Annotated in this window: 70 protein-coding genes, 1 rRNA gene and 2 other annotated features; of the genes, 1 reads left to right on the top strand and 70 read right to left on the bottom strand. The window is 48.1% G+C overall.

The window, feature by feature from the left end; all coding sequences use genetic code 11:
• Positions 1–358: 358 nt before the first annotated feature.
• The 3 genes from KNQ09_RS16620 to KNQ09_RS16630 all read right to left on the bottom strand — a co-directional run bounded on the left by KNQ09_RS16620 (position 359) and on the right by KNQ09_RS16630 (position 2,790).
• Complete coding sequence (locus KNQ09_RS16620; protein ID WP_064300977.1) at positions 359–961, bottom strand: KinB-signaling pathway activation protein; 603 nt, start codon at positions 959–961, stop codon at positions 359–361.
• 2 nt (positions 962–963) lie between these two features.
• A complete protein-coding gene (locus KNQ09_RS16625) occupies positions 964–1,995 on the bottom strand; it encodes an Mrp/NBP35 family ATP-binding protein (protein ID WP_023466657.1) in 1,032 nt (343 codons plus the stop codon).
• A gap of 144 nt (positions 1,996–2,139) precedes the next feature.
• The gene (locus tag KNQ09_RS16630; RefSeq protein ID WP_214859115.1) at positions 2,140–2,790 is read right to left on the bottom strand and encodes a M15 family metallopeptidase; all 651 of its coding nucleotides are present in this window, start codon (positions 2,788–2,790) and stop codon (positions 2,140–2,142) included.
• A gap of 96 nt (positions 2,791–2,886) precedes the next feature.
• Between KNQ09_RS16630 and KNQ09_RS16635 the strand changes: the two genes are divergently transcribed.
• A complete protein-coding gene (locus KNQ09_RS16635) occupies positions 2,887–3,174 on the top strand; it encodes a hypothetical protein (protein WP_214859116.1) in 288 nt (95 codons plus the stop codon).
• Positions 3,175–3,267: 93 nt separating this feature from the next.
• Here KNQ09_RS16635 and rpsI read toward each other — a convergent pair whose 3' ends face one another.
• The 67 genes from rpsI to rrf form a co-directional block, all read right to left on the bottom strand.
• Positions 3,268–3,660 carry a 30S ribosomal protein S9 gene (gene rpsI, locus KNQ09_RS16640; protein ID WP_023466655.1) on the bottom strand — a complete coding sequence of 131 codons (393 nt, stop codon included), beginning with the start codon at positions 3,658–3,660 and terminating at the stop codon, positions 3,268–3,270.
• A gap of 24 nt (positions 3,661–3,684) precedes the next feature.
• Positions 3,685–4,122, bottom strand: a complete 438-nt coding sequence (rplM, locus tag KNQ09_RS16645) for a 50S ribosomal protein L13 (protein WP_023466654.1) — start codon at positions 4,120–4,122, stop codon at positions 3,685–3,687.
• A gap of 168 nt (positions 4,123–4,290) precedes the next feature.
• The gene (gene truA, locus KNQ09_RS16650; protein ID WP_149426608.1) at positions 4,291–5,025 is read right to left on the bottom strand and encodes a tRNA pseudouridine(38-40) synthase TruA; all 735 of its coding nucleotides are present in this window, start codon (positions 5,023–5,025) and stop codon (positions 4,291–4,293) included.
• Positions 5,025–5,816, bottom strand: a complete 792-nt coding sequence (locus KNQ09_RS16655; protein WP_149426607.1) for an energy-coupling factor transporter transmembrane component T family protein — start codon at positions 5,814–5,816, stop codon at positions 5,025–5,027. The genes truA and KNQ09_RS16655 overlap by 1 nt, the downstream gene beginning before the upstream one ends.
• Positions 5,813–6,667 (bottom strand): energy-coupling factor transporter ATPase, encoded by an 855-nt coding sequence (locus KNQ09_RS16660; protein WP_064300981.1) that lies wholly within the window; start codon positions 6,665–6,667, stop codon positions 5,813–5,815. Before KNQ09_RS16660 ends, KNQ09_RS16655 begins: the two co-directional genes overlap by 4 nt.
• Positions 6,655–7,485 carry an energy-coupling factor ABC transporter ATP-binding protein gene (locus KNQ09_RS16665; protein WP_029343095.1) on the bottom strand — a complete coding sequence of 277 codons (831 nt, stop codon included), beginning with the start codon at positions 7,483–7,485 and terminating at the stop codon, positions 6,655–6,657. The genes KNQ09_RS16660 and KNQ09_RS16665 overlap by 13 nt, the downstream gene beginning before the upstream one ends.
• A gap of 98 nt (positions 7,486–7,583) precedes the next feature.
• Positions 7,584–7,955 (bottom strand): 50S ribosomal protein L17, encoded by a 372-nt coding sequence (gene rplQ, locus KNQ09_RS16670; protein WP_023466649.1) that lies wholly within the window; start codon positions 7,953–7,955, stop codon positions 7,584–7,586.
• A gap of 33 nt (positions 7,956–7,988) precedes the next feature.
• A complete protein-coding gene (locus tag KNQ09_RS16675; RefSeq protein ID WP_023466648.1) occupies positions 7,989–8,933 on the bottom strand; it encodes a DNA-directed RNA polymerase subunit alpha in 945 nt (314 codons plus the stop codon).
• 137 nt (positions 8,934–9,070) lie between these two features.
• A complete protein-coding gene (rpsK, locus tag KNQ09_RS16680; protein ID WP_023466647.1) occupies positions 9,071–9,466 on the bottom strand; it encodes a 30S ribosomal protein S11 in 396 nt (131 codons plus the stop codon).
• Positions 9,467–9,482: 16 nt separating this feature from the next.
• Positions 9,483–9,848, bottom strand: coding sequence for a 30S ribosomal protein S13 (gene rpsM / locus KNQ09_RS16685; RefSeq protein ID WP_023466646.1), 366 nt, complete (start codon positions 9,846–9,848; stop codon positions 9,483–9,485).
• A 20-nt stretch (positions 9,849–9,868) separates the two neighbouring features.
• Entirely contained in the window at positions 9,869–9,982 is a 114-nt protein-coding gene (gene rpmJ / locus KNQ09_RS16690) for a 50S ribosomal protein L36 (RefSeq protein ID WP_003156543.1), read from the bottom strand.
• A 33-nt stretch (positions 9,983–10,015) separates the two neighbouring features.
• On the bottom strand, positions 10,016–10,234 hold the full coding sequence (gene infA, locus KNQ09_RS16695) for a translation initiation factor IF-1 (protein WP_012369032.1): 219 nt from the start codon (positions 10,232–10,234) through the stop codon (positions 10,016–10,018).
• 149 nt (positions 10,235–10,383) lie between these two features.
• Positions 10,384–11,136, bottom strand: a complete 753-nt coding sequence (gene map / locus KNQ09_RS16700) for a type I methionyl aminopeptidase (protein ID WP_023466644.1) — start codon at positions 11,134–11,136, stop codon at positions 10,384–10,386.
• Complete coding sequence (locus tag KNQ09_RS16705) at positions 11,136–11,783, bottom strand: adenylate kinase (protein WP_023466643.1); 648 nt, start codon at positions 11,781–11,783, stop codon at positions 11,136–11,138. The genes map and KNQ09_RS16705 overlap by 1 nt, the downstream gene beginning before the upstream one ends.
• Positions 11,784–11,854: 71 nt before the next feature.
• Entirely contained in the window at positions 11,855–13,144 is a 1,290-nt protein-coding gene (secY, locus tag KNQ09_RS16710) for a preprotein translocase subunit SecY (protein WP_023466642.1), read from the bottom strand.
• Positions 13,144–13,584 carry a 50S ribosomal protein L15 gene (gene rplO, locus KNQ09_RS16715; protein ID WP_035399353.1) on the bottom strand — a complete coding sequence of 147 codons (441 nt, stop codon included), beginning with the start codon at positions 13,582–13,584 and terminating at the stop codon, positions 13,144–13,146. The genes secY and rplO overlap by 1 nt, the downstream gene beginning before the upstream one ends.
• 35 nt (positions 13,585–13,619) lie before the next feature.
• The gene (gene rpmD, locus KNQ09_RS16720) at positions 13,620–13,805 is read right to left on the bottom strand and encodes a 50S ribosomal protein L30 (RefSeq protein WP_023466640.1); all 186 of its coding nucleotides are present in this window, start codon (positions 13,803–13,805) and stop codon (positions 13,620–13,622) included.
• Between the two features lie 18 nt (positions 13,806–13,823).
• A complete protein-coding gene (gene rpsE, locus KNQ09_RS16725; RefSeq protein ID WP_023466639.1) occupies positions 13,824–14,324 on the bottom strand; it encodes a 30S ribosomal protein S5 in 501 nt (166 codons plus the stop codon).
• A 22-nt stretch (positions 14,325–14,346) separates the two neighbouring features.
• Positions 14,347–14,697 (bottom strand): 50S ribosomal protein L18, encoded by a 351-nt coding sequence (gene rplR, locus KNQ09_RS16730; protein WP_023466638.1) that lies wholly within the window; start codon positions 14,695–14,697, stop codon positions 14,347–14,349.
• Positions 14,698–14,734: 37 nt separating this feature from the next.
• The gene (rplF, locus tag KNQ09_RS16735; protein ID WP_023466637.1) at positions 14,735–15,271 is read right to left on the bottom strand and encodes a 50S ribosomal protein L6; all 537 of its coding nucleotides are present in this window, start codon (positions 15,269–15,271) and stop codon (positions 14,735–14,737) included.
• Positions 15,272–15,302: 31 nt separating this feature from the next.
• Positions 15,303–15,701 (bottom strand): 30S ribosomal protein S8, encoded by a 399-nt coding sequence (rpsH, locus tag KNQ09_RS16740; protein WP_012369023.1) that lies wholly within the window; start codon positions 15,699–15,701, stop codon positions 15,303–15,305.
• A gap of 31 nt (positions 15,702–15,732) precedes the next feature.
• Complete coding sequence (rpsN, locus tag KNQ09_RS16745) at positions 15,733–16,002, bottom strand: 30S ribosomal protein S14 (RefSeq protein WP_023466636.1); 270 nt, start codon at positions 16,000–16,002, stop codon at positions 15,733–15,735.
• 14 nt (positions 16,003–16,016) lie between these two features.
• Entirely contained in the window at positions 16,017–16,556 is a 540-nt protein-coding gene (rplE, locus tag KNQ09_RS16750; RefSeq protein ID WP_023466635.1) for a 50S ribosomal protein L5, read from the bottom strand.
• A gap of 31 nt (positions 16,557–16,587) precedes the next feature.
• Positions 16,588–16,899 (bottom strand): 50S ribosomal protein L24, encoded by a 312-nt coding sequence (gene rplX / locus KNQ09_RS16755; RefSeq protein WP_012369020.1) that lies wholly within the window; start codon positions 16,897–16,899, stop codon positions 16,588–16,590.
• A 34-nt stretch (positions 16,900–16,933) separates the two neighbouring features.
• A complete protein-coding gene (gene rplN, locus KNQ09_RS16760) occupies positions 16,934–17,302 on the bottom strand; it encodes a 50S ribosomal protein L14 (protein ID WP_012369019.1) in 369 nt (122 codons plus the stop codon).
• 48 nt (positions 17,303–17,350) lie between these two features.
• Positions 17,351–17,614 carry a 30S ribosomal protein S17 gene (gene rpsQ, locus KNQ09_RS16765; protein ID WP_023466634.1) on the bottom strand — a complete coding sequence of 88 codons (264 nt, stop codon included), beginning with the start codon at positions 17,612–17,614 and terminating at the stop codon, positions 17,351–17,353.
• 31 nt (positions 17,615–17,645) lie between these two features.
• Complete coding sequence (gene rpmC, locus KNQ09_RS16770; protein ID WP_012369017.1) at positions 17,646–17,849, bottom strand: 50S ribosomal protein L29; 204 nt, start codon at positions 17,847–17,849, stop codon at positions 17,646–17,648.
• Positions 17,836–18,273 carry a 50S ribosomal protein L16 gene (rplP, locus tag KNQ09_RS16775; protein ID WP_012369016.1) on the bottom strand — a complete coding sequence of 146 codons (438 nt, stop codon included), beginning with the start codon at positions 18,271–18,273 and terminating at the stop codon, positions 17,836–17,838. The genes rpmC and rplP overlap by 14 nt, the downstream gene beginning before the upstream one ends.
• Positions 18,274–18,306: 33 nt before the next feature.
• Positions 18,307–18,963, bottom strand: coding sequence for a 30S ribosomal protein S3 (gene rpsC, locus KNQ09_RS16780; protein ID WP_023466633.1), 657 nt, complete (start codon positions 18,961–18,963; stop codon positions 18,307–18,309).
• Between the two features lie 12 nt (positions 18,964–18,975).
• On the bottom strand, positions 18,976–19,308 hold the full coding sequence (gene rplV / locus KNQ09_RS16785) for a 50S ribosomal protein L22 (protein ID WP_012369014.1): 333 nt from the start codon (positions 19,306–19,308) through the stop codon (positions 18,976–18,978).
• A gap of 20 nt (positions 19,309–19,328) precedes the next feature.
• Complete coding sequence (gene rpsS, locus KNQ09_RS16790; RefSeq protein WP_012369013.1) at positions 19,329–19,607, bottom strand: 30S ribosomal protein S19; 279 nt, start codon at positions 19,605–19,607, stop codon at positions 19,329–19,331.
• A gap of 63 nt (positions 19,608–19,670) precedes the next feature.
• Positions 19,671–20,501, bottom strand: a complete 831-nt coding sequence (rplB, locus tag KNQ09_RS16795; protein WP_023466632.1) for a 50S ribosomal protein L2 — start codon at positions 20,499–20,501, stop codon at positions 19,671–19,673.
• 32 nt (positions 20,502–20,533) lie between these two features.
• Positions 20,534–20,818, bottom strand: a complete 285-nt coding sequence (gene rplW, locus KNQ09_RS16800) for a 50S ribosomal protein L23 (RefSeq protein ID WP_023466631.1) — start codon at positions 20,816–20,818, stop codon at positions 20,534–20,536.
• The gene (rplD, locus tag KNQ09_RS16805; RefSeq protein WP_023466630.1) at positions 20,818–21,441 is read right to left on the bottom strand and encodes a 50S ribosomal protein L4; all 624 of its coding nucleotides are present in this window, start codon (positions 21,439–21,441) and stop codon (positions 20,818–20,820) included. The genes rplW and rplD overlap by 1 nt, the downstream gene beginning before the upstream one ends.
• A 29-nt stretch (positions 21,442–21,470) precedes the next feature.
• Positions 21,471–22,097, bottom strand: coding sequence for a 50S ribosomal protein L3 (gene rplC / locus KNQ09_RS16810; RefSeq protein ID WP_023466629.1), 627 nt, complete (start codon positions 22,095–22,097; stop codon positions 21,471–21,473).
• A gap of 68 nt (positions 22,098–22,165) precedes the next feature.
• A complete protein-coding gene (gene rpsJ / locus KNQ09_RS16815; protein WP_029343090.1) occupies positions 22,166–22,474 on the bottom strand; it encodes a 30S ribosomal protein S10 in 309 nt (102 codons plus the stop codon).
• 316 nt (positions 22,475–22,790) lie between these two features.
• Positions 22,791–23,978: an elongation factor Tu gene (tuf, locus tag KNQ09_RS16820; RefSeq protein WP_058266098.1), complete on the bottom strand. Its 1,188-nt coding sequence runs from the start codon at positions 23,976–23,978 to the stop codon at positions 22,791–22,793.
• A gap of 117 nt (positions 23,979–24,095) precedes the next feature.
• A complete protein-coding gene (gene fusA, locus KNQ09_RS16825) occupies positions 24,096–26,174 on the bottom strand; it encodes an elongation factor G (protein ID WP_050677142.1) in 2,079 nt (692 codons plus the stop codon).
• A gap of 124 nt (positions 26,175–26,298) precedes the next feature.
• Positions 26,299–26,769 (bottom strand): 30S ribosomal protein S7, encoded by a 471-nt coding sequence (rpsG, locus tag KNQ09_RS16830; protein WP_023466623.1) that lies wholly within the window; start codon positions 26,767–26,769, stop codon positions 26,299–26,301.
• Positions 26,770–26,818: 49 nt separating this feature from the next.
• Positions 26,819–27,238, bottom strand: coding sequence for a 30S ribosomal protein S12 (gene rpsL / locus KNQ09_RS16835; protein ID WP_023466621.1), 420 nt, complete (start codon positions 27,236–27,238; stop codon positions 26,819–26,821).
• Positions 27,239–27,363: 125 nt separating this feature from the next.
• Complete coding sequence (locus tag KNQ09_RS16840) at positions 27,364–27,615, bottom strand: ribosomal L7Ae/L30e/S12e/Gadd45 family protein (protein WP_023466620.1); 252 nt, start codon at positions 27,613–27,615, stop codon at positions 27,364–27,366.
• A gap of 80 nt (positions 27,616–27,695) precedes the next feature.
• Positions 27,696–31,295: a DNA-directed RNA polymerase subunit beta' gene (gene rpoC, locus KNQ09_RS16845; RefSeq protein WP_050677143.1), complete on the bottom strand. Its 3,600-nt coding sequence runs from the start codon at positions 31,293–31,295 to the stop codon at positions 27,696–27,698.
• Between the two features lie 20 nt (positions 31,296–31,315).
• Positions 31,316–34,873, bottom strand: a complete 3,558-nt coding sequence (gene rpoB, locus KNQ09_RS16850; RefSeq protein WP_064300988.1) for a DNA-directed RNA polymerase subunit beta — start codon at positions 34,871–34,873, stop codon at positions 31,316–31,318.
• A gap of 231 nt (positions 34,874–35,104) precedes the next feature.
• Positions 35,105–35,701 carry a class I SAM-dependent methyltransferase gene (locus KNQ09_RS16855; protein WP_023466614.1) on the bottom strand — a complete coding sequence of 199 codons (597 nt, stop codon included), beginning with the start codon at positions 35,699–35,701 and terminating at the stop codon, positions 35,105–35,107.
• 82 nt (positions 35,702–35,783) lie between these two features.
• Positions 35,784–36,152 (bottom strand): 50S ribosomal protein L7/L12, encoded by a 369-nt coding sequence (rplL, locus tag KNQ09_RS16860; protein WP_023466613.1) that lies wholly within the window; start codon positions 36,150–36,152, stop codon positions 35,784–35,786.
• Between the two features lie 76 nt (positions 36,153–36,228).
• Complete coding sequence (rplJ, locus tag KNQ09_RS16865; RefSeq protein ID WP_023466611.1) at positions 36,229–36,735, bottom strand: 50S ribosomal protein L10; 507 nt, start codon at positions 36,733–36,735, stop codon at positions 36,229–36,231.
• 50 nt (positions 36,736–36,785) lie between these two features.
• Positions 36,786–36,937: a sequence feature (ribosomal protein L10 leader region), on the bottom strand.
• Between the two features lie 55 nt (positions 36,938–36,992).
• Positions 36,993–37,679 carry a 50S ribosomal protein L1 gene (gene rplA, locus KNQ09_RS16870; RefSeq protein WP_064300983.1) on the bottom strand — a complete coding sequence of 229 codons (687 nt, stop codon included), beginning with the start codon at positions 37,677–37,679 and terminating at the stop codon, positions 36,993–36,995.
• 117 nt (positions 37,680–37,796) lie between these two features.
• Positions 37,797–38,222, bottom strand: coding sequence for a 50S ribosomal protein L11 (gene rplK, locus KNQ09_RS16875; RefSeq protein ID WP_023466609.1), 426 nt, complete (start codon positions 38,220–38,222; stop codon positions 37,797–37,799).
• Between the two features lie 149 nt (positions 38,223–38,371).
• Positions 38,372–38,923 (bottom strand): transcription termination/antitermination protein NusG, encoded by a 552-nt coding sequence (gene nusG, locus KNQ09_RS16880; protein ID WP_023466607.1) that lies wholly within the window; start codon positions 38,921–38,923, stop codon positions 38,372–38,374.
• 19 nt (positions 38,924–38,942) lie between these two features.
• Positions 38,943–39,113 carry a preprotein translocase subunit SecE gene (gene secE, locus KNQ09_RS16885; protein ID WP_023466605.1) on the bottom strand — a complete coding sequence of 57 codons (171 nt, stop codon included), beginning with the start codon at positions 39,111–39,113 and terminating at the stop codon, positions 38,943–38,945.
• Between the two features lie 44 nt (positions 39,114–39,157).
• The gene (gene rpmG / locus KNQ09_RS16890) at positions 39,158–39,304 is read right to left on the bottom strand and encodes a 50S ribosomal protein L33 (RefSeq protein ID WP_023466603.1); all 147 of its coding nucleotides are present in this window, start codon (positions 39,302–39,304) and stop codon (positions 39,158–39,160) included.
• Positions 39,305–39,459: 155 nt separating this feature from the next.
• Complete coding sequence (gene sigH, locus KNQ09_RS16895) at positions 39,460–40,101, bottom strand: RNA polymerase sporulation sigma factor SigH (protein WP_029343084.1); 642 nt, start codon at positions 40,099–40,101, stop codon at positions 39,460–39,462.
• A gap of 187 nt (positions 40,102–40,288) precedes the next feature.
• The gene (locus KNQ09_RS16900; RefSeq protein WP_050677145.1) at positions 40,289–40,819 is read right to left on the bottom strand and encodes an NYN domain-containing protein; all 531 of its coding nucleotides are present in this window, start codon (positions 40,817–40,819) and stop codon (positions 40,289–40,291) included.
• Complete coding sequence (gene rlmB, locus KNQ09_RS16905) at positions 40,816–41,580, bottom strand: 23S rRNA (guanosine(2251)-2'-O)-methyltransferase RlmB (RefSeq protein ID WP_035399377.1); 765 nt, start codon at positions 41,578–41,580, stop codon at positions 40,816–40,818. The genes KNQ09_RS16900 and rlmB overlap by 4 nt, the downstream gene beginning before the upstream one ends.
• An 85-nt stretch (positions 41,581–41,665) precedes the next feature.
• Positions 41,666–42,070, bottom strand: a complete 405-nt coding sequence (locus KNQ09_RS16910; RefSeq protein WP_023466600.1) for a Mini-ribonuclease 3 — start codon at positions 42,068–42,070, stop codon at positions 41,666–41,668.
• Positions 42,067–43,464 carry a cysteine--tRNA ligase gene (gene cysS / locus KNQ09_RS16915; RefSeq protein WP_214859117.1) on the bottom strand — a complete coding sequence of 466 codons (1,398 nt, stop codon included), beginning with the start codon at positions 43,462–43,464 and terminating at the stop codon, positions 42,067–42,069. Before cysS ends, KNQ09_RS16910 begins: the two co-directional genes overlap by 4 nt.
• Positions 43,418–44,137: a serine O-acetyltransferase EpsC gene (gene epsC / locus KNQ09_RS16920; protein ID WP_255343794.1), complete on the bottom strand. Its 720-nt coding sequence runs from the start codon at positions 44,135–44,137 to the stop codon at positions 43,418–43,420. Before epsC ends, cysS begins: the two co-directional genes overlap by 47 nt.
• Before the next feature lie 9 nt (positions 44,138–44,146).
• Positions 44,147–44,365 (bottom strand) — a binding site (T-box leader).
• The gene (gene gltX, locus KNQ09_RS16925) at positions 44,365–45,813 is read right to left on the bottom strand and encodes a glutamate--tRNA ligase (protein WP_023466595.1); all 1,449 of its coding nucleotides are present in this window, start codon (positions 45,811–45,813) and stop codon (positions 44,365–44,367) included. (Overlaps the previous feature by 1 nt.)
• A gap of 43 nt (positions 45,814–45,856) precedes the next feature.
• Entirely contained in the window at positions 45,857–46,339 is a 483-nt protein-coding gene (ispF, locus tag KNQ09_RS16930) for a 2-C-methyl-D-erythritol 2,4-cyclodiphosphate synthase (protein ID WP_029343079.1), read from the bottom strand.
• A gap of 2 nt (positions 46,340–46,341) precedes the next feature.
• A complete protein-coding gene (gene ispD, locus KNQ09_RS16935) occupies positions 46,342–47,025 on the bottom strand; it encodes a 2-C-methyl-D-erythritol 4-phosphate cytidylyltransferase (RefSeq protein ID WP_214859118.1) in 684 nt (227 codons plus the stop codon).
• Positions 47,026–47,157: 132 nt separating this feature from the next.
• Positions 47,158–48,243, bottom strand: coding sequence for a PIN/TRAM domain-containing protein (locus KNQ09_RS16940; RefSeq protein WP_023466590.1), 1,086 nt, complete (start codon positions 48,241–48,243; stop codon positions 47,158–47,160).
• A 127-nt stretch (positions 48,244–48,370) separates the two neighbouring features.
• Positions 48,371–49,747 (bottom strand): DNA repair protein RadA, encoded by a 1,377-nt coding sequence (gene radA / locus KNQ09_RS16945; protein WP_029343076.1) that lies wholly within the window; start codon positions 49,745–49,747, stop codon positions 48,371–48,373.
• Positions 49,748–49,823: 76 nt separating this feature from the next.
• Complete coding sequence (clpC, locus tag KNQ09_RS16950; protein ID WP_023466588.1) at positions 49,824–52,271, bottom strand: ATP-dependent protease ATP-binding subunit ClpC; 2,448 nt, start codon at positions 52,269–52,271, stop codon at positions 49,824–49,826.
• A complete protein-coding gene (locus KNQ09_RS16955; RefSeq protein ID WP_023466586.1) occupies positions 52,271–53,344 on the bottom strand; it encodes an ATP--guanido phosphotransferase in 1,074 nt (357 codons plus the stop codon). Before KNQ09_RS16955 ends, clpC begins: the two co-directional genes overlap by 1 nt.
• Positions 53,337–53,765 (bottom strand): hypothetical protein, encoded by a 429-nt coding sequence (locus tag KNQ09_RS16960; RefSeq protein WP_029343073.1) that lies wholly within the window; start codon positions 53,763–53,765, stop codon positions 53,337–53,339. The genes KNQ09_RS16955 and KNQ09_RS16960 overlap by 8 nt, the downstream gene beginning before the upstream one ends.
• Positions 53,766–53,790: 25 nt before the next feature.
• Positions 53,791–54,246 (bottom strand): CtsR family transcriptional regulator, encoded by a 456-nt coding sequence (locus KNQ09_RS16965; RefSeq protein ID WP_023466578.1) that lies wholly within the window; start codon positions 54,244–54,246, stop codon positions 53,791–53,793.
• 131 nt (positions 54,247–54,377) lie between these two features.
• Positions 54,378–54,487: ribosomal RNA gene (gene rrf, locus KNQ09_RS16970) — 5S ribosomal RNA — on the bottom strand; the annotation flags it as partial.

The raw sequence follows: 54,487 nt of genomic DNA on the forward strand, positions 1-54,487 counted from the left end.
AAACTCTCCATGAAGTGTTTGACTTGCTCGTTTTTGTGACCGAAGTCACGATTGACGAAGCTTGCGCTTCATTCGTTTTTGTATTCCGTAGAATACGATTTTTGCCTCATCGTTCAGTTTTCAAAGTCCAATATGTCATTTGACGACTTTTAAATCTTACAGTAAAGTAATAAGTGATGTCAATTACTTTTTTGAAGTTTTTTTCGTCTGTGACGCTCGCGTTTGGCGTGTGCCTCAGCGACATGTATTAATATATCAACTCTTGTTTTTTTCGTCAACTGTTTTTCTAAAAAAACTTTAGAAAAAAGATAGACCCGCTTGAACCGGTAAAACACTACCCGTTCGCGGGTCTTTTTCGTTACGCCTGTTTTTGCGATTGTCCTTGAGAAGCTGGCTTTTCTTGCAAGCGATGCAGCATTAGAATCTGATACGCATTACAGATTAAAAGTGTCGCAAGCGCCGCCCATAACATCCGCTTATCTTGTGTTGCCTGCAAAGCAGGTACCCATTCGATCAACGTGATGACTGTCATGAGGAACAAAGTCGGAATGAACGCTGTGAAGTTCGTTTCCCGTGCTTTCGTCCGCGCGACTAAGAACGCTATTACAAGCAAGACGACCATCTCACCAATATAAAGGCTCGTCTTATCAAAGCCGTATGCTAATCCGCGTAGATAAACACCATCAAATAGTGCAAATGCAATCAAGACGACCTGGACACGATTCCAAAGCTTTGCGCCGCGGAATAAATCGAGTCCGACGCGATGTAAGATCAAGTACGAGAAGAATCCCATCAAACTGATGGCTGTCCACGTACTACTGTAGGAGAGAGCCGTCACATATCCGCTAATCGATTGATTTCGGATATATCCAGGTTCCGCTACCAAGTTAAACACGAAGCCGGCGAGCGTTCCGATTAGGAGCGTCATCCAAAACAGCTTCAAAAATCCTTTAATCTTCATTCTTATCCCTCTACTTTTTCGATGACACGCGTGGCGAGTTCATTATAGTACGTCTCAAATGGATGTTCATCGCGATAGATCGATGGGGCGAAGTCCGCATCGTTCGCATATGGTTGTCCAAGTGGAATCTTAGCTAGAATATCGGTTTTTAACGCTTCTGACAACCTCTCTCCGCCACCACTACCGAAGACATATTCTTTTTCGCCTGTCACTTTACTTTCAAAGTACGCCATGTTCTCGACGATTCCGAGGAGACGATGGTTCGTCTTGATTGCCATTGCTCCTGCTCGTGCTGCAACGAAAGCGGCTGTCGCGTGAGGTGTCGTGACGATGACTTCCTGACAGCTCGGGAGCATCGAATGAATGTCGAGTGCGACATCTCCTGTCCCCGGTGGAAGATCAAGCAACAAGTAATCGAGATCGCCCCATTCGACGTCCGCGAAGAAGTTGTTGAGCATCTTCCCAAGCATTGGTCCCCGCCAGATGACTGGTGCATTATCTTCGACGAAGAAGCCCATTGAGATGACTTTAACGCCAAAGCGTTCTGGTGGAACGATTCGGTCGTTCACGACAGTCGGACGTGTTTCGATTCCCATCATGTCTGGAACACTAAAGCCGTAGATATCGGCATCAATCAACCCGACTTTCTTCCCTGCTCGTGCGAGGGCGACTGCTAAGTTAACGGAAACCGTTGATTTCCCGACGCCCCCTTTACCAGAAGCGATCGCGATGAACGTCGTACCAGATTCTGGTTTGAGAATTGATGGTGTCGTAGCTGCTTGAATCCCGTGATCACCAAGTGCTTCAAAACGAAGTCCCACTGTCTTGAATCCTTTTTCTTTCAGTTCCTTGACGATTTGCTGTTGGAGCACGAGTTGCTCCCCAGAACCAGATTGAGCTAAAGCGATTTTCAGACTGACATAATCACCTTTAATCCGGACGTCACGAATGCCGTTCGTATCTGCAAGCGGGCGGTCAATCGTCGGATCGACGAGCGTTCCGACTACCTCGCGAATTTCTTGTTCATTCAACATAGTGCCTTCCCCCTGAAAACGTTCGATTTAATCCTTATTAGTATAACAAAAATAAGAGAGCGCTTGCACATTTCGACACCGGAAAGGATGACTTTTCCATGTCCAGTGTCGGTTTTCATCATTTCACTCGATCATTCACTCGTTTTAGAACATTCGGTTCCATGTACTAGGACCCACGACACCATCGACATCAAGTCCTTGACGTGTTTGATAGGCGCGCACCTTCTGAGCCGTCTCTGCATCAAAGCGCCGAGTTACGGTTGCTTTGACTGCACGCTGGATTCGTTCGATATCCCGCGGATTCATATTGGCTGCACCTTGATATAACGGACGACCTGGATACGGAACGATCGCACGAGAGCGATTAGTCGTTTCTTCAGACACTCCTAGTAATTCAAAGTGTGGATAATCCTTAAAGCTCGTCCAGTCCCCACCCCAAGAAAAGCCACGTCGTTTCATCGCAGCAACAATCTTTTGAAAGCTTTGGTCGTTTCGAAACAGCGCTTGTGTACCGTCTTTTGAATATTGAAAGAGGTCGACGGCAATGCCGCGGTTATGATTGGATTGTCCCCCACGTGCATTCGTTACGATTGGTCCCGGTAGTGTCCGTCCCTGTGCGTACAACCGATTCTGTTCTGCAATGGATCGGTACCCTTGTGCGACGCCTACATAAATCCCTTGCGCATGCATCTCCCGAATGACCTCTTGCGTCCGTTTGGCGACTTCTCGCGAAAGTCCCGAAGCATTCAACTTCCGATTCGCTCGCTCGAGTAACCAGCTGATCGATAATGCCATCTATGCTCACTCCCTTTGTCTCCTGTTCCCGAAAACAAAATCCGCTATACTTATGGAATGCAGAATGATTTTAACTCATATCAAAAGGAGCATCCTATGAAAAAACGCATCATTTGGACACTTGGCGTCACCTGTCTCTTACATCTTAGCTTCGTCCTGTATCTGACGCTGCAACCGACTGTCGCTACCGAGACGAAGTTACCGGACAATGCAACCGTCTTAAGTGAAGAAACCTCTTTTACAGGACATGTCGGTCAAGCGACGGCACATACACCTACCCAATTCATACAATCTCTCTTTGTTTGGAGCATCCCGCTGACGATCGTCATCCTCTACGTTCTTCTGACGATGTTGCACCGATTACGCTCCACTCCGTCGACTTGACTTGAATCGCTGTTCTGACACTTCGTCAGGAGAGCGGTTTTTTAGTGCATAAAAAAACCTCCCACCACAAGGGTGAGAGGGATTCGAAAAGAATTAACGTTTCGAGAATTGTGGTGCACGACGAGCTGCTTTGAGACCGTATTTTTTACGCTCTTTCATACGAGCATCACGAGTCAAGAAGCCTTTCGCTTTGAGTGCGCCGCGGAATTCTGGATCCGCTTGAAGAAGAGCACGTGAGATACCGTGACGGATAGCGCCTGCTTGACCAGTGAAGCCGCCGCCTTTGACCGTTACGATTACATCGTACTTGCCTTCTGTTTCTGTGATTACGAGTGGTTCTTTTGCAGTCATGATCAATGTCTCATAACCGAAGTATTCGCTGATATCGCGACCGTTAACTGTGACTTTACCGTCTCCAGCAACGAGGAAAACGCGCGCTGCCGCGTGTTTCCGGCGACCAGTGCCGTAGTAACGTACATCTGCCATCGTGTAGTTCCTCCTAAATTCGTATTAACCGCGAAGTTCGTAAACTTCTGGTTGTTGTGCTTCGTGCTTGTGTGCAGCTCCAGCGTAGACGTGGAGTTTGTTGAACATTTGACGACCGAGGCTACCTTTTGGAAGCATCCCTTTGATCGCGAGTTCAAGCATGCGCTCAGGTTTGTTAGCAAGCATATCGCGTGCAACAGTCTGCTTTAAGCCGCCTGGATGACCAGAGTGACGGTAGTAGACTTTTTTGTCGAGTTTGTTACCAGTTAAAACGATTTTCTCAACGTTGATGAGGATAACGTTATCCCCACAGTCAACGTGTGGTGTGAACGTAGGCTTGTGCTTACCACGGAGAAGTGATGAAACTTCGCTCGCAAGGCGACCGAGTGTTTTACCTTCAGCGTCGATAAGGAGCCATTTGCGTTCTACATCAGTAGCTTTCGCCATGAAAGTTGTGCGCATGTAAAATACCTCCTAAGGAATTAAAAGTTCTGTTTTTGATTTTTCATTTATTCACTAGGTGAATCTATCATAATCTTAGGTGTACGGGGCTAAGATTGTGGTTTCATAATAAATGAAATGCCAATAAACATTGTATGTTTTTTAATAGCCAATGTCAATTGCCTTTTTTCACTCCGGATAGAAAACTTCCCATAGATAGAGTCCATGGGGAGGCGCTGTCACGCCTGCGACGTTCCGGTCCTTTGCCAGCAACATTTTTTTAATGTCCTCTGGTGCAAAACGACCGCGTCCGACGTCAAGTAACGTCCCGACCATAATCCGGATTTGATTATAGAGAAACCCACTGCCCTGGAACCGAAAGACGAGTTCGTCACCGACTGTCATCAACTCTGCCTCGTAAATCGTCCGGACTCGGTTATCCGTTTCCGTCTTCGCGACACAGAACGAACTGAAATCGTGCGTGCCGACGAGATGTGCCATCCCTTGACGGATGAGCTCGAGATCGAGCGGATACGGAATATGAACCGATAGATTCCGACGAAACGCATTTTCTTCGCGGCGGACGAAATAGCGGTATTCCTTCCCTACGACATCGTAACGCGCTTCAAAGGTCGGTTCGACCTCCTCGCAGCTCCGGACACGAATATCCGCTGGTAAGAGCGTATTCAGTGCCTTGACGACGTTCTCCGGTGGAATCGCTAGTTCCGTATCAAAATGAATGACTTGCCCGTAGGCATGCACCCTCGCATCCGTCCGTCCCGACCCGATGATCTTGACGGGATGTTTGTGCATCCGCGCAAGTGTCGTTTCAATTACTTCTTGAATCGTCAATCCGTTTGGTTGCACCTGATACCCGGCGTAGCCGGTTCCGTCATACTGAATCGTACATTTTAAACGACGCATTAACCAATCCCTCGCAATCCTACTAAACTGATCGTTAGGAGGACGAGTAGGATGATCAGACCTGTATCCCGCATCGTCCACTTGGACTCCCGTAAGCGTGTCCGTCCCTCTCCTCCACGGTATCCCCGCGCTTCCATTGCTGTCGCAAGATCCTCTGCCCGCTTAAAGGCGGAGATGAACAACGGAATCAATAACGGAATGATCGCCCGTAAACGTTCCTTGATTGGTCCTGCCGATAAATCAACACCACGTGCTTGCTGTGCCTTCATGATTTTCTCCGTCTCCTCCGCTAAGGTTGGTAAGAACCGTAGCGAGATCGATAACATGAGCGCGATCTCATGCGTTGGAACACGGACGACCTTGAACGGCTTTAACAACAACTCAATCGCATCTGTCAATTCGATCGGTGAGGTCGTCAGCGTGACGAGTGTCGTGATCGAGACAAGATAGAAGAAACGTAATGAGACGATGATCGCGAGTCGCAGTCCTTCTTCATAGATCCGAAGCCAGCCGAACTCAAAGAGGACAGCCCCTTCGCGTGTGAAGAACAGCTGGATGACGAACGTAAAGACGATCAGGAAAAGAATCGGTCGCAGTCCCTTTAGAACATAACGAAGTGGTAACCGACTACTCATGAGTGCTAAGAACGTAAAGATGAGTAAAAAGATGTTCGTTGCTGCATTGTTCGCGAGAAAGACGAGCGGAATGAAGCAGAAAGCAAAGATGATCTTCGCAAGTGCCGACGACCGGTGCAAGTACGACTGACCGGGAATATGTTGTCCGACGATCATTCGCTCACCCCTTTCGTCATCAACCACTCGATCAATTCGGTCTCCGTCCGGATCTCCGGTCGTTGCAATCCACGCCGATCAGCGACTTGCCAAGCAAGCGATAGGACGTGCGGGAGATCGAGGTGGAATTGCTCGAGCAATGTCTCTTCTTTAAACAGATCAAGCGGTAGCCCGTCAAACGCCACCTGGGCGTCTTCCATGACGATCACACGCTCAGCATACTCAAGCACCTGATCCATGTCGTGCGTGATCAGGAGCAACGTCATACCGGTCTCTGCATGGAGCCGGGCAAACAGACTCAGCATATGCTTGCGCCCTTGCGGATCGAGTCCTGCCGTCGGCTCATCGACGATCAACACGTCTGGTTGACTAGCGAGTACGCCGGCAATTGCAACACGCCTCATTTGCCCACCAGACAGGTCAAACGGCGAACGACTCCAAAAGACTTCATCGAGTCCGACAGTCCGTAATGCCTCTTTCGCTAATTGCTCAGCCATCGCGGCATCATGACCGAAGTTCATCGGACCGAACATGACATCCTTTAAGACCGTCTCTTCGAACAATTGATATTCCGGATATTGAAAAACAAGCCCGACGCGACGTCTTAATGGCTTGAGGTCCTGTTTTTTCTTCGGTTCGACGATGATGTCATCGACTTGTACCTTCCCCGCTGTCGGCTTGAGCAACCCATTGATGTGCTGCACGAGCGTCGATTTCCCGGATCCGGTATGCCCTACAAACGCAACAAGCGCCCCTGACGGAATCTCAAGATTCACATCACGTAGCGCGACTCGTTCGAACGGACTATTGAGTTGATACGTATAATTTAATTCCTGGATTAAGATTGGCATAAACGGTTCACCAATTCTCTTTCATCTAGTATCGTCTCCTCGAGTGAGAGACCTTGCGCCCGTAAACGTTCTTGTACCCGAACAACGAATGGAACATCGAGTCCGATGTCTTCTAAGAACGATGCATGACGAAAGACTTCCTGAGGGGATCCTTCTAATACGATTTTCCCGGCATCCATGACGATGACACGACTAGCCCGTAATACTTCGTCTAATTCGTGTGTAATCGCGATGACCGCCATTGGGTGAGTCGCATGGAGTTCCTGAACGGTCGACATGACCTCTTGTCGTGCTAATGGATCAAGCATCGATGTAGCTTCATCGAGCACGAGAACATCAGGGCGCATCGCAAGCGCCGAAGCGATTGCGACACGCTGCTTCTGTCCGCCGGATAGTTGATGGGGTTCCCGATCAACAAAATCCGTAAGGCCAACGCGCGCTAGACTGTCGTCGATACGACGAACCATTTCCTCGCGTGGCACACCCCAGTTTTCTAGAGCAAATGCCACGTCGTCGCGCACGGTCGTGCCAACGAATTGATTATCTGGATTTTGGAAGACGATGCCGATTGCTCGGCGCATCTCCCACAGTTGCTCCGGATTCGCACTTGAAAAGCGCTCAGCAACCGTAACGGTCCCTGTCTCCGGTAACAACAATCCATTAAACAATTTCGTCAGCGTTGATTTTCCAGAGCCGTTGTGACCAACGATGGCGACCCATTCACCTGAACGAATCGTCAGAGAGACCTCGTGTAAGGCTGCTTGCTCCTGTTCCGGATACCGATAGGTGACCTGTTCCAGTTCAATCAGCTTGTCCATGATCTCTCCTCCTTCATCAAATCAATACTTTCATTTTGTAGCAAAAGGGCAGAAGCGGGATACGCACTGCCCTTTTATGGCGAATCATTTAATGAGGATTAAACGAGTTCGATGATGACCATTTCTGCGCCGTCACCACGACGTGGTCCCATTTTCATGATGCGTGTGTAACCACCTTGACGCTCAGCAAAACGTGGAGCCACATCAGCGAATAATTTTTGGATCGCGTCTTGTGCTTTGCCCTCTGCGTTTTGACCAGCAGCTTCACGGCGAACGAACGATGCAACTTGACGACGAGCGTGGAGATCACCGCGTTTACCTAAAGTGATGAGTTTCTCTACGACTGGACGAAGTTCCTTCGCTTTTTGTTCTGTAGTTTGGATACGCTCATTGATGATGAGATCAGTCGCAAGGTCACGCAAAAGTGCCTTACGTTGTGAGCTTGTACGGCCTAATTTCGAGTATGCCATGGATGGATTCCCTCCTTCGTGCAATTAATAGTATTAGTCTTCTTTGCGCAAGCCTAGTCCGAGTTCGTCGAGTTTCGCTTGAACTTCCTCGAGTGATTTACGTCCGAGGTTACGGACTTTCATCATCTCGTCTTCGCTCTTGTTCGCGAGTTCTTGAACCGTGTTGATACCAGCGCGTTTCAAACAGTTGTACGAACGAACTGAGAGATCGAGTTCTTCGATCGTCATTTCGAGTACTTTTTCTTTTTGATCTTCTTCCTTTTCGACCATGATTTCAGCATGGAGCGCTTCGTCTGTAAGACCAACAAAGATGTTTAAGTGTTCTGTCATGATTTTCGCACCGAGTGACACTGCTTCTTCAGGGCGGATTGAACCGTCCGTCCAAACATCTAGCGTCAACTTATCGAAGCTCGCATCTTGACCGACACGTGTTTTTTCAACTTGATAATTTACACGTTGAATTGGCGTGTAAATCGAGTCGATTGGGATTACACCGATTGGCATATCGTCCCGTTTGTTATCTTCAGCCTGAACATACCCACGACCACGGCGTGCTGTAAGACGCATATGAAGTGATGCACCTTCTGCAAGCGTTGCGATGTGAAGTTCTGGGTTGAGGATTTCGACGTCGCTGTCATGCGTAATGTTCGCAGCAGTGACAACACCAGCGCCTTGAATATCGATCTCAAGCGTTTTCTCTTCTTCCGAGTACACTTTGAGGGCGAGTTTCTTAAGGTTCAAGATGATTTGGGTAACGTCTTCTACAACGCCATCAATCGTCGAGAACTCATGAAGAACGCCATCGATTTGGACTGCAGTGACTGCAGCACCCGGAAGTGAAGACAATAGGATACGACGCAATGAGTTACCAAGCGTTGTACCGAATCCACGCTCAAGCGGCTCAACTACGAATTTACCAAACGTAGCGTTCTCGCTTAACTCGATCGTTTCAATCTTCGGTTTTTCGATTTCGATCATCTGAACCCCTCCTTGAATATCGTCATGTTGGCCATCGCGTTCAATCGCCAACCGCCTTGTGTACGTTTCTACTGCCTTGCTTGGTCAAACGATCAACAAAAGTCTACTCGAATCCCCGCTCTGCAGTACAAGACGGGTTACACGCGACGACGTTTTGGAGGGCGGCAACCGTTGTGTGGTACTGGAGTAACGTCACGGATTGCAGTGACTTCTAGACCGATTGCTTGAAGAGCACGGATAGCTGCTTCACGACCTGCACCAGGACCTTTAACGTTAACTTCTACAGTACGCATACCGTTATCCATTGCTGTTTTAGCAGCTGTTTCAGATGCCATTTGTGCAGCGAAAGGAGTCGATTTACGTGAGCCTTTGAAGCCCATGTTACCTGCAGTTGCCCAAGAGATTGCATTCCCTTGCATATCAGTGATCGTAACGATCGTGTTGTTGAATGTTGAACGGATATGCACGATACCAGATTCAATATTCTTTTTGACTTTACGTTTACTACGAACGTTCTGTTTGCGTTTTGCCATCTTAGTTTACCCTCCCTTACTTCTTCTTGTTCGCTACTGTACGGCGTGGGCCTTTACGAGTACGCGAGTTGTTTTTAGTGTTTTGACCACGAACTGGAAGACCACGACGGTGACGAACACCACGGTAGCAACCGATTTCGATCAAACGTTTGATGTTGAGTGAGATTTCACGACGAAGGTCACCCTCAACTTTGATTTTGTCTAAACCATCACGAAGTTGGTTCAATTGTTCCTCAGTCAAGTCGCGAGTACGAGTATCTTCAGAGATACCAGTTTCTTTCAAGACTTTTTGAGCAGTCGTTTTACCAACACCATAGATGTAAGTGAGTGAGATGACGATGCGTTTCTCACGTGGAATATCTACACCAGCAATACGTGCCATGTGTGCACCTCCTTGTTTAATTACCCTTGTTTTTGTTTATGCTTAGGGTTTTCGCAAATAACCATTACTTTGCCTTTACGGCGGATAACTTTACATTTTTCACAGATCGGTTTAACCGAAGGTCTTACTTTCATTGTGAATACCTCCTCCTGAAAAAATCGGAGTTTTTATTTGAAACGGTATGTGATCCGTCCGCGAGTCAAGTCGTATGGTGACAACTCAACCGTTACTTTATCTCCTGGCAAGATCCGAATGAAGTGCATCCGAATTTTTCCTGAGACGTGCGCGAGGACCGTGTGGCCGTTTTCTAACTCCACCTTAAACATCGCGTTTGGAAGCGGCTCGATAACCGTACCTTCCACTTCGATTACATCTTGTTTCGCCATCAATTATACCCCTTTCTCTATAAAGTTGATTGGGAGCCCAGACGATTTGTAGCGCTAGGGGCTTTCTACAAGAGCCATTGAGAGATCATCGGTCACAAACACGAGTGGATACTGGCTTATAGAAAGGTGACACCAATAACGCGCACAGCTCACTCTGCATCGACCGTTAAGATCTCGTAGCCGTCGTCTGTGATGGCGATGGTGTGCTCAAAGTGGGCGCACATGCTACCGTCCACCGTCACTACCGTCCAATTGTCGGATAGTGTGCGAACATAGCGTTTCCCGACGTTGACCATTGGCTCAATTGCCAGTGTCATGCCGGTTTTCAGGCGCGGCCCTTTCCCCGGTGGTCCATAATGTGGAATTTGCGGATCTTCATGCAAATTTTGTCCCACGCCGTGGCCCACATATTCGCGGACTACAGAAAAATTCGCAGCTTCAACATGTGACTGAATCGCATGCGAAATATCTGTCAGGTGCACGCCAGCTTTGGCGCGCTCCAATCCTTTATACAGAGATTCTTCAGTTACGTCAAGTAACCGCTTCGTCTCTTCAGAGATTGTACCTACCGGATATGTCCAGGCTGAATCTCCGTGATACCCATTGTACTCTGCTCCGATGTCAATCGAGATGATGTCACCGTCCTGAAGTACACGATCTCCCGGAATACCATGGACAAGCTCTTCGTTCACGGAAGCACAGATGCTACCCGTGAAACCATTATACCCTTTAAACGATGGTGTTGCCCCTTGACTTCGAATATAGCGTTCAGCGATCGCGTCGAGTTGCCCCGTCGTGATACCTGGGCGAATGTGAGCTTGAAGCTCCTTATGCGTCCGGGCGACGATTTGTCCTGCTTTACGCATGATGTCGATTTCACGCGGCGCTTTCGTGATGATCATTACTGATCACCAAGGAGTGCCTGAACATCGGAATATACATCGTTGATTGGACGATCACCGTCCAAATTACGAAGATACCCTTTTTCTGCGTAAAAGTCAATCAAAGGTTGCGCTTGAGCGACGTTGACTTCCAAGCGACGACGTACTGTCTCCTCTTGGTCATCTTCACGTTGTACAAGTGCTGATCCGTCGATATCACAGATCCCCTCCACTTTTGGTGGGTTGTAGAGAACATGATACGTTGCTCCGCAAGTTGGGCAAATCCGGCGACCTGTCAAACGAGGGACAAGTTTCTCCGGGTCTACACCGATGTGGATGACGTGATCAATTTGTTTGCCCAGATCTTCAAGTAATGCTTCAAGAGCATCTGCTTGTTTCACTGTGCGTGGGAAACCGTCAAGGAGAAAACCATTTGCACAGTCTTCTTTGGCGAGACGCTCACGTACGATGCCGATTGTGACTTCGTCCGGAACGAGTTCCCCTTTATCCATGTATGATTTCGCTTCTTGTCCGAGTGGCGTTGAATCTTTGATCGCCGCGCGGAACATGTCGCCTGTCGAGATGTGGGGGATCGCATAGTCTTCGATGATTTTCGCAGCCTGCGTTCCTTTACCAGCACCCGGCAAACCCATCAATACTAGATTCATGTCGGTAGCCTCCACTTCTATAGCTCTATAGACACAACAGAAAGGAAAGGGATGGTCCCCTTCCTCCCGCCTTATCGGATAAAGCCTTTGTAGTGTCGTTTAACCAATTGACTTTCAATCTGTTTCATCGTCTCTAGTCCTACACCGATGACGATCAACAAGCTCGTTCCACCAATCTGCACCGAGTTCGGTAAGCCAGCAAACTTAATAAAGAATGTCGGCGTCACCGCGATGACAGCGAGGAAGAGTGAACCGAAGAATGTCAGACGGTATAGAATCTTCGTGATGTACTGCTCCGTTTGCTTACCAGGACGAATACCAGGAATGTATCCGCCTTGTTTTTGAAGGTTCTCTGCCATTTGTTCCGGGTTAACCTGAACGAATGTGTAGAAGTACGAGAACGCGATGATCAGTGCCACATAGATCGACATACCGATTGGACTCGTATAGTCGAAAATGTCACGGATCTTCGTTGCTGTCTCCGGACTTGCAAAGAAACTCGCAATCGTTGGTGGCGTCACCATGAACGACACCGCGAAGATGACTGGAATAACACCGGCAGCGTTCAATTTGATCGGCAAGTGTGCCGATTGACCGCCAACTGGTGTCCGGTTCACCGTACGCTTAGCGTACTGAATCGGAATCTTACGTGCAGCTTGCTGAACATAGATGACTCCGACGATGACCGCAATGATGATTAAAAGCAAGAGTACGATATAAAGCACATTTACAAACAAAGCATCCCCTGCATTTTGGAGCTTCGTTTCGTAAATCTGGCGGAATGCATTCGGGAAGCCCGCGACGATCCCAGCGAAGATGATCATTGATATCCCGTTACCAATGCCCTTCTCCGTGATGAGTTCACCGATGAACATCAAGAATGCTGTTCCCGCTGTCAATACGAGTGCAATCATAACGTATGTCCAGGTGCCGAACTGTTCGTCGACAAGACCTGGGTAGATACGGTTAAATCCAAGCGCGATTCCAAACGCTTGGACTAAGCCGAGTACGATCGTTCCATAGCGCGTTACCGTTGCTAACTTCTTACGGCCCGCCTCTCCTTGTTTTGCCCATTCGGCAAACTTTGGAACAACGTCCATCTGTAAGAGTTGGACAACGATCGAGGCCGTGATATACGGCATGATTCCCATCGCAAAGAGTGAGAAATTCTGCAAAGCATTCCCGCCGAACGAGTTCAAGAAACCAAGAATACCATTCTGGTCAATCTTGAACACTTCCGTGTTTACCATCGGCACCGGGATATGTGCTCCGATCCGGAACACGATAACCAATGCCAAGGTAAAGAGAATGCGCCGACGAATGTCAGCTACGCGCCACATATTGGAGATCGCTTGAAACATTAGATCACCTCAACCGTACCGCCGGCAGCTTCGATTGCTTGCTTCGCAGCGTCGGAGAACTTATGAGCTTTGACTGTTAGTTTCTTTTCGATCTTACCGTTAGAAAGAATTTTCACGCCGTCTTTCATGCCTTTGACTGCACGAGTCTCGACAAGAAGTTCTGGAGTGACTTCAGTTCCTTCTTCAAAACGGTTGAGTGTGTCAAGGTTAATGACCGCGAACTCTTTACGAGTTGGGTTGTTGAAGCCGCGTTTTGGTAAACGACGGTAAAGTGGGTTTTGTCCACCTTCGAAACCTGGACGAACACCACCGCCTGAACGAGCTTTTTGACCTTTGTGACCACGGCCAGAAGTCTTACCGTTACCAGAAGACATACCGCGACCTACACGGTTGCGTTCTGAACGTGAACCAGCAGCTGGTTTCAATTCATGGAGTTTCATAGTGGGGCACCTCCTCATAAAATTATATCGAACTATTACTCTTGAATTTCTTTTACTGTCACTAAGTGTGACACGTGGTTAATCATCCCACGCATAGCAGCGTTGTCAGGTACGACAACAGTCTGGTGCATCTTACGGAGACCAAGCGTACGAGTAGTAACGCGTTGGTTCTCCGGACGACCGATCATGCTGCGTGTGAGGGTAACTGCGAGTTTCGCCATCTGTTTTCCCTCCCTTTCTTAACCGCGAAGTTCTTCGACGGTTTTACCGCGGAGTTTCGCAACTTCTTCAGCACGTTTGAGTGATGTGAGACCTTCGACAGTCGCACGAACCATGTTGATTGGAGTGCTTGATCCAAGTGATTTTGAAAGAATGTCGTTGATTCCCGCTAATTCGAGAACCGCACGAACTGGACCACCAGCGATGACTCCAGTACCTTCAGAAGCAGGCTTCAAGAAGACGTGACCTGCACCGAATACACCGTTGACTTCGTGTGGAATTGTTGTGTTAACGATTGGAACGTTAACCATGTTTTTCTTAGCATCTTCGATTGCTTTACGGATCGCTTCAGGCACTTCCTGAGCTTTACCCGTACCGAAACCTACGTGACCATTCTTGTCACCAACGACGACGAGGGCAGCAAAACGGAAGCGACGGCCACCTTTTACTACTTTCGCGACGCGGTTTACGGTAACAACGCGTTCTTCGAGTTGATCCATGTTAATTTCTAACTGGCGCATGTAGAGGTTCCCTCCTTTTCTATTAGAATTTGAGACCAGCTTCACGAGCTGCTTCAGCTACAGCTTTGATACGTCCATGATAGAGATATCCTCCACGGTCGAAAACGACTGTTTCGATACCTTTTTCAAGAGCGCGCTCAGCTGCGAGCTTACCAACTGCTGCCGCAGCGTCAGTCGTGTTGCCTTTTTCAAGGTCGAGTGATGATGCAGATGCGAGTGTTGCATGTGTTGCATCGTCAATGACTTGTACGTAAATGTTCTTGTTCGAACGGAATACGTTCATACGTGGACGTGTTGCAGTCCCGATGATTGTACGACGGACACGACCATGACGTTTTTTACGCGTAGCGTTTTTATCTGCCTTTGAGATCATTTATGCCACTCCTTTCCGGTCAATTCGCATTCGCGAATTACTTACCTGTTTTACCTTCTTTACGACGAACGACTTCATCACTGTAACGAATACCTTTACCTTTGTACGGCTCAGGTTGACGGTACGAACGGATCAATGCAGCGACGTGACCAACACGTTCTTTGCTGATTCCGCGAACGATGAGTTGCGTATTCGTAGGAACTTCGACTTCGATGCCTTGTTCCGGAGTGTACTCGATTGGGTGTGAGTAACCGAGGTTGAGTACGATTTTGTTACCTTGCTTTTGTGCACGGTAACCAACACCTTGGATATCGAGTGTCTTAGCGAAACCGTTGCTTACACCTTCGACCATGTTCGCGATAAGCGCACGAGTCGTTCCGTGGATCGTACGGCTTGCTTTCTCGTCGTTCGGACGAGTGACAGTCAATTCATTACCTTCTACGTTGATCGCCATAGCTGGGCTGAACTCGCGTGAGAGTTCCCCTTTAGGACCTTTTACCGTAACCGTGTTGTTTTCAACTGTTACTGTAACGCCTGCTGGGATGACGACTGGCTTTTTACCAATACGTGACATTTAAGACACCTCCGTTCTTTTTATGCGTGTATTACCAGATGTATGCGATCACTTCGCCGCCGACTTTTTGTTGGCGAGCTTCTTTATCAGTCATTACACCTTTAGATGTTGAAACGATAGCGATTCCGAGACCACCGAGTACTTTCGGGATTTCATCAGCTTTCGCGTAAACGCGAAGACCTGGTTTCGAGATACGTTTGAGTCCAGTGATGACGCGCTCGTTGCTTGCGCCGTATTTAAGGAATACGCGGAGCGTACCTTGTTTGCTGTCCTCGAGATATTCAACATCGCGGATGAAACCTTCACGTTTGAGGATTTCAGCGACTTCACGTTTGATTGTAGAAGCTGGCATTTCCAACTTCTCATGGCGAACCATGTTTGCATTACGAATGCGTGTAAGCATATCTGCAATCGGATCTGTCATAACCATGCGATGTACCTCCTTTCACAACTTTAATGAATTACCAGCTTGCTTTTTTAACACCAGGGATTTGACCTTTATGAGCAAGATCACGGAACTTAATACGGCTGATACCGAATTTACCAATGTAACCGTGTGGACGGCCAGTGATACTACAACGGTTGTGTAAACGAACCGCTGAAGAGTTACGTGGGAGTTTGCTCAAGCCGATGTAGTCGCCTTGTGCTTTCAATTCTGCGCGTTTTTCAGCGTAGCGCTCAACGAGTGCTTGACGTTTTACTTCACGTGCGATCATTGATTTCTTAGCCATGTTGTCGACCTCCCTTATTTTTGGAATGGCATGCCGAGTGCAGTGAGAAGCTCACGTGACTCTTCATCCGTGTTAGCAGTAGTTACGATAACGATGTCCATACCACGGACTTTCGATACGCGATCGTAGTCGATCTCTGGGAAGATCAATTGTTCCTTCACGCCTAGCGTGTAGTTACCACGGCCATCGAAAGATTTTTTCGATACGCCACGGAAGTCACGTACACGTGGAAGTGACACGTTGATCAACTTGTCGAGGAATTCGTACATGCGCTCGCCACGAAGTGTAACCTTCGCACCGATTGGCATACCTTCACGAAGTTTGAAACCAGCGATTGATTTCTTAGCTTTCGTGATGAGTGGTTTCTGACCAGTGAGGAGCTGAAGCTCTTCAACTGCCATGTCAAGTGCCTTAGAGTTCGTAACAGCGTCACCAACACCCATGTTGATTACGATTTTATCGACTTTCGGCGCTTGCATTACAGAACTGTAATTGAATTTCTCCATCATTACTTTGACGATTTCGTCTTGGTATTTAGCTTTTAAACGGTTCATCAGAAAGTGGACCTCCTTTCTTTAAATCTTCTTATTTATCTAAAGCTTCGCCCGATTTTTTAGCGATACGTACTTTCTTGCCGTCAACCACAGTGAAACCAACGCGTGTTGGGTTACCTGTCTTAGGGTCGATGAGCATAACGTTCGATACGTGAATCGGTGCTTCTTTCTCGACAATTCCGCCTTGCGGGTTGAGTTGAGAAGGTTTTGAGTGTTTTTTGATCATGTTAACGCCTTCGACGATTACGCGATCTTTTTTAGGCATAGCTGTAAGGACAACGCCTTGTTTGCCTTTGTCTTTACCAGTCATAACCTGAACTTTATCACCTTTTTTGACATGCATCGTTAGAGCACCTCCTTGTAGGAATTCTTTGGAATTAAAGTACTTCCGGTGCCAACGAGACGATCTTCATGAAGTCTTTTTCACGAAGTTCGCGTGCGACTGGTCCGAAGATACGTGTGCCACGTGGGCTTTTGTCATCTTTGATGATGACTGCTGCGTTTTCGTCAAAACGGATGTACGAACCGTCTTTACGACGAACGCCACGTTTAGTACGAACGACTACTGCGCGTACAACTTCACCTTTTTTGACAACGCCACCTGGTGTTGCTTGTTTTACTGTACAAACAATAACGTCACCGATGTTAGCAGTTTTACGACCAGAACCACCGAGGACTTTGATCGTCAAGACTTCACGAGCTCCTGAGTTGTCTGCTACTTTTAAGCGAGATTCTTGTTGAATCATACGATTGTACCTCCCTCCGGATGTTTATTCACCCGAACTAATTAGAGTTTAGATGATTACTGCTTCTTCAATGACTTCTACGAGACGGAAACGTTTGTCCTTAGATAATGGACGTGTTTCTTGAATGCGTACAACATCACCGATTTTAGCTGTGTTGTTTTCATCATGCGCTTTGTACTTTTTAGAGTAGTTTACGCGTTTGCCGTAAAGCTTGTGCTTTACTTTTGTTTCAACTGTAACTACGATCGTTTTGTCCATTTTGTCAGAAACGACGCGTCCAGTTAACACTTTGCGGTTGTTAGTGCGTTCCATTGAGTGTTCCTCCTCTCAGAATCCGAGTGAATTATGCGTTGTTGATGCCGAGTTCGCGTTCACGAAGAACGGTTTTCGCGCGTGCAATCGACTTGCGCACTTCACGGATACGAGCAGGGTTCTCAAGCTGACCAGTCGCGAGTTGGAAACGAAGGTTGAACAACTCTTCTTTCCACGAACCGACTTTACCGTTAAGCTCTTCAGTTGTTTGCTGACGGAGATCAGTTGCTTTCATTCGTATCACCACCATTTTCTTCACGTTTTACGAACTTACATTTTACTGGAAGTTTGTGTGATGCAAGACGGAGAGCTTCGCGTGCGATCTCTTCCGATACTCCTGCGATTTCGAACATTACTTTACCCGGTTTGACGACTGCTACCCAGCCCTCCGGAGCACCTTTACCTGAACCCATTCGGACTTCAAGAGGTTTTTTAGTGTATGGCTTGTGTGGGAAGATCTTGATCCACACTTTACCACCACGTTTCATATAACGAGTCATCGCGATACGCGCTGATTCGATTTGACGGCTAGTGATCCAGCTAGCTTCTTGAGCTTGGATACCGAACTCGCCGAAGTGTACTGTAGTACCACGTTTCGCTTTACCACGCATGTTGCCGCGGTGAACACGACGATATTTTACACGTTTTGGTAACAACATGTTGTGTTGCCTCCTTCCCTAGACGGATGTGGATTATTCTTCGTTTGCTGCTGCTTTTTTCGTAGGAAGCACTTCACCGTGGTGGAGCCATACTTTTACGCCAATTTTGCCGTAAGTTGTATCAGCTTCTGCAGTACCGTAATCGATGTCTGCACGGAGTGTATGAAGTGGAACTGTTCCTTCCGAATACTTCTCAGAACGAGCGATATCAGCGCCACCAAGACGACCAGAAACTTCAGTCTTGATTCCTTTGATACCAGAACGCATTGAGCGTTGGATTGATTGCTTCATAGCACGACGGAACGATACGCGACCTTCAAGTTGGCGAGCGATGTTCTCAGCGACGAGCTTAGCAACTGCATCCGGGTTTTTCACTTCAACGACGTTAACGTGAACGCGTTTGCCTTTTGCAAGGTTAGTGATGTCTTTACGAAGTGTTTCGATTTCAGAACCGCCTTTACCGATAACCATACCAGGCTTAGCAGTGTGAAGTGAGATGTTCAAGCGGTTAGCTGCGCGCTCGATTTCTACTTTAGAGACACTAGCGTCTTTAAGACGTTTTTCGATATATTCACGAACTACGTAGTCTTCATGAAGGAGATCAGCATAGTCTTTATCTGCGAACCAACGTGATTCCCAGTCTTTGATGATACCTACGCGAAGACCAGTTGGGTTAATCTTCTGACCCACGGTAATCCCTCCTTATTTTTCAGATACCACGATGTGAACGTGGCTCGTACGTTTGTTGATGCGGCTTGCGCGACCCATTGCACGTGGGCGGAAACGTTTGAGCGTTGGACCTTCGTTTACGTAAGCCTCAGTGACTACGAGGTTTTCGATGTTCATGTCGAAGTTGTGCTCAGCGTTCGCGATTGCCGATTTCAATACTTTCTCAACGATTGGCGTTGCTGCCTTGTTCGTGTAAGCAAGAATCGAAAGTGCTTCGCCGATTTGCTTCCCGCGGATTAAGTCTACTACGAGACGTGCCTTACGAGGAGCAATGCGAACCATATTAGCCGATGCTTTTGATTGCATAATGAGTACCTCCCCTCAGATTAACGTTTCGTTTTCTTATCGTTTCCAGCATGTCCTTTGTAAGAACGTGTTGGAGCGAATTCACCAAGTTTGTGACCGACCATATCTTCTGTCACGTAAACCGGTACGTGTTTACGACCATCGTAGACAGCGATCGTGTGACCGATGAACTCTGGGAAGATTGTCGAGCGGCGTGACCAAGTTTTGATGACATGTTTGTCACCAGCTTCGTTGGCTTTATCAACCTTAGCGAGCAGATGGTGATCTGCGAATGGACCTTTTTTCAAGCTGCGACCCATAGTTGTACCTCCCTTTGGCATGATTCAGGAACGGTTCCTACGAACCGTCCAGAAATCATGTAATTATTTTTTAGAACGACGGACGATATATTTATCGCTCGCTTTGTTTTTCTTACGAGTTTTGTATCCGAGTGCCGGTTTACCCCAAGGAGTAAGTGGGCCCGAACGACCGATTGGAGCACGTCCTTCACCACCACCGTGTGGGTGATCGACTGGGTTCATGACAGAACCACGAACTGTAGGACGTTTTCCGAGCCAGCGTGAACGACCAGCTTTACCGATATTGACGAGCTCGTGCTCTTCATTACCGACAGCGCCGACTGTTGCACGGCAAGTAGCAAGGATCATACGAGTTTCGCCTGATTGAAGACGAACGATCGCGTATTTACCATCTTTACCGAGAAGCTGAGCAGAAGTACCAGCTGCGCGAACGAGCTGACCACCTTTACCTGGCTTAAGTTCGATGTTGTGGATCAACGTACCGACTGGGATGTTTGAAAGTGGAAGAGCATTACCGACTTTAATGTCAGCTTCTGGTCCAGCCATGACTTGCATGTCTACTTTCAAGCCTTTCGGTGCGAGGATGTAGCGTTTTTCACCATCGATGTAGTGGATCAATGCGATGTTAGCAGAGCGGTTTGGATCGTACTCAATTGTAGCGACACGACCAGCGATGCCATCCTTGTTCCGTTTGAAGTCGATGATACGATATTTACGTTTGTGTCCGCCACCTTGGTGACGTACTGTCAAGCGACCTTGGTTGTTACGTCCGCCCTTTTTCGAAAGCTTTTCAGTTAACGATTTTTCAGGACGTGAAGCCGTAATCTCAGCAAAGTCGAGTGCAGTCATATTACGACGACCGTTAGTGGTCGGTTTAAACTTTTTAATTCCCATCGAGAGTTCCCTCCTTTTCTACAGAGTTCCGATTAACCGAGGTAATCGAGTTCTTTGCTATCTGCAGTAAGCGTGACGACCGCTTTTTTGCGGCGTGCTGTGTAACCAGCGTGACGACCTACGCGTTTTGCTTTTGGTTTTGAGATCAATGTGTTGACTTTGTCAACTTTCACTCCGAAGATCGCTTCAACTGCATCTTTGATTTGAGTCTTAGATGCCTTCACGTCTACTTCGAATGTGTACTTTTTCTCAGCCATTTGGTTTACTGAACGTTCAGTAATGACAGGACGTTTGATAATGTCGTGTGTGTGTGCCATTATGCAAGCACCTCCTCTACTCTCGCAACAGCGTCCTTCGTAATGATGACTTTGTCATGAGCGACAAGATCAAGGACGTTTACACCTGCAGCGTCAACGACTGTGACACCTGGGATGTTGCGTGTTGAAAGAACGACTGACTCGTTGTAATCAGCAGTAACGACGAGAACTTTACGTTCGATTGAAAGAGCAGCGAATACTGCGATCATGTCCTTAGTTTTAGGAGCATCGATTGTCAATCCTTCAAGAACGATGAACTCGTTGTTAGCGACTTTCGAAGAAAGTGCTGAACGAAGTGCGAGACGACGAACCTTTTTAGGAAGTTTGTAAGCGTACGAACGTGGTGTTGGACCGAAGACTGTTCCACCGCCAACCCATTGTGGCGAACGGATCGAACCTTGGCGTGCACGACCAGTACCTTTTTGTTTCCATGGTTTACGGCCGCCACCGCGAACTTCCGAGCGACCTTTTGTATCATGTGTACCTTGGCGACGTGAAGCTTGTTGCATGACGATTGCATCGTATACGACTGCTTCATTTGGCTCGATTCCGAAAACGGCATCTGCGAGCTCGATGTCTCCAACTTGTGTACCTGTTTGGTTAAGCAAAGCTACTTTAGGCATTCGTTATTCCTCCTTTCCTTGCAAACGGATTAGTTGCCTTTAACCGCAGTTTTGATGACAACTTGGCTCTTACGTGCGCCTGGGATAGCACCCTTGACGAGGAGTAAGCCGCGTTCTGCATCAACTTTTACGATTTCAAGGTTTTGAACAGTGATTTGCTCTCCACCCATGCGTCCAGGGAGCAATTTCCCTTTGAATACACGGTTAGGAGCAACAGGACCCATTGAACCTGGGCGACGGTGGTAACGCGAACCGTGAGCCATTGGACCACGTGATTGGTTGTGACGCTTGATTGCACCAGCGAAACCTTTACCTTTCGACGTACCTGTTACATCAACCATTTCGCCTGCAGCGAAAGTATCTGCTTTAATCTCTTGACCGATTTCGAAATCTGCTACTGATGTACGGATTTCTTTAATGAAGCGCTTAGGTGTCGCGTTTGCTTTCGCAGCGTGACCTTTTTGCGGTTTGTTTTGACGACCTTCTTTGATATCACCAAAGCCGAGTTGAACTGCTTCGTAACCGTCAACTTCCGTTGTTTTCAATTGAAGAACAACGTTACCTTCGACTGAAACGACAGTAACAGGGACGACTTCGCCTGACTCGTTGAAGATTTGTGTCATACCGAGTTTAGTTCCTAAGATTCCTTTAGCCATGAGATACACCTCCTAATATTGAATGATTTTGATCTTCTGGCTAGTATCAACTATCTATAGAAGAAAAATTAAAGTTTGATTTCGATGTCAACGCCCGATGGAAGTTCGAGACGCATAAGCGCATCAACAGTTTTCGGTGTTGGGTTAACGATGTCGATCAAACGTTTGTGTGTACGCATTTCGAACTGCTCACGAGCATCTTTGTACTTGTGAACGGCACGAAGTACTGTGTAGACCGCTTTCTCCGTTGGGAGTGGGATCGGACCAGATACAGTAGCACCTGAACGTTTTGCTGTGTCGACAATCTTCTCAGCCGATTGATCAAGCACGCGGTGATCGTATGCTTTCAAACGGATCCGAATTTTTTCATTTGCCATGTTATTTCCCTCCTTTTCGCCTATTTCGTAAATAGACATTCTCCGCGGAAATTTCCACACTAGCCATGGCAATGCCGCCTGGTGTGTCATAACCTCCCGCTTCATCGCGTTGTGTTTGTGACCAACATATTCTATCATACTGAATCACCAGCAAGAATGCAAGCACTAATAAAATAGAATATGTATTCAAGTCTCTCACCACTCGCACAAACACTTTCCTCAGTATATAAGATGTCAGACCATGTTGCAAGACTGTTTTCAAAGAAATGAAAAAAGGTCTTCCGCCACGGGAGACGGAAGACCTTTGTCTTAAAAATTACTCAACGATTTCTGTAACTGATCCAGCGCCTACTGTACGGCCACCTTCACGGATTGAGAAACGAGTTTCTTTTTCAAGAGCGATTGGTGCGATGAGTTCAACAGTCATTTCGATGTTGTCCCCAGGCATAACCATTTCAGTACCTTCTGGAAGTTGAACCATACCAGTTACGTCAGTTGTACGGAAGTAGAACTGCGGGCGGTAGTTCGCGAAGAATGGCGTGTGACGGCCACCCTCTTCTTTAGAAAGAACGTAAACTTGCGCTTTGAACTTTTTGTGTGGTGTGATTGTGTTTGGTTTCGCGAGAACTTGTCCACGCTCGATGTCGTCACGTGATACACCACGGAGAAGAGCACCGATGTTGTCGCCAGCTTCAGCATAGTCAAGAAGCTTACGGAACATCTCTACACCAGTACATACTGATTTTTTAGTTTCTTCGTGAAGACCAACGATTTCGATCTCGTCGTTGACTTTAAGAACTCCACGCTCAACGCGGCCAGTAGCAACTGTACCACGACCAGTGATTGAGAAGACATCCTCAACTGGCATCATGAAGTCTTTTTCAGTGTCACGAGTTGGTTCTGGGATGTACTCATCGACAGCTGACATGAGTTCAAGAATTTTTTCTTCCCATTTAGCTTCGCCGTTAAGCGCGCCAAGAGCAGAACCTTGGATAACTGGGAGGTCATCACCTGGGAAGTCGTACTCAGAAAGAAGCTCACGGATTTCCATTTCGACGAGCTCAAGAAGCTCTTCGTCGTCAACCATGTCAACTTTGTTCATGAATACTACGATGAAAGGAACACCTACTTGACGTGAAAGCAAGATGTGCTCACGTGTTTGTGGCATTGGACCATCTGTTGCAGAAACAACGAGGATCGCGCCGTCCATTTGTGCAGCACCAGTGATCATGTTTTTAACATAGTCAGCGTGACCTGGGCAGTCAACGTGTGCATAGTGGCGTTTTTCTGTTTCGTACTCGATGTGAGCTGTTGCGATTGTGATACCGCGCTCGCGCTCTTCTGGAGCACCATCGATTTGGTCAAACTTAGTTGCAGCTTTACCTTGTGCTTTTGCAAGTACAGCTGAGATAGCTGCTGTTAAAGTTGTTTTACCGTGGTCGACGTGGCCGATTGTACCAACGTTAACGTGCGGTTTAGAACGGTCGAATTTTTCCTTACCCATTCTGAATTCCTCCTCTATGTGTCTAATAATTTTTTATAACTAGGAAGGTGAGTCGTAAGATAACGTACACCTTCCTTAGCTTACACTAATCATAAAAGCGTGACAACCTGTGAAGGATTAGCCGTTTGCTTTTTTGATGATTTCTTCCGCAACTGATTTCGGTACTTCTTCGTAGTGATCGAAGTGCATCGAGTACGTTCCGCGACCTTGTGTGCGTGAACGAAGACCAGTAGCGTATCCGAACATTTCAGAAAGTGGAATCATTGAACGGACAACTTGAGCGTTACCGCGTGCTTCCATACCTTCTACGCGACCACGGCGTGATGTAACATCACCCATGATGTCTCCCATGTATTCGTCTGGGATGACGATTTCAACTTTCATCATTGGCTCAAGGATAACAGCGCCGCTCTTATCTTTAAGTTGTTTGACTGCCATTGAAGCCGCAACTTTAAATGCCATCTCGTTTGAATCGACATCGTGGTACGATCCGAAGACGAGTGAAGCTTTTACGTCAACGACCGGGTAACCAGCAAGGATACCGTTTTGAAGTGCTTCTTCGATTCCGTGCTCAACCGCTGGGATGTATTCACGTGGAACAACACCACCGACGATTTTGTTGTTGAACTCGAAGCCAGCGCCTTCTTCGTTCGGCTCGAATTCTACGACGACGTGACCATACTGACCACGACCACCAGATTGACGAGCGAACTTCGAATCGATCTTCGCCGCTTGGCGGATCGTTTCACGGTAAGCTACTTGTGGAGCACCAACGTTTGCTTCGACTTTGAACTCGCGACGCATACGGTCAACGATGATGTCGAGGTGAAGCTCACCCATACCTGAGATGATCGTTTGACCAGTCTCTGGGTTTGTTTCAGTGCGGAACGTTGGATCCTCTTCAGCAAGCTTAGCGAGGGCTTGACCCATTTTATCTTGGTCAGCTTTCGTTTTTGGTTCGATAGCGACCGAGATAACTGGTTCTGGGAATGTCATTGATTCGAGAACGACGTTGTCTTTCTCTGCACAAAGCGTATCTCCAGTAGTTGTATCTTTCAAACCTACAGCTGCAGCGATGTCACCCGCGTATACCATCGGGATTTCTTCACGGCTGTTTGCGTGCATTTGAAGGATACGTCCAAGACGCTCACGTTTGCCTTTTGTTGAGTTTTTAACGTACGATCCTGCCGAAGCTGTACCAGAGTACACACGGAAGAATGTAAGTTTACCGACGTAAGGGTCAGTCATGACTTTGAACGCGAGTGCAGAGAATGGTGCTTCGTCCGAAGACTCACGCACGATTTCTTCATCCGTATCCATGTCGATACCTGAGATCGCTTTTACGTCGATTGGTGATGGGAGGTAATCGAGAACTGCGTCAAGCATAAGCTGAACACCTTTGTTCTTGAATGCCGAACCTACGAGTACAGGATAGAAGTCAACTGTCAGAGTTGCTTTACGGATAGCCGCTTTCAACTCGTCGATTGTGATTTCTTCACCCTCGAGGTATTTCATCATCAATTCTTCTTCGTAATCCGCAACTGCTTCGATCAATGATCCACGGAGTTCTTCAGCTTGATCAGCGAGATCAGCTGGGAAACCGTCAGTCACTTCGATGTCAGTTCCGAGATCGTTGCCGTACATGTATGTTTTCTGTTCGACGAGGTCGATGATTCCTTTGAATTCATCTTCCGCACCGATTGGAATTTGGATCGCGTGTGCGTTCGCTTGGAGGCGTTCGCGAAGCGTTCCAACCGAGTACAAGAAGTCTGCACCGATTTTATCCATTTTGTTAACGAAAACGATACGTGGTACGCCGTAAGTTGTAGCTTGGCGCCATACTGTCTCAGTTTGTGGCTCAACACCAGACTGAGCGTCAAGTACTGCTACCGCACCATCAAGTACGCGAAGTGAACGTTCAACCTCAACTGTGAAGTCTACGTGTCCAGGTGTATCGATGATGTTTACGCGGTTACCTTTCCATTGAGCAGTTGTTGCTGCCGATGTAATCGTGATCCCACGCTCTTGCTCTTGCTCCATCCAGTCCATTTGTGAAGCACCTTCGTGCGTTTCACCAATCTTGTGGATACGACCCGTGTAATACAGGATACGCTCAGTCGTTGTTGTTTTACCAGCATCGATGTGAGCCATGATCCCGATGTTACGAGTGTTCTTAAGGGAGAATTCTCTTGCCATCTTTAAACATTCTCCTTTCGCATTTTAGTTTAGTGGTCGTGTGTTGCCACACGTCATGACTATACCCGAAAGCCACCTCATAATTCCATTAAAAATGGCATGCATGAGGTGGTGATTTTCGGAATTACCAGCGGTAGTGAGCAAACGCTTTGTTCGCTTCCGCCATTTTGTGCATATCTTCGCGCTTCTTAACAGAAGCACCAGTGTTGTTTGCAGCGTCCATGATTTCGTTAGCAAGGCGCGCATCCATAGTTTTTTCGTTACGGAGACGTGAGTAGTTCACGAGGTAACGAAGTGCGAGTGTCGTACGACGCTCTGGGCGAACTTCGACAGGAACTTGATAGTTAGCTCCACCTACACGGCGTGCTTTAACTTCAAGAACTGGCATGATGTTGTTCATCGCTTCTTCAAAGACTTCCATTGCATCGCGACCTGAACGTTCAGCGATAGTTTCGAAAGCTTTGTATAAGATTTGTTGAGCAGTACCTTTTTTACCATCTAACATAAGACGGTTGATAAGGCGGGTAACGAGTTTAGAGTTGTAGATCGGATCAGCCATTACATCACGACGTTCTGCTTGACCTTTACGTGGCATTCCGAGTCCCTCCTTTCATATAGTGAGGTGATATCTTAAGATATCTAGATTATTTTTTAACTTTAGGACGTTTAGTACCGTATTTCGAACGACCTTGCATACGGCCGTCAACACCAGCTGTATCAAGCGCACCACGAACGATGTGGTAACGTACCCCTGGTAAGTCTTTTACGCGGCCGCCGCGGATAAGAACAACACTGTGCTCTTGAAGGTTGTGGCCGATACCTGGGATGTAAGCTGTTACTTCCATTGTGTTCGTCAAACGTACACGTGCGTATTTACGAAGAGCCGAGTTCGGTTTCTTCGGAGTCATTGTACCTACACGAGTACAAACACCACGTTTTTGTGGTGAGCTGATGTCAGTACGAGCTTTAATGAAGCTGTTGTACCCTTTGTTCAGCGCTGGCGAATCTGATTTCACAACTTTTGATTGACGTCCTTTACGGACTAATTGGTTGATAGTAGGCATCTTTGAGATCCTCCCTTCCTGAATTCATGACAAATTTCAAAACCACCGAGCCGGGTGGTTCATCGAAAGTCATAATGAAACGTTTTGCGTGGCTCAGGCATTCCATCGCCACACAAAACGCATTATCAAACTTTCTTAATGGCAACAGCGGTTGCTGCGACATCGATTCCACAAGCTTTTCCAAGCTCTTGCTTAGAAGGAACATTCACGACTGGAACGTTAGCTTGTTTCGCCGCATCGAGCAATGCTTGTTTTACGTGTTCATCTGCGTCATCCGCAATGATCACTTCCGACGCCTTGCCAGATCGCAATGCTTTGAGCGTTTGCTTTTGACCGACAAACTTCAAATCTGCGCCGACTACTTTTTTGTAAGACATGAAGATATCCTCCAAAATAACACAGCCGGTTGGCAACACTATATCATAGTAGCACCGCCATACCGGCGTGTCAAGGCGTTTTATTCTACCGGAGAATCGGCTTCTACAGGTGCTTCGCCAGCTACTTCGAGATCGATCTGACGGTAACGTGCCATCCCAGTACCAGCTGGAACCAACTTACCGATGATGACGTTCTCTTTCAAGCCGCGAAGGTAGTCGCTCTTCCCTTTAATCGCTGCATCCGTAAGGACACGAGTCGTTTCTTGGAACGACGCAGCCGATAGGAATGAATCTGTTTCAAGTGACGCTTTCGTGATACCGAGAAGAACTGGTTTCGCCGAAGCGAGGGCTTTCCCGTTACGGAGCGCTTCTTTACAAGCTTCCTTGAACGTGCTGATATCGACGAGCGAACCTGGTAAGAGTGAAGTCTCACCAGACTCGATGACACGTACGCGACGGATCATTTGGCGAACCATGACCTCGACGTGTTTGTCACCGATCTCAACCCCTTGCATCCGGTATACTTTTTGAACTTCTTGGAGCAAGTAGTTCTGAACGCCGGATACACCTTTAACGTTCAAGAGTTCTTTCGGATCGATCGAACCTTCCGTGAAGACTTGACCGGCTTTGACCTCGTCCCCGAGCTGAACACGTAGACGCGAACCGAATGGGATCGTGTATGTGCGTGTTTCGCTGAGTCCTTGGACCGTCAATTCACGTTTGTCACGCGATTCCGTGAAGTCGATGACTTGACCATCGATTTCCGAGATGACCGCTTGACCTTTCGGGTTACGCGCTTCGAACAACTCTTGGATACGCGGAAGACCTTGTGTGATATCATCCCCGGCAACCCCACCTGTGTGGAAGGTACGCATCGTAAGCTGCGTTCCTGGCTCACCGATTGATTGTGCCGCGATGATACCGACAGCTTCGCCGACTTCGACGTCGTTGCCTGTTGCCAAGTTGCGTCCGTAACATTTCTTACAGACACCATGGCTTGTGTTACATGTGAAGGCAGTGCGGATCTCAACGTTATCGACACCTGCGTCCGTGATTGCACGCGCGATGTCTTCATCGATGAGTTCGTTCGTTGAAACGAGGACTTCTCCTGTTTCTGGGTGAACGACGTTTTCGAATGCAGTACGGCCGACGAGACGGTCGTAGAGGCTTTCGATCTCTTCCGTTCCTTCACGGAGTGCTGTGACGCGGATACCACGATCCGTTCCACAATCATCTTCACGGATGATGACGTCTTGAGCAACGTCAACAAGACGACGAGTCAGGTAACCTGAGTCAGCCGTTTTCAAGGCTGTATCGGCAAGACCTTTACGTGCACCGTGTGTCGAGATGAAGTATTCCTGTACCGTTAGACCTTCACGGAACGATGATTTGATCGGGAGCTCGATGATCCGTCCACTTGGAGCGGCCATGAGTCCACGCATACCAGCGAGCTGCGTGAAGTTCGACGCGTTACCACGGGCACCGGAGTCACTCATCATGAAGATCGGGTTGAGACGGTTGAGGGATTTCATCAGACGAGACTGAATTTCATCCTTCGCATCATTCCACGATTTAACGACGCGCTCATAGCGCTCGTCTTCTGTGATGAGACCACGACGGTACGATTTCATGACGCGGTCGACATTGTCCTGCGCTTCAACAAGAATTTCTTGTTTATCTGGAAGAACGATGATGTCCGCGATCCCTACCGTGATACCGGCACGAGTCGAGTGTTTGAATCCGAGGTTTTTCATGCGGTCGAGCATGCGGCTTGTTTCTGTCGTCTCAAACCGTTTGAAGACTTCCGCGATGACATTTCCAAGGAATCCTTTTTTGAACGGGTCGATGATCGGACGGTTCTTCAGTTCTGCCGCGACATCTGTTCCTTTTTCAAGGAAGTACTTGTCTGGCGTCGCTTCTTGAAGGTTCGTCATCGTTGGTTCGTTCAAGTAAGGGAACGTCGTTGGGAGGATCTCGTTGAAGATCAACTTACCGACTGTTGTAATCAATAATTTCTCGTTTTGCTCTTCCGTGAATGTCGGGTTTTTCAGAACGCCGGCTGGAATCGCAACACGTGTATGGAAGTGCGCATAACCGTTTTGGTAAGCGATGAGCGCTTCGTTCACTGTCGAGAAGATTTTACCTTCGCCGATCGCGTTTTCGCGCTCGAGCGTGAGGTAGTAGTTACCGAGGACCATATCCTGCGATGGTGTAACGACAGGTTTACCGTCTTTCGGGTTCAAGATGTTTTGTGCAGCGAGCATGAGAAGACGTGCTTCTGCTTGTGCTTCTGCCGAAAGTGGTACGTGAACCGCCATTTGGTCACCATCGAAATCGGCGTTGTACGCCGTACATACGAGTGGGTGAAGGCGAATCGCGCGTCCTTCGACGAGCGTTGGTTCGAATGCCTGGATACCGAGACGGTGAAGTGTCGGTGCACGGTTCAAGAGAACCGGATGCTCACGGATGACTTCTTCGAGGACATCCCAGATTTCAGGTTGAACGCGCTCGATTTTCCGTTTCGCACTCTTAATGTTCGGTGCGATGCCACGAGAGACGAGTTCTTTCATGACGAACGGTTTGAAGAGCTCAAGGGCCATTTCTTTTGGAAGACCACATTGATACATCTTCAGGTTTGGACCAACGACGATAACCGAACGACCAGAGTAGTCGACACGTTTACCGAGCAAGTTTTGACGGAAACGTCCTTGTTTCCCTTTCAACATGTGTGAAAGTGATTTAAGTGGACGGTTACCTGGTCCAGTGACTGGACGACCACGACGACCGTTATCGATCAAAGCATCGACTGCTTCTTGAAGCATCCGTTTTTCATTCTGAACGATGATGTTCGGAGCGCCAAGGTCAAGAAGACGCTTGAGACGGTTGTTACGGTTGATGACGCGGCGGTACAAGTCGTTCAAGTCAGACGTTGCGAAACGTCCGCCATCGAGTTGAACCATCGGACGAAGTTCCGGTGGGATGACTGGAAGTACTTCAAGCACCATCCATTCCGGATTGTTGCCTGAGTTACGGAACGCATCGAGGACTTCAAGGCGTTTGATCGCACGCGTACGACGTTGTCCTTGAATCATACGAAGCTCTTCACGTAATGCAGCGACTTCTTTATCGAGTTCCACGTCACGGAGCAATTTACGAACTGCTTCCGCACCCATTTCAGCAGTGAACGAACGACCGAACTTCTCACGATATGCACGGTATTCTTTCTCTGAAAGGAGTTGTTTCTTCTCAAGTGTCGATTCGCCTGGATCTGTGACGACGTACGACGCGAAGTAGATGATCTCTTCTAACGCACGCGGTGACATGTCGAGGACGAGTCCCATACGGCTAGGAATTCCTTTGAAGTACCAGATGTGCGAAACCGGTGCTGCGAGCTCGATGTGACCCATGCGCTCACGACGGACTTTCGACTTCGTGACTTCAACGCCACAGCGGTCACAAATGATTCCTTTATAGCGGATCCGTTTGTATTTACCACAGTAACATTCCCAGTCTTTTGTTGGACCAAAGATACGTTCACAGAACAAACCGTCTTTCTCCGGTTTGAGTGTACGATAGTTGATCGTCTCCGGCTTTTTCACTTCCCCGAAAGACCATGAACGGATCTTTTCGGGGGAAGCGAGGCCGATTTGCATATATTCAAATCTATTAACATCTACCAAGGGGTGGACCTCCCTTTCGCTTATTCCTCTTCAGTAACAACTGGTGCGACAGGCGCTTGAACTTCTTCGAGTGCTGGAGTCGCGTTCGGGATATTGTCCTCGTCTTCGTCGCGCATTTCGATTTCTTCATCATCAGCAGACATCATCTTGACGTCCATACCGAGGGATTGAAGCTCTTTAATGAGGACTCGGAACGATTCCGGTACGCCCGGTTGTGGTACATTCTCACCTTTGACGATTGCTTCGTACGCTTTAACACGACCGATCGTGTCATCCGACTTGATTGTAAGGATCTCTTGGAGCGTGTAGGCTGCGCCGTATGCTTCAAGTGCCCATACTTCCATCTCACCGAAACGCTGACCACCGAACTGGGCTTTACCACCGAGCGGTTGTTGTGTGACGAGTGAGTATGGTCCTGTCGAACGTGCGTGAAGTTTATCATCGACCATGTGAGCAAGTTTAATCATATACATGACACCGACAGAGATGCGGTTATCGAACGCTTCACCCGAACGACCATCATAAAGGACAGTCTTCGCGTCGCGATCCATACCTGCTTCTTCAATCGTTGCCCAAACATCTTCCTCACGCGCACCATCGAATACCGGTGATGCGACTTTGATGCCGAGTTGACGTGCTGCCATCCCGAGGTGAAGCTCGAGCAACTGCCCGATGTTCATCCGTGATGGAACCCCAAGTGGGTTCAACATGATGTCAATTGGCGTACCGTCTGGCATGTACGGCATGTCTTCTTCTGGAAGGATACGCGAGATAACACCTTTGTTACCGTGACGACCCGCCATTTTGTCACCCTCGTGAATCTTACGCTTCTGAACGATGTAAGCACGGATCAACTGGTTGACACCAGGTGAGAGCTCGTCCCCATTATCGCGGTCGAAGATTTTGACGTCGAGGATGATTCCATCACCACCGTGTGGTACACGGAGAGATGTATCACGGACTTCACGTGCTTTTTCACCGAAGATTGCATGAAGAAGACGTTCTTCCGCTGTCAATTCCGTTACACCCTTCGGCGTAACTTTACCGACGAGGATATCGCCGTCCTTGACTTCCGCACCGACGCGGATGATTCCGCGATCGTCGAGGTTTTTCAAGGCATCATCACCGACGTTCGGAATATCACGTGTGATTTCTTCCGGTCCGAGTTTCGTATCACGCGACTCACATTCGTATTCTTCGATGTGAATCGATGTGTAGACGTCGTCTTTGACAAGACGCTCACTCATGATGACAGCATCCTCATAGTTGTAACCATCCCATGTCATGAAACCGACGAGTACGTTGCGACCAAGCGCAAGTTCCCCACCGTCCATCGATGGACCATCTGCAAGGATCTCGCCTTTATCGACTGGGTCGCCTGCTTTGATGATTGGTTTTTGGTTATAACACGTTCCTTGGTTAGAACGGATGAATTTTTGAATCTTGTAACGGTCGAGTTCCCCTTCAACGATGTTGCCATCGACTTCCGTCGTACGACGGACAAGGATTTCACGCGCCGTGACACGCTCAGCGATCCCTGCGTGCTTCGCAACGACAGCGGCTCCTGAGTCTTTCGCAGACACGTACTCCATTCCTGTACCGACAATCGGAGATTCCGGGTTCAGAAGTGGGACGGCCTGACGTTGCATGTTCGCTCCCATGAGGGCACGGTTCGAGTCATCGTTCTCAAGGAACGGGATACAAGCCGTTGCGGCAGATACAACCTGCTTCGGTGAAACGTCCATGTAATCGACACGTGCTGGTTCGACAGACAAGTTTTGTCCACGGAAACGTGAAAGGACGTGTGAATCTTTAAACGTCTTCTCTTCCGTCAACAACATGTTTGCCTGTGCGACGACGTAGAGATCCTCTTCGTCAGCAGTCATGTAGTGGATTTCATCCGTGACAACGCCCGTTTCCGGATCGACACGACGATATGGCGCTTCGATGAAGCCGTACTCATTGACCTTCGCGTACGAAGACAACGAGTTGATCAAACCGATGTTTGGTCCCTCTGGCGTTTCGATCGGACACATACGGGAATAGTGCGAGTAGTGTACGTCACGAACTTCGAAACCAGCGCGCTCACGTGTCAAACCACCAGGTCCGAGTGCTGAAAGACGACGTTTGTGCGTCAATTCCGCAAGCGGGTTCGTTTGGTCCATGAACTGAGACAACTGCGAGCTACCGAAGAACTCTTTAATCGATGCGATAACTGGACGAATGTTGATCAATGCCTGTGGCGTGATCGCATTCTGATCCTGAATCGACATCCGTTCCTTAACGACACGTTCCATCCGTGAGAGACCGATCCGGAATTGGTTCTGGAGCAGCTCACCGACTGAACGAAGACGACGGTTACCGAGGTGGTCGATATCGTCTGTCGTACCGACTTCATGCAACAAGTTGAAGAAGTAGTTGATGGAAGCAATCATGTCAGCAGGCGTGATGTGCTTGATGTCACGATCGATGTTACCGTTACCGATGATATTGATGATGCGTTCACCTTCAGCATCGTCCGGTGCGAACACCTTGATTGACTGTAAGTTGAAAGCCTCACCCTGCGTCACGCCGCCTGTAGGCGTCGCTTCGATGTAACCAACGGATCCTTCGAGGAATGGAAGGACTTTATCGAGCATACGACGATCAAGGACCGTTCCTGCTTCCGCGATGACTTCACCTGTCTCAGGATCAACAAGCGTTTCCGCGAGTTTTTGACCGAAGAGACGGTTCTTAAGATGAAGCTTTTTATTGATTTTATAACGACCAACGTTTGCCAAATCATAACGTTTCGGGTCAAAGAAGCGCGACACGAGCAACGCTTTTGCGTTTTCGACTGTCGGCGGCTCTCCCGGACGTAGACGCTCATAAATCTCGATGAGGGCTTTTTCCGTTGATTCCGTATTATCTTTTTCAAGTGAATTCCGGAGGTACTCATCATCACCGAGAAGATCGATGATTTCCTGATCCGTACCGAAACCAAGAGCACGTAAAAGAACCGTTACTGGAATCTTACGCGTGCGATCAATGCGAACATAAACGATGTCTTTCGCGTCTGTCTCGAGCTCGAGCCATGCACCACGGTTTGGGATGACTGTCGCGGAGAATCCACGCTTACCGTTCTTATCTAACTTATTGTTGTAATAAACACTTGGCGAACGAACAAGCTGCGAAACGATTACGCGCTCCGCTCCATTGATGATGAATGTTCCCGACTCCGTCATAAGCGGGAAGTCACCCATGAAGACTTCTTGTTCTTTCAATTCACCCGTCTCTTTATTTTGAAGACGGACTTTAACGCGTAGTGGTGCCGAATAGGTCACGTCGCGCTCTTTCGATTCATCGATCGAATACTTCGGCTCTCCGAGCGAGTAGTCGATGAATTCTAATACGAGATTCCCTGTGAAATCGGAAATCGGCGAAATGTCATGAAACATCTCACGAAGACCTTCCCGCAGGAACCACTCATACGAATTCGTTTGAATCTCGATTAAGTTTGGAAGTTCCAATACTTCGCTGATACGTGCATAGCTTCTTCTCTGACGGTGACGACCGTACTGAACAAGTTGACCAGTCAACTGATTCACCTCTCAGACCCACTTCTTCTTATAGAGAAGGACGGGTGTAATATCGAACATTGAAGCCATTTTTTGATTGATAAGCGCAAAAAAGCGACGTCTTGTCTACTTAATCATCTGTAGTCGAGAACGCCAGCTGCTTTCAAACATCTTATCCAAAAATCACTCCAATGGCATTTTATAATACTATCATAGACACAACATGCGGTCAACGACAAATCCTTCGATTTGTCAAGACCGAATTGATTTAAATATCGAGTACCCTTTATCGCGGGTAACTGTCTCACACATACCGAATACGTCTTCCATCAATTTCTTCGCTGATGGTCCACCTTGTTTCTTTTGAATGACGACCCAAAGCTCGCCGCCGACGACAAGGTGATCATACGCTTCCCGGAGAATACGATGAACGACCGTTTTTCCCGCCCGAATCGGTGGATTCGTCACGATCGCTGCGAATGTCGATTCGCCTACCCCATCATACCCGTCACTCACACCGGTCGTCACGGAAACACCGTTCGCGCGCGCATTGTCTGCCGCTAGTTCGAGCGCCCGTTCATTGACATCGATCAAGTGCGCCGGACGACCCGTCGACTTCGAAAGCGCGATGCCCATCGGTCCGTATCCGCAACCGACATCCAAAATGTCTCCCGCTACAGCCGGTTCCGTGAATGCCTCGATCAACAGACGGGAACCAAAATCGATTCCGTTCTTCGAAAAGACACCATGGTCCGATGTAAAGCGGAGCGTCTGACCACGCAGGACATATTCCCACGTCTTCGGATCTCGTTTCGATGAAGGGTCATTCGTATAATAATGATCCGCCATGTTTCCTTCCCCTCTCATGTAAAAGATGAAAACAAAAGAAGCTCGCAATGCGAGCTTCTTTTGTTTCTACGGAAGAAGAAAATTACTTAACTTCTACAGTAGCGCCAGCTTCTTCAAGCTTAGCTTTCATTGCTTCAGCGTCTTCTTTCGAAACGCCTTCTTTAACTGGTGCTGGAGTTCCGTCTACGAGAGCTTTCGCTTCTTTAAGACCGAGACCAGTCAATTCGCGAACTGCTTTGATGACGTTGATTTTACCAGATCCAGCGTTAGTAAGGATAACGTCGAATTCAGTTTGCTCTTCAGCTGCTGCGCCTGCGCCAGCACCTGCAACTGCTACTGGAGCTGCTGCTGATACGCCGAATTCTTCTTCGATTGTTTTTACGAGTTCGTTAAGTTCAAGAACAGTCATGCCCTTGAGGTCTTCGATAAATTGCTCTTTGTTGAAAGCCATTATGGTTTTCCTCCTTTGATTTAGCCCACGTTGGGGTGTGAAAATTGTGTTGGTTGCCTATCCCGCTAAGCAGAAATTAAGCAGATTGTTCTTCTTTTTGCTCTGCGATTGCGTTCGTTGCCACCGCGAGTCCACGGATTGGCGCTTGAAGCACGCTGAGGAGCATCGAAAGGAGACCTTCGCGTGATGGAAGTTCCGCAAGGGCTTTGACATCTTCTACTGAAGTGACTTTGCCTTCGATGATACCACCTTTAAGTTCGAGAGCCTTGTGCGTTTTAGCGAAGTCGTTCAAGATCTTAGCTGGCGCGATAACGTCTTCATTGCTGAAGGCGATCGCACTAGGACCTGTGAAGACTTCATCAAGACCTTCGAGGTTGCTTTGAACTGCCGCGCGGCGGAGGAGACCGTTTTTGTAAACTTTGAATTCAACGCCCGCTTCGCGGAGTTGTTTACGAAGTTCAGTGACTTCTTCTACTGTGAGACCACGGTAGTCGACGACAACTGTTCCTGCGCTCGCTTGGAGTTTCTCAGCGATCTCAGATACGAGATCCGCTTTGACAGCGATAACTTTTTCGTTTGCCATTTCTGTTGCACCTCCTGGTAGATGAAATGTACCGGTGCGAGGGGCTGCTCGATTTCAAATAAAAAGCCTCCGTCTGCAGAGCAGAGGAGGCGTAATCGTCAAAAAGGATACCTGAACAAACAGGCTCTCTGAGCAAGAACACCTCGGAAGGATTTATGCCCATGTGAGCACCTTCTGTCTACGGTATGTCGAAATATATCAACGTTTTATACTGTAACAGCGTTCTTAGAACGTTGTCAAGTTCGTTTTAGACGAAATTATTTCGCGAAGTCAGCTGAAGATACTTTTACACCAGGACCCATTGTAGAAGCGATCGCGATGTTCTTAAGGTATACACCTTTAGCAGTAGCAGGCTTAACTTTTACGAGAGTTTCGATAACTGTGTTGATGTTATCAACGAGTTTCTCGTTATCGAATGATTTTTTACCGACAGGAACGTGGATGTTACCTGATTTGTCGACACGGTACTCAACTTTACCAGCTTTGATATCGTTGATTGCTTTTGTGACGTCAAATGTAACTGTACCTGTTTTTGGGTTTGGCATGAGGCCTTTTGGTCCGAGAACGCGACCAAGTTTACCAACTTCACCCATCATGTCTGGTGTCGCGACGATAACGTCGAAGTCGAACCATCCTTGTTGGATTTTGTTGATGTACTCAGCATCACCAGCGTAATCTGCTCCAGCAGCTTCCGCTTCTTTTAATTTCTCACCTTTCGCGAAGACGAGAACTTTTTGTGTTTTACCAGTACCGTGTGGCAATACGACTGCTCCACGGATTTGTTGGTCTGCTTTCTTCGGATCTACTCCGAGACGAACAGCCAATTCGATAGTCTCATCGAATTTCGCAGTTGCAGATTTTTTAGTCAAATCTACAGCTTCTGCGAGTTCGTATGAAACCGTACGATCGATAAGCTTAGCAGCTTCTTTGTACTTCTTACCCATTTTAGGTTCCTCCTTTGTGGTTGTGCGGAAAATCCTCCCACATAATGAAAGGGTAGCAGGCTTCAAGAAACTATCCGCCTGCGACCCTCATCGTTGTTCATGGTAATCAAAAAGACATTAGTCTTCGATTACGATACCCATAGAACGTGCAGTACCTTCAACCATCAACATTGCTGTTTCAACAGATGATGCGTTAAGGTCTGGCATTTTTGTTTCAGCGATTTCACGAACTTTGTCACGTTTGACAGTCGCTACTTTCTTACGGTTCGGTTCACCTGAACCACTCTCAATTCCAGCTGCTTTCTTCAAGAGAACTGCTGCTGGAGGAGTTTTAGTGATGAATGTGAATGAACGATCTTCAAAAACCGTGATGACTACAGGGATAATCAAGCCGGCTTGGTCTTGTGTACGAGCGTTGAACTCTTTACAGAAGCCCATGATGTTCACACCTGCTTGACCGAGTGCCGGTCCAACTGGTGGAGCTGGGTTTGCTTTGCCCGCAGGAATTTGAAGTTTTACGAGTTTCATAACCTTCTTCGCCACGAGACACACCTCCTTAATTCTTTAATGTGGTTTAATTGGACGTTGCGCGTCCTCCCACTCATTCTATTCGACGAGTTATTTATCGAAATAAGCACAACATCAAACACGAAAAATTGTATCATTAAAACAAAACATTCGCAATAGGAAACTTAATCGATTTTATCGACCTGTGCGAAATCAAGCTCGACCTTCGTTTCGCGACCGAACATATCAACAGAGACTTTCATTTTCTCAGCATCTGTATCAAGCTCCTCGATCGTACCTTCGAGATTTTCGAAAGCTCCTTCTTTGATTCGGACGATTTGTCCGAGTGAGAAGTCGTAACGGCTCTTCAGATCGACGAGACCCATTGATCCAAGGATGTTTTCTGCTTCTTCCGGAAGGAGCGGTGTCGGTTTTGAACCGCCGCCGACTGATCCGAGGAAGCCCGTGACGTTCGGAGTATTCCGGACGACATACCAAGAATCATCCGTCATGACCATCTCGACGAGGACATACCCCGGGAAGATCTTGACTTCACGTTCCTTGATTTTCGTTTCTCCCTTTTTGTTCGTTACTTCTTCTTGTACCGTTTCAATCGGAACGAGTACACGGAAGATTTTTTCGTCCATGTTCATGGATTCAATCCGACGTTCAAGGTTCGCCTTGACGTTGTTTTCGAATCCGGAATACGTTTGGACGACAAACCATTGTTTCTCCATGGTAGGCCACCTCTTCTTTTTACTTAATCAACCAGCTCATCAATGCGCTAAGCCCTGAATCGACGCCGAAGATGAAGACACCCATGAAGATCACCATACCGATGACCGTCAATGTGTATTTCGTCAGCTCTTTCCGTTTTGGCCAGCTCGTCTTTTTCAATTCATTCCATACGTCACGCAAAAATTTCATCGTACTTTCCCTCCAGGATGTAATAAATCGGGACAGATGAAGCCTTATTTCGCTTCTTTATGAATCGTATGCGCGTTACAACGACGGCAGAATTTCTTCAATTCCAAGCGGACAGTGACGTCCTCTTTTTTCATCGTCGTATAGTCGCGGGCACCGCAATTATCACAAGCAAGGCCTACTTTCTTCGCCATCTCAAAGTCCTCCTTCTTTGCCACTCTTCTCTTCTGTTAAGGTACTTTCCTTCCGAAAAAGAGCGTAAAAAAAAACGCCTATGAGCGGCGTCTCGCTAGTAAGGCGCTAGTTATACAGTAGCATAGGAAGGGATTACGGTCAATCTACCTCTCTGTTAGACCGTCATCTTTCGTGCTTCAAGATATCGCTCAAGCTTGCGCTTGACACGTTGCAAGGCATTGTCGATCGATTTGACGTGACGATCGAGGTCGTCAGAGATTTCCTGGTACGTCCGTCCGTCGAGATAGAGCGCGAGGACCTTCCGTTCGAGGTCGCTCAGAATCTCATCCATCTTCGATTCGATGTCTGCGTATTCTTCCCGGTTGATGATCAAGATTTGTGGATCAGAAGGTGCTGTCGACGTGATGATATCAAGTAACGTCCGCTCCGATTCATCGTCATAGATCGGTTTATCGAGCGAGATGTACGAGTTCAACGGGATATGTTTCTGACGTGTCGCCGTCTTGATCGCAGTGATCATCTGTCGCGTGATGCATAATTCGGCAAATCCTTTAAACGAGGCGAGCTTATCCGTTCGGTAATCCCGTACCGCCTTATAGAGACCGATCATTCCTTCTTGAATGATGTCTTCCCGGTCTGCCCCAATCAAAAAGTAAGAACGGGCTTTGGCACGTACGAAATTTCGATACCGCTCGATCAAAAATTCGAGCGCATCGCTGTTATCGAACTCTTTCGCTTGTTCTACAAGCGCTTCATCGGTCATGCACTCAAACTGGTCGAACGAAACCAAACTCATCCTGTATCCCTCCAAGCATCATTGACGAATAGTTCAATTGTTTTTAATTATACAATAATTACCTGTCGCACGACAATGAAAATTGGCATGACCTCTTTTGTTGTATCCAAAATGTATCTTTTCTACAAAAAAATCCACCGCTCTCGAATGAAGGAGAACGGCGGATTGCTCATACGAATGGTTCATATCATGTATCTGAATTCTTTCGTCGACGAATCGCTTCGAGGCGCGCGACGACATCTTCCGGTAAATCAATCTTCGAGCGCGGTTGAGCCGTCGTCTTCGCAGACGTCGTTTGTTGCTTGATGACGGCAACTGCTGCTTTCCACTCACGCCGGAGTTCCTGCGCTGATATACGGAGTGCTCCAAGCGTGAAGATGACCCATTGCTCCGTGTAGTCGTTCGTCGCTACCGTCAGCTTGACCCGGATATCCTGCAGCCAGTCAGCGGCGGTTTTCTCAATCCACTCGTCCGCCGTCTCGTTTTCTCGTGTATAGACGATATCGATTCCGCTTTTTAGCATCCGAGACTCACGCCCTGGTTGCAGATAGGCATCAAAGACGATCGTAACGCTGATCCCTGTGACGGCTTGGTACTCCGCCATCGCATGAATCAACCGTTCCCGTGCTAATTCAAAGTCTTGCTCCCGCAACGTCCGAAATTCTGGCCATGCGCCAATGATATTGTAGCCATCTACGATGAGGCGATCATATTTCATCGCGCATACGGCTTTCTAGTCCGGTAGACTTCATATAATAATAGCGAAGCCGCGACCGATGCGTTGAGCGACGTGACATGTCCTGCCATCGGGAGGTGGACGAGGAAGTCACATTTCTCACGGACGAGCCGGCTCATTCCTTTTCCTTCACTTCCAATGACGATTCCGAGCGGCATCGTACCATCGAGTGTCCGGTAGTCGTCACTTTCACGTGCATCCGTTCCGACGAACCAGATGCCTTGTTTCTTTAGATCCTCCATCGTCCGAGCGAGGTTCGTCACACGAACGACCGGGATATGTTCGATCGCGCCCGTTGATGCCTTGGCGACGACTTGCGTCAACCCGACTGAGCGACGCTTCGGAATGATGATTCCGTGTGCTCCGACAGCATCTGCTGTCCGCAAGATTGATCCGAGGTTATGTGGATCCTCGAGCTCATCAAGCATGATCAAGAGCGGTGTTTCATCCTTTTGACGTGCAAGCTCGAAGATGTCTTCCATCTCGGCGTATTCATACGCAGCAACCGCTGCGACGACACCTTGGTGATTTTCCGTTCCAGCTAAACCGGTTAACCGCGAACGCGGGACGAGCTGGATTTGAATGCCCGCTTCCTGCGCCATCGCATGGATGACGGCGAGCGGTCCTTTTTGTTGTCCTTCCTGCAAGAACAGCTTGTTCATCTCTCGTCCACTCCGCAATGCCTCTAGGACCGGATTACGACCTGACAAGAAATCTTGTCCTTCTTCGAGTGGTTCGATCACGACGGGCTGTTCCTTGACTGGAGCGGCTTTTCGTTTCTCTTGTACTGGGCGCTGTGCCTTCGTTTTCGGCTTCGCACCGGTAGCCTTAGGATTCGTCTGTTTTTTCGGCTTCGAGTAGTTCGAACGCTTGTCCGATGAGTTCTTCAAGGCGATCCCCTCCTTCTGAAAGATAAATATAACCGAGCAATGCTTCAAATGCTGTCGCGTAGCGATACGTGTGGACGTCCGTGCTCTTCGGAACAGAACCGGATTTCGCGTTCTTTCCGCGCCGAACGACCGCTGCTTCTTCTTCCGTCAGCGCATCCGTGTTCAACCAGTGCGTCACGACCGTCGCTTGTGCTTGAGCCCGAACGTACCGGACAGCTGCTTTATGCAACTCGCCCGGCTTCACATAACCTTGTTCGAGCAATCGCTCCCGCACACGAATCTCATAGACGACATCGCCCATGTACGCTAACGCGAGTGCATTCAGTTGTTTGTAATTCTTCATCCGCGCTTCCACCGCATCCCTTGCGCTGTGTCTTCCAGCAAGATCCCTTGATCACGTAGCTGATCGCGGATTGCGTCCGCTCGTGCGAAGTCACGATTTTGACGGGCTGTGTTCCGCTCTTCGATCAACTGTTCGACTTCTTCATCGAGTAAGCCTTTGTCGACTGTCAACGTGACACCGAGGACATCTGATAATTCCGAGAAGAGTGCGAGGAACTGTTCGAGCACCAGTTTCGACACATGTGCTTCTCCAAGGTACAAGTTGGCTTCTTTCGAGAGATCGAATAAATCCGTCACAGCGTTCGCTGTATTGAAATCATCATCCATCGATGTGATGAAATGTTCCTTGATCGCCGCTAGACGATTCAACCACTTCTCGTCACCTGTTCCGAGATCGGCCGTCATTTCAAGGCGGTGTTCGATGTTTGCGACCGATTCCCGAATCCGTGCGAGACCATTCGCTGCTTGATCGATCAGTTCACGACTGTAGTTGATCGGGTGACGATACTGAACCGATAACATGAAGAAACGTAACACCATCGGATCAACCGCTTGGATCGCTTCATGGACCGTCAAGAAGTTACCGAGCGACTTCGACATCTTCTCGTTTTCGATGTTCAAGAACCCGTTATGCATCCAGTAGTTCGCGAATTTCTGTGAGTTGCATGCTTCCGACTGGGCGATCTCATTCTCATGGTGCGGGAACTTCAAGTCTTGTCCGCCAGCATGGATATCGATCGTCTCCCCGAGATATTTCTTCGCCATCGCCGAGCACTCGATGTGCCAGCCTGGTCGTCCTTCGCCCCATGGACTCGTCCATGCCGGCTCCCCTGGTTTTGCTGCTTTCCAGAGCACGAAATCAAGTGGATCTTCTTTTTTCTCTCCAACTTCAATTCGTGCGCCTGCGCGCAATTCATCAATCGACTGTTGGCTCAATTGTCCATAATCATCGAAGCTACGCGTCCGGAAGTAGACATCTCCGCTCGATGCGTAGGCATTACCTTTTTCGACGAGGACTTCGATGAAGGCGATGATATCGTCCATCGTTTCCGTGACGAGCGGATGGATGTCCGCTTTTTGGACATTCAAGGCGCCCGTGTCCGCGTGATACGCCTCGATGAAACGTTTCGTCAACGCATGATAGTCTTCTCCGAGTTCGTTCGCTGTCCGGATGATCTTATCGTCGACGTCCGTGAAGTTCGAGACATATTTGACTTCATATCCGCGGTATGTGAAGTAGCGGCGGACCGTATCGAAGACGATGGCTGGACGTGCGTTCCCGATATGAATGTAGTTGTAAACAGTCGGGCCACAGACATACATCTTGACCTTTCCTTCTTCTAATGGTTTAAATGGTTCCTTTTTTCCGGTCATGCTGTTGTACAGTTGAATCATGACGTCGCCCTCCTTTAATCCGTTCAATTTCTTGTTTTAATACTTCTAGTTCCATTTCAATCCGCTCTTGGCATTCGCTGACCGGATCCGGGAAACGATGATCAAGTGGTGCTTCGACCTTCATGCCGTCTTGAATGACGACACGTCCCGGAATGCCGACGACGGTCGCATTGGGAGGAACGTGTTTTAAGACGACAGAACTGGCACCGATTTTTGAGTATGCCCCAATCGTGATATCACCAAGGACACGGGCACCGGCAGAGACAAGTACGCCGTCTTCAATCGTCGGATGACGCTTTCCTGTTTCTTTCCCCGTTCCGCCGAGTGTCACGCCTTGAAACAACGTGACGTCATCACCAATGATCGTCGTCTCACCAATGACGACACCCATCCCGTGGTCAATAAAGAACCGGCGTCCGATCGTCGCTCCTGGATGAATCTCGATGCCTGTCAAAAAGCGACTGAACTGCGAAATTAATCGACCGAGTAAGCGGAACTTTGCGTTCCAGAGTCGATGGGCCAGACGATGCATCCAAATCGCATGTAAGCCCGGGTATGTCAAAATGACTTCTAACGTGCTGCGGGCAGCTGGATCTTGCTCAAACACATTGCGGATATCTTCTCGTATCCGTGTCATATACGTTCTCCTCTCCATAAGAAAAAGCGCCTCTATGCATTGCTGCACAGAGACGCTAACGAAGCGCGGTCCCACTCTGTTTGGACGATTGACTCGTCCCTCTCGACGTCCGTTAACGCCGGAGATACGTCTGCGCCTACTCTCACGGATTTCGGGCAGCACTCAGAGGGGCATTTCATGATTCGCTTCTTCAAGCCCTCGCACCATTCGAGCTTGTCTCTGGAGAAGAAGACGCATCGTTACTTTCCTCGTCTACGCTTTCGTTATTCTGCTTCAAGCCGTGCAAGCACACGGTCTTTTCCTAGTAATTGAATCGTGTTCGGGAGTTCTGGACCATGCGTCTGTCCTGTCGTCGCGACACGAATTGGCATGAATAAATTCTTTCCTTTTTGACCAGTCGCTTTTTGCGTCGCTTTGATCGATGCTTTAATTGCTTCTGGTGTCCACTCTTCGAGAGCACGTAACTGGTTCGCGAATTCTGCAAGTACAGTCGGAACCGTCTCGCCACTCAAGACAGTGTTTGCCTCTTCATCATACACCACTTCGTCCTCAAAGAACATCTCTGAAAGCTTGACGATTTCCGCGCCATGCGTCATCTGTTCGCGGTATAACGCGACAAGATCACGTGCCCAAGCGAGCTCTTCTTCTGAAGGTGACGCTTCGACGCGACCTGCTTCTTGTAGGAACGGAAGACTTGCTTCGAATACTTCTTCGAACGATTGATGTTTCATGTACTGGCTATTGATCCAAGCCAATTTGTTTTGGTCAAAGACAGCTGGACTCTTCGAGAGACGATCCGCGTCAAAGATTTCGATGAACTCTTCTTTCGTGAAGATCTCTTGTTCGCCGACTGGTGACCAACCGAGAAGCGTGATGAAGTTGAGCAATGCTTCCGGGAGATAACCGAGCTCTTTATACTGCTCGATATACTGAATGATCGAGTGATCACGTTTCGAGAGTTTCTTGTGTGATTCGTTGACGATCAATGTCATGTGACCGAACGTCGGGTATTCCCAACCGAACGCATCATAGATCATCATCTGTTTCGGTGTGTTCGAAATATGATCATCCCCACGAAGAACATGGCTGATCGCCATCAAGTGATCGTCGATGACGACGGCAAAGTTATACGTCGGAATGCCGTCTTTTTTGACGATGACCCAGTCACCGAAATCTTTTGATTCGAATGAGACATCGTCTTTAACGATATCATTCCATGTATACGTGACATCTTCCGGTACACGGATCCGAATGGACGGCGTGCGACCTTCTGCGCGGAACGCTTCTTCTTGTTCTGCTGTCAGGTTACGGTGTGCTCCTGAATAACGCGGTGCTTCTCCACGTGCGATTTGTGCTTCGCGTTCTGCTTCGAGCTCTTCCGATGTCATGTAGCAACGGTAAGCAAGTCCTTTTTCAAGTAACTCATCCGTGTACTTTTGATAGATATCGAGACGCTCCATTTGTGAATAAGGACCGTACTCGCCACCGCGACCTGGACCTTCGTCCCAATCGACACCGAGCCACTCGAGGTTCTTCATTTGACTCTCGACACCACCTGCGATGTTCCGCTTTTGGTCCGTATCCTCGATTCGTAATACCATCTTACCGCCTAAGTGGCGCGCAAAGAGATAGTTAAATAATGCAGTCCGGGCATTCCCGATATGCAAGTGTCCTGTTGGACTTGGGGCATAACGTACTCGTACTTCTGCCATTGCCAATCACTCCTTCGACTAAAATTCGCTTATCTAGTATACCTTATTCTTCGATTCGTTTCAGTAGAATCACTGCTTGACAAGCGATTCCCTCTTCTCGTCCCGTAAAACCTAACCATTCCGTCGTCGTTGCCTTGACATTGATCTGTTCAATGTCCGCTTCGAGTAATTCCGCGATTCGCGCACGCATCGTGTCGATGTACGGACGAAGCTTTGGTGCCTGTGCGATGACTGTCGCATCTAGGTTGCCAAGCTCATACCCTTGTTGTTTAACGAGCGCGTAGACATGTTGCAGCAATTTTGCTGAATCGGCATCCTTGAATTCCGGATCCGTATCCGGAAAATGTTTTCCGATATCCCCTGCTGCGATTGCACCAAGTGCCGCGTCGGCAATCGTATGTAACAAGACGTCTGCATCCGAGTGACCGAGCAATCCTTTCGTGTGCGGAATCTCGATGCCGCCTAAAATCAATTTCCGATCCTCTGCAAAGGCATGTACATCAAAACCTTGTCCAATTCGAATCATCGTCATTTCCCTCGTTTCATTAGAATCGCTTCACCGAACCACAAATCGTCCGGTGTCGTCATCTTGATATTTTCGTAGTGACCGTGAACGATCGTTACTTTTCCTCCGTCCCATTCTATCAAACTTGCATCATCGGTTCCTAGGTATTTCGTTGCCGCTTTTTCGTGAACCGTGCGAATCGTCGCAAGATCAAACGCTTGTGGTGTCTGCGCTGCCATCAGGTGTTCCCGCGGGACGGTCTCGCTGATATGGTTCGCTTCAACCCGTTTGACCGTGTCTTTAATCGGCACGGCAAGAATCGCTGCTTGATCCAAAGCTGCCGCCTGGACGACTGCATGAATCGCTGCTTGTGAAATAAACGGTCGGGCCCCATCATGGATCAGAACGATTCCTTCGCCTTTTAACGCTTCAAGACCACGGAGCACACTTTCCTGACGTTCGGTACCACCCGCGACAAGTCTAATCGATGTCTTATAAGACGCGATAAGACTTGTAAACCATTCCTGTTCTAGTGGATTGATCGCAAGGATGATTTCCGTACATGCCGGATCTGCCTCGAAGACATCCAGTGTCCAAGCGATGATTGGACGTTCTCTTAGTTCAAGCATTAATTTATTACGATCTGCGCCCATCCGCTTACCGGCACCGGCAGCGGGGATGACGACGCGATATGTGGCTGTAGACATCCCATTCCCTCTTTTCTCTCTCACTGATCATCGTGATCCATTCCATCACACCGAAAACGGACTCGATCATGAAATCGAATCCGTTGCGGGGTCTATCCGAATGCCTCTCGATGTCTCTCTAGGCATAGTGTCTCATTTTTCTTGTGGTTTCGCAAAAATCATTCGTCCAGCTGACGTCTGCAAGACACTCGTGACGACAACGCCAATTGTTTTAGAAATGAGGTGTTTGCCTCCTTCAACAACGACCATCGTCCCATCTTCGAGATAGGCGATACCCTGTTTTTGTTCTTTTCCTTCCTTGATGACAAGGACGGTCATCTCTTCTCCTGGAATGACGACTTGTTTGACGGCATTCGCCAGATCATTGATGTTGAGGACAGGAACATGTCGGACTTCACAGACTTTGTTCAAGTTATAGTCGTTCGTGACGACGATCCCTTTGACGAGTTCCGCGAGTTTGATCAGCTTAATATCGACTTCCGGTACATCCTCGAAATCGCCATCATAAATTTCGACTTCGACTCCAGGAATCTCTTGTAACTCTTTTAAGACATCGAGTCCACGACGTCCACGGTTTCGTTTCAACGTATCCGAAGAATCGGCGATGTATTGCAACTCACCGATGACGAATTGCGGGACGATCAGTTTTCCTTCGACGAAGCCGGTTTTTGTGATATCCGTAATTCGTCCGTCGATGATGACGCTCGTATCAAGTACCTTGCTGTTTGATTTAACTGGGACGACGACTTCTGGCGTCGCCTTTTTCTCACTTTGGTTGCTACGTAAGAAGATTTTCGTCAATTCATGACGTTTACGATATCCGACCGTAAAGCCAAGATATCCGAATAACGCGGTCACGAAGATTGTTAAGACGTTACTGAGGACAGGAATACCTACTAAATCAATCAATGTACTGACGAGAAAGGCCAGTACCAACCCAATCAACAAACCAAATGTTCCAAAAAAGAGATCTGCTACTGGGGCTTTGACGAGTCGTTCTTCTAAAAATCGGAGAAGTCGAATTACCGAATCCGTAATGAATAATCCAATTAATAAGAATATGAGTGCACCAATCGTTCCAGTTACGTATTCGCTCATCAACCATGCAGGGAATGTCGTATTCGTTGCCGTTTCAATTAATTGGAAGAACTGAGGAAGCAACAAAATCCCGAGGGCAAGTCCGAGTAATGCAAAAAATACCCGAATGACGATTTTCAATCTTCTCACCTCCTTTGCTTATTTTAAGTTCATTGTAACATGTACTGATTTGAACTACCTACGCCGGAAGGAGGGGAAACTGTTTACATATCCATTACAGTTCCCCCATTTTTTGCGTCATTCCAGCTTAAAACGGAATCGTTTCACGTAATGCTTCGTCCACACTCTCGACACCGACGACCGTAATTCCGTCCGGATACGTCCAACCACCCAAGTTGTTTTTCGGAATGATCGCCCGCGTGAAACCGAGTTTGGCTGCTTCTGCTACACGTTGTTCAATCCGCGATACACGGCGAACCTCACCTGTCAATCCGACTTCACCAATCACGACATCCGTCGGACGCGTCGGCTTGTCACGGAAACTAGAAGCAATCGCGACACAAACCGCCAAGTCAATCGCCGGTTCATCCAGCTTCACACCACCGGCTGCCTTGAGGTACGCATCTTGTGTCTGAAGGAGAAGACCCGACCGTTTCTCAAGCACAGCCATCAATAAGGCTACCTTGTTTTGATCGATTCCGGTCGCCATCCGTCTTGGATTTCCGAATGACGTCGGTGAAATCAGTGCTTGCAGTTCGACAAGAACGGTCCGTGTCCCCTCCATGGAAGCGACAATCGTCGAACCGGATACACCGGACGTCCGCTCCTCGAGGAAAATTTCTGATGGATTCAAGACCTCTTCAAGACCAGACTCCCGCATCTCAAAAATTCCGATCTCATTCGTTGAACCAAATCGGTTTTTGACGGCACGCAGAATCCGGAACGTATGATGACGTTCGCCTTCGAAATACAAGACGGCATCCACCATGTGCTCCAGTAAACGTGGTCCAGCAATCGAACCCTGTTTCGTGACGTGACCGACGATGAAGATCGCAATCCCGCGACTCTTCGCAATTTTCATCAGCATCGCCGTACATTCACGTACCTGTGTCACACTCCCGGGTGCAGACTGGATTTCATCAATGTAGACGGTTTGAATCGAGTCGATGATTAAAAAACGTGGCTGTTCTTCATCGACGACACGTTCAATCATGTTCATATCCGTCTCACTAAGGACGAACAAATCCTGTGTCGGTAAGCCAAGCCGTTCCGCGCGCAATTTAGTTTGTTTGAGCGATTCTTCTCCTGAGATGTAGAGCACTTTTTCGCCGCGCTGGGCAAGACGTGCGCTCGTCTGCAGTAAGATCGTCGACTTCCCGATCCCCGGATCTCCTCCAACAAGCACCATCGAACCTGGAACGATACCGCCTCCGAGAACACGGTCGAATTCACCACTTCCGGTAAAGACGCGACTCTCTTCTTGCGAGACGATGTTCGCGAGGCGCTCTGGCTTCAATTGTTTTGTTGTCGTATGAACGAAAGCTGCACCGCGCCGCCCTTTTTTCTCTTCGACGACTTCTTCGACCATCGTGTTCCATTCTCCGCACCCGGAACAACGTCCCATCCATTTCGGTGATTCGGTTCCACAGCTTTGACAAACGAATTTTGTTTTTAACTTAGCCAATCGATTCATCCTTTCTGTTTCAAAAAAAGAACCAGCTTCGCTCAGAAAGTGCGAAAGCTGGCCCTGTGCTCAGTGCTTATTCCGTTGCGGCAGAACTCACGTGATTCCGGCGAACGATGAATTCGTTCTCTTCGACATCAAGCGCAACACGTTCTCCTTTTTGGATATCGCCTGCGAGCAATGCTTCTGACAACCGGTCTTCCGCTTCCCGTTGAAGGGCACGACGGATTGGACGTGCGCCGTACTCTGGATCGTATCCGATATCGGCAATCTTCGAGAGGGCAGCTGGTGTCAATTCGAAATGAATTTCCTGTTCAGCCAAACGTTTTTCAAGGGTTTTCGCCATCAACTTCACGATCTCTTCGATGTGTTGTTTCTCGAGTGAGTGGAAGACGATCGTTTCATCAATCCGGTTCAAGAACTCTGGACGGAACGCCCGTTTGAGTTCTTCCATGACTTTATCTTTCATGTCTTTGTATTCGCGATCCGTATCTTCAGAAACAGCGAATCCGACATATTTATTACGTTTAAGGGCACTTGCACCGACGTTCGATGTCATGACGATGATCGTGTTACGGAAATCAACCGTCCGACCTTTCGAGTCTGTTAAGCGTCCATCATCAAGTACTTGCAAGAGAATGTTGAAGACTTCCGGGTGCGCCTTCTCGATTTCATCAAGTAAGATGACCGAGTATGGTTTCCGACGAACTTTTTCCGTCAATTGACCGCCTTCTTCGTAACCGACATATCCTGGAGGTGAACCGACGAGACGGCTCGTTGCATGTTTCTCCATGTACTCTGACATGTCGATCCGGATGATCGCATCCTCATCTCCGAACATCGCTTCGGCAACCGCACGGGCGAGTTCTGTTTTACCAACCCCAGTAGGACCGAGGAAGATGAACGAACCAATCGGACGTTTTGGATCTTTGAGTCCAGCACGTGCGCGACGGATGGCTTTTGAAATTGATTTAACGGCTTCATTTTGCCCGATGACACGATCGTGAAGGATTTCTTCGAGGCGAAGGAGACGATCCGTCTCTTCTTCCGCGATCTTCGTGACCGGTACACCTGTCCAGTTGGCAACAACTTGGGCGATGTCATCTTTTGTGACTTCAAGTTTTTCGTTGCCTTGTTTATTCTGCCATTCCTCTTTCAAACGCTCAAGCTCATCGCGTAATTTTTGTTCCGTATCGCGGAGGCTTGCTGCTTTTTCGAACTCTTGGCTTTGGACCGCTTCGTCCTTGTCCTTGCGGATGCCTTCGAGTTTCGCTTCGACTTCTTTTAAGTTCGGTGGTGCTGTGTATGAACGCAACCGAACTTTCGATGCTGCTTCATCAATCAAATCGATCGCTTTATCCGGAAGGAAACGATCCGAAATGTATCGATCTGACAATGTGACGGCTTCTTGAATCGCTTCGTCTGTGATCGTCACACGGTGGTGTGCTTCATAACGATCGCGAAGACCAAATAGGATTTGTGTTGCTTCATCCGTTGTTGGCTCTGCGACTTGGATCGGTTGGAAACGACGTTCGAGTGCCGCATCTTTCTCGATGTATTTCCGGTACTCATCAAGAGTCGTTGCTCCGATACACTGGAGTTCGCCTCGTGCGAGCGATGGTTTAAGGATGTTCGATGCATCGATCGCACCTTCTGCTCCACCCGCTCCGATCAATGTATGCAACTCATCAATGAAGAGAATGATGTTCCCCGCTTGACGAATCTCATCCATGACCTTTTTCAAACGATCTTCGAATTCACCACGGTATTTCGTACCCGCGACAAGTGTCCCCATGTCGAGTACCATAACACGTTTATTGCGTAACGTCTCCGGTACTTCATTGTTAATGATTTGTTGAGCGAGACCTTCGACGACAGCCGTTTTACCGACCCCTGGTTCCCCGATCAAGACCGGGTTATTCTTCGTCCGGCGGCTCAAGACTTCGATGACGCGTTGAATTTCTTTCGCACGACCGATAACTGGATCAAGACGTGTTTCGCGCGCTTGTTGTGTCAAATCACGAGCAAGACCATCAAGTGTTGGTGTTGCGACACCTGAACCTGCTTGCGACGCGTTTGCTGTTGTTTCGCTGTTCCCGAGCAACTGGAGTACTTGCTGACGGGCTTTAGAAAGACTGATACCCAAGTTATTCAAGACACGAGCAGCAACGCCCTCTCCTTCTCGAATCAATCCGAGCAAGAGGTGTTCTGTTCCAACGTAAGAGTGACCTAGTTTACGTGCCTCATCCATTGATAACTCGATGACTTTTTTTGCACGTGGTGTATAGTGAATCGTCGTTGCACCATCTTGTCCGCGACCGATTAATGCTTCGACTTCCATCTGAATTTTATCTGAACTGAGACCGAGTGCTGTTAAGGCTTTCGCAGCGATTCCGTCTCCTTCACGTACAAGTCCGAGTAAAATGTGTTCTGTTCCGATATTGTGGTGCCCCAACCGTACTGCCTCTTCTTGAGCAAGTGCCAATACACGTTGTGCACGTTCTGTGAATCGTCCAAACATCATTATGCAAAACCTCCTTGTGTGTGATCCCTGTTTGTCTGTTCGGTTAACATCGTCCGGATTCGTTTCGCCCGTTCGATGTCCCGTTCTCTAGATGTTAATTGTTTCCCGAAATGCTTTTGTAGAAAACCTGTTTGTAATGAAACGAGCAGTTGATGAAAAAGGTTTGGAGGAAGATTGACCTCTAGTCCCAGACTGTCTGCTAAGCGAACATCCGATAGTCGTTCCGTTGCTTCCCGCGCTGTAATCAGTCGAGCTGATGTCAGGATACCGTAGGAACGATATAGTCTGTCCTCTAGTTCTTCTTGATACATCTCCAATAATCCTTTTCGTGCTGCCTGTTCTGCTTCAATTAATGCTTCGACGGCAAATTGATAGTCCGTGATCAGCATATCCTCACTTGCCCCAAGCGTCCGTTGGTTCGAAAGTTGGAACATGCGACCAGAGGCATCGCTTCCCTCGCCGTAACGCCCACGAATCGCGAATCCGAGCTGTCGTAAGTGTTTAATATAGCCTTGAATCTGATTCGTCAGGACCAGTCCCGGTAAGTGCAACATCACGGAAGCACGAAGACCTGTTCCGACGTTACTCGGACACGTCGTTAAATAACCAAGCGTATCATCAAAAGCAATTTTAAATCGTTCACTGATCAAGCGATCGACTTGTTTTGCGATCCGAAACGCTTCTTCAAGTTGAAGTCCGGGTAGTAACGTCTGAATTCGGAAATGATCCTCTTCGTTTACCATGACACTGATCTGTTCATCCTCACTAATGAAGAGTCCTGTTCGCGGATGACTGGCTAACGCTGGACTGATCAGATGCTTTTCTACTAAAGCGGTTCGCGTCAGAACATCTGCTTGATCGACGCGACCAAACCGGAACCCTTTCATCCCGTTTAGTTGGCGTTCTGTCTCTTCAATGAGCGCATTCGCTTGTGCTTCTGACAACATCGTTGAGAACGGATAACGTGTCGTATTACGCGCCAACCGGATCCGTGTCGAAACGACGATGTCGTCAAAGGGAGAAGATTGATTCATCGATTCGCTTAAAGGGTGTTGGAGCAACTCTTCAAACATGACGCAAATCCTCCTCGACACTCTCAATCTGTTGTTTTATGATTTCTGCTTCTTCATAATCTTCTGCTAAGATTTTGCGGTTAAGTTGTTCTTTCAGTCGACTGAGCTGCTGGTTCAATCGTTTTTCAACGGATTCCTCATCAGGCCGTGAGCCATAATGTTGCGTATGACCGTGTTGGAATTGACGAACCATGCCGTCGACTTCGTCTTTAAAAAATGAATAACAAGTCGGGCAACCGACTTTACGAAGATGAAGCAATTGTTGACGGGTCATACCGCAAGACGGACACGCCGTCCCTTGATATTCACGTGCTAACTCCCGCACACAAACCGAGCATAAGAACTTCTCATCGGTTTCCGATTCTTGTGGAAGTTTGACACGGACGATTGCTTCTCGTTCGCCACATCGTTGACAACGCATCATGCATTCCTCCAATGTCCGACGACTAGAGTCGCTTCATGGTTTGAAGAAGCGTCCGCATCAAGTGGGCACGCATCCGGTGTTGATCTTCGACCGCCATTGGCAAACTCTCTTTTTGCAACAGCGATTGAATCAAAATAGCTTCCCGCCGCGTCAGTAATTGTTCGTTCATCAAACGAATCAAATAATCTTCTGCAGCTTGTTCCGTCAAATGATCACCAATCCATGAACTGACTTCGTCTAATAGATCGTGACTATCGAGCACAACGATTTTTTGAATCCGAATGTATCCACCGCCACCCCGTTTACTTTCAACAAAATAGCCCTTCTCGACCGTAAAACGAGTATTAATGACGTAGTTGATTTGTGATGGAACACAGTCAAAACGTTGTGCAATTTCTTGACGTTTGATTTCAATCGTCTTTTCGTCGTGTAAAATTTGCTTTAAATAGGCTTCGATGATATCTGTGATGTTTTGCATTGGCACCACCTCTCTGACCATCTTTGACTATTGTTTGATTTAATAGTAATCATCTAAAAAAAGAAATGCAACTGATAAGGCTTTTTAGAAAACACAAAAAGACCGAACTGCAAACTGCAGATCGGTCAAGTGCCTGGCAACGTCCTATCCTCACAGGGGGAAGCCCCCAACTACTTTCGGCGTTCAAGTGCTTAACTTCCGTGTTCGGCATGGGAACGGGTGTGACCACTTGGCTATCGTC

Source organism: Exiguobacterium sp. s191 (assembly GCF_018618955.1).
GTDB lineage: Bacteria > Bacillota > Bacilli > Exiguobacteriales > Exiguobacteriaceae > Exiguobacterium_A > Exiguobacterium_A abrahamii.

What these genes read in the sequence shown, in the direction of transcription:
- KNQ09_RS16620 (WP_064300977.1), bottom strand. Translation starts at nt 961, where the DNA reads ATGAAGATTAAAGGATTTTTGAAGCTGTTTTGGATGACGCTCCTAATC.
- KNQ09_RS16625 (WP_023466657.1), bottom strand. Translation starts at nt 1,995, where the DNA reads ATGTTGAATGAACAAGAAATTCGCGAGGTAGTCGGAACGCTCGTCGAT.
- KNQ09_RS16630 (WP_214859115.1), bottom strand. Translation starts at nt 2,790, where the DNA reads ATGGCATTATCGATCAGCTGGTTACTCGAGCGAGCGAATCGGAAGTTG.
- KNQ09_RS16635 (WP_214859116.1), top strand. Translation starts at nt 2,887, where the DNA reads ATGAAAAAACGCATCATTTGGACACTTGGCGTCACCTGTCTCTTACAT.
- rpsI (WP_023466655.1), bottom strand. Translation starts at nt 3,660, where the DNA reads ATGGCAGATGTACGTTACTACGGCACTGGTCGCCGGAAACACGCGGCA.
- rplM (WP_023466654.1), bottom strand. Translation starts at nt 4,122, where the DNA reads ATGCGCACAACTTTCATGGCGAAAGCTACTGATGTAGAACGCAAATGG.
- truA (WP_149426608.1), bottom strand. Translation starts at nt 5,025, where the DNA reads ATGCGTCGTTTAAAATGTACGATTCAGTATGACGGAACCGGCTACGCC.
- KNQ09_RS16655 (WP_149426607.1), bottom strand. Translation starts at nt 5,816, where the DNA reads ATGATCGTCGGACAACATATTCCCGGTCAGTCGTACTTGCACCGGTCG.
- KNQ09_RS16660 (WP_064300981.1), bottom strand. Translation starts at nt 6,667, where the DNA reads ATGCCAATCTTAATCCAGGAATTAAATTATACGTATCAACTCAATAGT.
- KNQ09_RS16665 (WP_029343095.1), bottom strand. Translation starts at nt 7,485, where the DNA reads ATGGACAAGCTGATTGAACTGGAACAGGTCACCTATCGGTATCCGGAA.
- rplQ (WP_023466649.1), bottom strand. Translation starts at nt 7,955, where the DNA reads ATGGCATACTCGAAATTAGGCCGTACAAGCTCACAACGTAAGGCACTT.
- KNQ09_RS16675 (WP_023466648.1), bottom strand. Translation starts at nt 8,933, where the DNA reads ATGATCGAAATCGAAAAACCGAAGATTGAAACGATCGAGTTAAGCGAG.
- rpsK (WP_023466647.1), bottom strand. Translation starts at nt 9,466, where the DNA reads ATGGCAAAACGCAAACAGAACGTTCGTAGTAAACGTAAAGTCAAAAAG.
- rpsM (WP_023466646.1), bottom strand. Translation starts at nt 9,848, where the DNA reads ATGGCACGTATTGCTGGTGTAGATATTCCACGTGAGAAACGCATCGTC.
- rpmJ (WP_003156543.1), bottom strand. Translation starts at nt 9,982, where the DNA reads ATGAAAGTAAGACCTTCGGTTAAACCGATCTGTGAAAAATGTAAAGTT.
- infA (WP_012369032.1), bottom strand. Translation starts at nt 10,234, where the DNA reads ATGGCGAAACAAGATGTAATCGAAGTGGAAGGTACGGTTATCGAGCCG.
- map (WP_023466644.1), bottom strand. Translation starts at nt 11,136, where the DNA reads ATGATCATCACGAAAGCGCCGCGTGAAATCGACATCATGCGTAAAGCA.
- KNQ09_RS16705 (WP_023466643.1), bottom strand. Translation starts at nt 11,783, where the DNA reads ATGAATCTAGTATTGATGGGTTTGCCGGGTGCTGGTAAAGGAACGCAG.
- secY (WP_023466642.1), bottom strand. Translation starts at nt 13,144, where the DNA reads ATGTTTCAAGCGATCTCCAATATGTGGCGCGTAGCTGACATTCGTCGG.
- rplO (WP_035399353.1), bottom strand. Translation starts at nt 13,584, where the DNA reads ATGAAACTCCATGAATTGAAACCAGCTGCTGGTTCACGTTCAGAACGC.
- rpmD (WP_023466640.1), bottom strand. Translation starts at nt 13,805, where the DNA reads ATGGCGAAACTCGCAGTTACCCTCACACGCAGCATGATCGGTCGTCCG.
- rpsE (WP_023466639.1), bottom strand. Translation starts at nt 14,324, where the DNA reads ATGCGCCAGTTAGAAATTAACATGGATCAACTCGAAGAACGCGTTGTT.
- rplR (WP_023466638.1), bottom strand. Translation starts at nt 14,697, where the DNA reads ATGATCTCAAAGGCAGATAAAAACGCTACGCGTAAAAAACGTCATGGT.
- rplF (WP_023466637.1), bottom strand. Translation starts at nt 15,271, where the DNA reads ATGTCACGTATTGGTAAAAAGCCAGTCGTCATCCCAGCAGGCGTTACA.
- rpsH (WP_012369023.1), bottom strand. Translation starts at nt 15,701, where the DNA reads ATGGTTATGACAGATCCGATTGCAGATATGCTTACACGCATTCGTAAT.
- rpsN (WP_023466636.1), bottom strand. Translation starts at nt 16,002, where the DNA reads ATGGCTAAGAAATCAATGATCGCACGTGAAGTAAAACGTCAAGCACTC.
- rplE (WP_023466635.1), bottom strand. Translation starts at nt 16,556, where the DNA reads ATGAACCGTTTAAAAGCTAAATACCAAGACGAAATCGTCAAAGTAATG.
- rplX (WP_012369020.1), bottom strand. Translation starts at nt 16,899, where the DNA reads ATGCATGTCAAAAAAGGTGATAAAGTTCAGGTTATGACTGGTAAAGAC.
- rplN (WP_012369019.1), bottom strand. Translation starts at nt 17,302, where the DNA reads ATGATTCAACAAGAATCTCGCTTAAAAGTAGCAGACAACTCAGGAGCT.
- rpsQ (WP_023466634.1), bottom strand. Translation starts at nt 17,614, where the DNA reads ATGGAACGCACTAACAACCGCAAAGTGTTAACTGGACGCGTCGTTTCT.
- rpmC (WP_012369017.1), bottom strand. Translation starts at nt 17,849, where the DNA reads ATGAAAGCAACTGATCTCCGTCAGCAAACAACTGAAGAGCTTAACGGT.
- rplP (WP_012369016.1), bottom strand. Translation starts at nt 18,273, where the DNA reads ATGTTGTTACCAAAACGTGTAAAATATCGTCGTGTTCACCGCGGCAAC.
- rplV (WP_012369014.1), bottom strand. Translation starts at nt 19,308, where the DNA reads ATGCAATCAAAAGCATCGGCTAATATGGTTCGCATTGCTCCTCGTAAG.
- rpsS (WP_012369013.1), bottom strand. Translation starts at nt 19,607, where the DNA reads ATGGGTCGCAGCTTGAAAAAAGGTCCATTCGCAGATCACCATCTGCTC.
- rplB (WP_023466632.1), bottom strand. Translation starts at nt 20,501, where the DNA reads ATGGGAATTAAAAAGTTTAAACCGACCACTAACGGTCGTCGTAATATG.
- rplW (WP_023466631.1), bottom strand. Translation starts at nt 20,818, where the DNA reads ATGGCACACACACACGACATTATCAAACGTCCTGTCATTACTGAACGT.
- rplD (WP_023466630.1), bottom strand. Translation starts at nt 21,441, where the DNA reads ATGCCTAAAGTAGCTTTGCTTAACCAAACAGGTACACAAGTTGGAGAC.
- rplC (WP_023466629.1), bottom strand. Translation starts at nt 22,097, where the DNA reads ATGGCTAAAGGAATCTTAGGAACTAAACTCGGTATGACACAAATCTTC.
- rpsJ (WP_029343090.1), bottom strand. Translation starts at nt 22,474, where the DNA reads ATGGCAAATGAAAAAATTCGGATCCGTTTGAAAGCATACGATCACCGC.
- tuf (WP_058266098.1), bottom strand. Translation starts at nt 23,978, where the DNA reads ATGGGTAAGGAAAAATTCGACCGTTCTAAACCGCACGTTAACGTTGGT.
- fusA (WP_050677142.1), bottom strand. Translation starts at nt 26,174, where the DNA reads ATGGCAAGAGAATTCTCCCTTAAGAACACTCGTAACATCGGGATCATG.
- rpsG (WP_023466623.1), bottom strand. Translation starts at nt 26,769, where the DNA reads ATGCCACGTAAAGGTCAAGCAGAACGTCGTGATGTAATGGCTGATCCG.
- rpsL (WP_023466621.1), bottom strand. Translation starts at nt 27,238, where the DNA reads ATGCCTACTATCAACCAATTAGTCCGTAAAGGACGTCAATCAAAAGTT.
- KNQ09_RS16840 (WP_023466620.1), bottom strand. Translation starts at nt 27,615, where the DNA reads ATGTCTTACAAAAAAGTAGTCGGCGCAGATTTGAAGTTTGTCGGTCAA.
- KNQ09_RS16855 (WP_023466614.1), bottom strand. Translation starts at nt 35,701, where the DNA reads ATGGCGGATCATTATTATACGAATGACCCTTCATCGAAACGAGATCCG.
- rplL (WP_023466613.1), bottom strand. Translation starts at nt 36,152, where the DNA reads ATGGCTTTCAACAAAGAGCAATTTATCGAAGACCTCAAGGGCATGACT.
- rplJ (WP_023466611.1), bottom strand. Translation starts at nt 36,735, where the DNA reads ATGGCAAACGAAAAAGTTATCGCTGTCAAAGCGGATCTCGTATCTGAG.
- rplA (WP_064300983.1), bottom strand. Translation starts at nt 37,679, where the DNA reads ATGGGTAAGAAGTACAAAGAAGCTGCTAAGCTTATCGATCGTACGGTT.
- nusG (WP_023466607.1), bottom strand. Translation starts at nt 38,923, where the DNA reads ATGGAGAAACAATGGTTTGTCGTCCAAACGTATTCCGGATTCGAAAAC.
- secE (WP_023466605.1), bottom strand. Translation starts at nt 39,113, where the DNA reads ATGAAATTTTTGCGTGACGTATGGAATGAATTGAAAAAGACGAGCTGG.
- rpmG (WP_023466603.1), bottom strand. Translation starts at nt 39,304, where the DNA reads ATGGCGAAGAAAGTAGGCCTTGCTTGTGATAATTGCGGTGCCCGCGAC.
- sigH (WP_029343084.1), bottom strand. Translation starts at nt 40,101, where the DNA reads ATGAGTTTGGTTTCGTTCGACCAGTTTGAGTGCATGACCGATGAAGCG.
- KNQ09_RS16900 (WP_050677145.1), bottom strand. Translation starts at nt 40,819, where the DNA reads ATGAAATATGATCGCCTCATCGTAGATGGCTACAATATCATTGGCGCA.
- KNQ09_RS16910 (WP_023466600.1), bottom strand. Translation starts at nt 42,070, where the DNA reads ATGAAGAATTACAAACAACTGAATGCACTCGCGTTAGCGTACATGGGC.
- cysS (WP_214859117.1), bottom strand. Translation starts at nt 43,464, where the DNA reads ATGATTCAACTGTACAACAGCATGACCGGAAAAAAGGAACCATTTAAA.
- gltX (WP_023466595.1), bottom strand. Translation starts at nt 45,813, where the DNA reads ATGGCAGAAGTACGAGTACGTTATGCCCCAAGTCCAACAGGACACTTG.
- ispF (WP_029343079.1), bottom strand. Translation starts at nt 46,339, where the DNA reads ATGATTCGAATTGGACAAGGTTTTGATGTACATGCCTTTGCAGAGGAT.
- ispD (WP_214859118.1), bottom strand. Translation starts at nt 47,025, where the DNA reads ATGTCTACAGCCACATATCGCGTCGTCATCCCCGCTGCCGGTGCCGGT.
- clpC (WP_023466588.1), bottom strand. Translation starts at nt 52,271, where the DNA reads ATGATGTTTGGACGATTCACAGAACGTGCACAACGTGTATTGGCACTT.
- KNQ09_RS16955 (WP_023466586.1), bottom strand. Translation starts at nt 53,344, where the DNA reads ATGTTTGAAGAGTTGCTCCAACACCCTTTAAGCGAATCGATGAATCAA.
- KNQ09_RS16960 (WP_029343073.1), bottom strand. Translation starts at nt 53,765, where the DNA reads ATGCGTTGTCAACGATGTGGCGAACGAGAAGCAATCGTCCGTGTCAAA.
- KNQ09_RS16965 (WP_023466578.1), bottom strand. Translation starts at nt 54,246, where the DNA reads ATGCAAAACATCACAGATATCATCGAAGCCTATTTAAAGCAAATTTTA.